We start from the raw sequence: 50,072 nt of genomic DNA on the forward strand, positions 1-50,072 counted from the left end.
AGCCTGACGCTTCCCGCGAGCGGCGCCCGAGGCTGCCGCCCAGCGCCTACAGCGCGCCGTAGCCGCCGCCTCCCGGCGTTTCCACCACGAACACATCGCCCGGGCGCAGCTGGGCGCTGTCCTGCGGACCCAGCGGCTGCACCGTGCCGTCGGCCCGCTCGACATAGTTGCGGCCCATGGCGCCCGGCTGGCCGCCCGACAGGCCGAACGGCGCGTGCAGGCGGTTGTTCGACAGGATCGCGGCCGTCATGTCTTCCAGGAAGCGCATGCGGCGCACGCCGCCGTCGCCGCCCGGATAGCGCCCGCCGCCGCCCGAGCCGTGACGGATCTCGTACGACTCCAGGCGTACCGGGAAACGGAACTCCAGCACTTCCGGATCGGTCAGGCGCGAGTTGGTCATGTGCGCCTGCACCACCGAGGTGCCGGCGAAACCCTCGTCCCGAGGACCGGCCGCGTCGATGCGGACCGGACCAGCTCCGGTGCCGCCCGAGATGGTCTCGTAGTACTGGTGGCGCGCGTTGCCGAAGGTGAAGTTGTTCATCGTGCCCTGGCTGGAGGCCAGCACGCCCAGCGCGCCGTACAGCGCGTTGACGATGCACATGGACGTTTCCACGTTGCCCGCCACCACCGAGGCCGGCGAGTTGGGCCGCAGCATGGAGCCTTCCGGCAGCACGATGGACAGCGGCACCAGGCAGCCGTCGTTCAACGGGATGTCGTCGTTGACCAGGGTGCGGAACACATACAGCACCGCGGCCACGGCGATGGCGCCCGGCGCGTTGAAGTTGTTGTCCAGCTGCGGCGAGGTGCCGGTGAAGTCCACCACGGCGCTGCGCGCCGCATTGTCCACCCGCACTTCCACCTTGATCACCGCGCCGTTGTCCAGCGGGTACTCATAGCGGCCGTTCTTCAGCACCGAGATCACGCGGCGCACCGCTTCCTCGGCGTTGTCCTGCACGTGCCCCATGTAGGCGCGCACCACGTCCAGGCCGAAGTGATCGCACATGCGCAGCAATTCCTGCACGCCCTTTTCGTTGGCGGCGATCTGCGCGCGCATGTCGGCGATGTTCTGGTCCGGATTGCGCGCCGGCCAGCGGCCCGAGCCGAGGATGTCGCGGGCAGCCTGCTCGCGCAGCTCGCCGTTCTTGACCAATTGGAAATTGGTGAAGAGCACGCCCTCGTCCTCGACCGTGCGCGAATCCGGCGGCATCGAGCCCGGCGTGGTCCCGCCGATGTCGGCGTGGTGGCCCCGAGAGCCGACGTAGAACAGGATTTCCTTGCCGCCCCGGTCGAACACCGGGGTGATGACCGTCACGTCGGGCAGGTGCGTGCCGCCGTGGTAGGGATCGTTCACTACATACGCGTCGCCCGGCATCATGCGGCCACGGTTGGCGTTCATCACGGTGCGCACCGACTCGCCCATCGAACCCAGGTGCACGGGCATGTGGGGCGCGTTGGCGATCAGGCGGGCCTGGGCGTCGAAGATCGCGCAGGAGAAGTCCAGGCGTTCCTTGATGTTCACCGAGTACGCGGTGTTCTGCAGGCGGTAGCCCATCTGCTCGGCGATGGACATGAAGAGATTGTTGAAGACCTCAAGCATGACCGGATCGGCCTGGGTGCCGATGGCGCGGCGCTCGGGACGCGCCTCGACGCGGCGCAGCACGATGTTGTCCTGCCCGGTCAGCTCGGCCTGCCAGCCGGCTTCGACGACCGTGGTCTGGTTCGGCTCGGAGATGATGGCCGGGCCGGCGACCTTGTCGCCGCCCGCCAGCGCCTCGCGCACATAGAGCGGCACGTCGCGCCAGGCGCCGCCGCTGTACATGCGGACCTGGCGGCTGGGTGCCAGCGCGGCGTCGCGGGTCTGCGCGACCGAGGCGCCGTCCACGCGCTCGCCGCCGCCGGTGGCCTCGACCGAGATGGTCTCGACCACCAGCGCCCGGTCGGGCATCAGGAAGGAGTAGCGCAGGCGATAGGCCGCCTCGAAATCCTGGCGCGCCTGCTCCAGCGTGGCGAACGGCACTTCGAGCGAGGTGTCGGTGCCCTGGTACTTCAGGTGCAGGCGGCGCTGCACGGAAATGTCGGACTCGGCCACGTGCTGGCGCCGCAGTTCGCCTACCGCCTGGCCCGCCAACTCGTCCAGCTCGCCGGCGAGCGCCTGCATCAGCGCCGCGTCCAGCACCTGCTCGACGGTTTTCTGGCGCATGTCGGTCTGGTCGGCCAGGCCCATGCCATAGGCCGACAGCACGCCGCCCAGCGGGTGCGCGAAGACCGTGGTCATGCCCAGGGCGTCGGCCACCAGGCAGGCATGTTGCCCGCCGGCGCCGCCGAACGTGGTCAGCGCGTACTCGGTCACGTCGTGGCCGCGCTGCACCGAAATGCGCTTGATGGCCTCGGCCATGTTGCCGACGGCGATTTCCAGGAAACCTTCGGCCAACTGCTCGGGCGTCATCTCGCGCCCGGTGGCCGCGCGCACCTCGTCGGCCATGGCCGTGAAGCGCGCCACCACGGCATCGCGGTCCAACGGCTCATTGGCCTCGGGGCCGAACACCTTGGGGAAGAAGTCGGGCTGGATCTTGCCCAGCAGCACGTTGCAGTCGGTCACCGCCAGTGGACCGCCACGGCGATAGCAGGCGGGGCCGGGATTGGCGCCGGCCGAATCGGGGCCGACGCGCAGGCGCGCGCCATCGAAATGCAGGATGGAGCCGCCGCCGGCCGCCACCGTGTGGATGCTCATCATGGGCGCGCGCATGCGCACGCCGGCCACCTGGGTCTCGAACTCGCGCTCGAATTCGCCGGCGTAGTGCGACACGTCGGTGGACGTGCCGCCCATGTCGAAGCCGATCACCTTGGGGAAGCCGGCCTGTTCGCTGGTGCGCACCATGCCGACGATGCCGCCGGCCGGGCCGGACAGGATGGCGTCCTTGCCACGGAAGCGGTGCGCGTCGGTCAGGCCGCCGCTGGACTGCATGAACATCAGGCGGATGCCGGGCAGCTCGCCGGCCACCTGGTCGACGTAGCGCTTGAGGATGGGCGACAGATAGGCGTCCACCACGGTGGTGTCGCCGCGCGACACGTACTTGATCAGCGGGCTGACCTCGTGCGAGGCCGATACCTGCGTGAAGCCCAGCTCGCGGGCGATGCGGGCGGCGCGCTGCTCGTGCTCGGGCGCCTTCCAGGCGTGCATGAACACGATGGCGACCGCGCGGATGCCGCTGTCATGGGCGGCGCGCATCGCAGCGCGCAGTCCGTCCTCGTCCAGCCCGCGCACCAGCTTGCCCTCGGCGTCCATGCGCTCGTCGGCCTCGACCACGGACTCATAGAGCATTTCCGGCAGCACGACGTTGCGGTCGAACAGGCGCGGACGGTTCTGGTAGGCGATGCGCAGCCCGTCGCGGAAACCCTTGGTGGTCACCAGCAGCGTGCGCTCGCCCTTGCGCTCCAGCAGCGCGTTGGTGGCCACCGTGGTGCCCATCTTCACGCACTCGACCTGCTCGGTCGGCACGGGCTGGCCCGGCGCGATGCCCAGCAGCTTACGGATGCCCGCCACGGCGGCGTCGCGGTACTGCTCGGGGTTTTCCGACAGCATCTTCGCGGTCGTGGTGCTGCCGTCGGGACGACGCGCCACGATGTCGGTGAACGTGCCCCCACGGTCAATCCAGAATTGCCACTTCATGATCAGGTAGTCCTTGAAAACAGAAAAATTGCCGTGGCGCGGTGCCGACGGATGCTGCTGGCGGCGGAGCGGGCTCCGCGCCGTATTCGGGTGGGTCGGGATCAGAGGGAAGTCGCGGCGCGCGCGGCCTGGTCGTACAGGCCGGACAGCGCGCGCAGCGTGTGCGCGAGCTGGCGACTGAACTCCAGCCCGCCGCCGCCCGGGCCGTTCAGGCCGGAGGTCAGGCACTGCTCGCGGATTTCCGCATAGCGCTTGAGCACCGTCGAACCTTCCTTGGTGACGCTGTAGAACACTTCCTTGCTGGCGCGCTCGCCCTGCACCATGCCCAGGCGCTCGAGCTTCTTCAGCGCGTAGCTGACGATGTGCGTGTCCTCGACGTTGAGCGTGAAGCAGATATCGGCCAGCTTCTTCGGCCGCTGCCGGTGATACACGTGGTGAAAGACCATCACGTCGGTGCGCGTCAGGTCCGGCAGCCCGGCCGCCGCCATGCAGCGCACGATCCATCGGTCGAACGCGTGGCCGGCGATCATCAGGCCGAATTCGACTTCGGACAGATCGGGCGAACTGCCCCCAGCCAGATGGGCGGAGGCGGCGATCAAGGTTGAGGTCATGGCTGGCTGGCGGAGTTCATGTCCTCAAAATACTAATAATTTATCTACATTTCATCAATAAAAAATAACTAGGGTGCGAGCGGAAACGCCCCTTTCAAGGGAATACCCCTAGAAAAAATGCCGTCTTGCGACTAGCCGGCCCAGCCCTGCGGCATGTGGGCGCGGATCAGCGCGCCCGCGATGGACACGCGCCCCGCGATCTCGGGCATGGGATCGCCGGGACCGAACCAGCGCGCCTCGAGGATCTCGTCCTCCTGCACGCGGATCTCGCCGGACACGTAGTCGGCCGTATAGGCGATCATCAGCGAATTCGGGAAAGGCCAGGACTGGCTGCCGAAGTAGCGCAGGTTGCCGACCTTCAGGCCCACTTCCTCGTAGACCTCGCGGTGCACGGTCTGCTCGATGCTCTCGCCCGGCTCGACGAAGCCGGCCAGCGCGGTATAGATCGCCGAGATGCGCCCGGCATGCCGCGCCAGCAGGATGCCGTCGCCATGCCGCACCAACACCATCATGGCCGGCGAGATGCGCGGATAGGCGCTATGGCCACAGGCCGGGCAGCGCAGGCAGAACTCGCCCGCCACGCGCTCCGCCGGCGTGCCGCAGGCGCCGCAATAGCGGTGCGTGCGCGCCCATTCGGCGATCTGGTAGGCGCGTCCGGCCTGGGCCATGCCGTGGTCGTCCAGCACGCCGAACAGGCCGCGCAGCTTGCGGAACGCGTAGCCTTGCGGCGCTTCGATACCGGGCTCCACGTGCGCGGCGCGCTGCGGCGCGCCGGGATCCAGCCATACAGGTTGCAGCGCCTGCGGCGGCAGGCCCAGACCCGCGCACACCTGCGCGTCGGGCAATACGCCGGTCTCTTCCACGACCAGCAATTCATCACGGCGAAAAACGAAGTTCACTCCAGGCCCCTGTATGGCATAGCGGATGCTGGAATTTTATTCACTTGGCAAGCAAGCTTCGATGCCAATCGCATGCATGCCACGCGCGCCGGACACTTTGCCGGGACCGCAAGCACGCGCGATGTCGGCCGCGCATGGCGGACCATGTGTTGGATTCATGCGCGGGCGCGCGCCGCAACGCCTAGGAATAACCCGTAAATTCAACATTTGCCTGCTCGCCGTGACCGGCCGGCAACATAGAATGATTGCGCTTTTCAGCGGCGCGTCATCTGCGCCCGGCTCTTTTCCGCCATGTCTACCGGGCTCCGCCCCGTCTATATCACCGCACAGAAGGACCACCCCATGCACAAGAAAATCTCGCTGCTGGCCGGCAGCATCGTCCTGGCATTCAGCGCGGGCGCGCAGGCCCAGACCAAGTGGGACCTGCCCAGCGCCTACCCGGCGAGCAACTTCCACGTCGAGAACCTGACCAACTTCGTCAAGGACGTGGATAGCCTGTCGGGCGGCAAGCTGAAGATCACGCTGCACAACAACGCCTCGCTGTACAAGGCGCCCGAGATCAAGCGCGCGGTGCAAGGCAACCAGGCCCAGATCGGCGAGATCCTCTTGACCAACTTCGCCAACGAAGACCCGCTGTACGAGCTGGACGGCCTGCCCTTCCTGGCCACCGGCTACGACGCCTCGTTCAAGCTCTACCAGGCGCAGAAGCCGTTCCTGGAAAAGAAGCTCAACTCGCAAGGCATGACGCTGCTGTACGCGGTGGCCTGGCCGCCCCAGGGCATCTTCGCCAACAAGGACATCAAGCAGATCTCCGACATGAAGGGCCTGAAGTGGCGCGCCTACAGCCCGGTGACGGCCAAGATCGCCGAACTGGTCGGCGCCCAGCCGGTCACGGTGCAGCAGGCCGAACTGGCCCAGGCCATGGCCACCGGCGTGATCGATTCGTACATGTCCTCGGCGTCCACCGGCTACGACACCAAGACCTACGAGTACATCAAGAAGTTCTACGACACCCAGGCCTGGCTGCCAAAGAACGCGGTCATCGTCAACAAGAAGGCGTTCGACGCGCTCGATCCCGCCACGCAGGACGCGCTGAAGAAGGCCGGCGCGCAGGCCGAGGAACGCGGCTGGAAGCTGTCGCAGGAAAAGAACAAGTGGTACCAGGAAGAGCTGGCCAAGAACGGCATGGAAACCGTCAAGCCCACGGTCGAGCTGAAGGAAGGCCTGTCCGTGATCGGCAAGCGCATGCTGGACGACTGGCTCAAGAAGGCCGGCGCCGACGGCCAGGCCATGATCGACGGCTACCGGAAGCAGTGATATCGCCATGCGCCGCTTTCTGGATACTCTCTACGGCGCGGCCGGCCTGCTGGCCGGCCTGTGCACCGTCGGCGTGCTGGTCTCGGTGCTGGCCGCCATCATCGCGCGCCAGCTCAGCCTGAACATCCCCGGCACGGACGCCTATGCCGGCTACTTCATGGCCGCGGCCGGCTTCCTGGCGCTGGCCAGCACCTTCAAGCACGGCGAGCACATCCGCGTCACGCTGCTTTTGAACTCGCTGTCGCCCGCCGGCAGTCGCCGCCTGGACATCTTCGCGCTGGCCGTGGGCGGCCTGCTGGCCGCCGCGTTCGCGTTCTTCAGCATCAAGCTGACCTACGACTCCTGGCAATTCAACGACGTCTCCACGTCCAACGACGCCACGCCGCTCTGGATTCCCCAGATCAGCATGGCCGTGGGCACGGTCCTGTTCCTGGTCGCCCTGCTCGACGAGCTGGTCCGGCGCTCGCGCGGCATCGCCGCCGCTACTTCGCAGCAAACCCATGAATGAACTCCTCGTCATCACCCTGCTGGTCGTCTCGATCTTCGCGCTGCTGGGCTGCGGCGTCTGGGTCGGCCTGACCCTGGCCGGCACCGCCTGGATCGGCATGGAGATCTTCTCCAGCCGCCCAGCCGGCGACGCCATGGCCGTCACGATCTGGGGCGCCGCGTCCAGCTGGACCCTCACCGCCCTGCCCCTGTTCCTGTGGATGGGCGAGATCCTGTTCCGCACCCGCCTGTCGGAAGACCTGTTCAAGGGCCTCGCGCCCTGGCTGAACCGGCTGCCCGGCCGGCTGCTGCACACCAACGTGATCGGCTGCGCGATCTTCGCGGCGGTCTCGGGCTCGTCGGCGGCCACCTGCGCCACCGTCGGCAAGATGACCATTCCCGAACTCACGCGCCGCGGCTACCCGGAATCCAAGATCCTGGGCACGCTGTCGGGCGCCGGCACGCTGGGCCTCCTGATCCCGCCCTCGATCATCATGATCGTCTACGGCGTGGCGGCGGACGTGTCCATCGCCAAGCTGTTCATCGCCGGCATCGTGCCGGGCATCCTGCTGGCGCTGTTGTTCATGGGCTACATCGCCTGGTGGGCGATCCGCAATCCCGGCGAGGTGCCGGCGGCCGATCCGGGGCTGACGTTCCGCGAGAAGCTGTCGCGTTCGCGCCACCTGATTCCGGTCATGCTGCTGATCGGCGCGGTGCTGGGCTCCATCTACAGCGGCATCGCCACCGCCACCGAGGCGGCGGCCGTGGGCGTGGTCGGCGCGCTGATCCTGTCGGCGTTGCAGGGCTCGCTGAATCGGTCCTCGTTCATGCAATCGCTGCTGGGCGCCACCCGGCTGTACTGCATGATCGCGCTGATCCTGGCGGGCGCGCAGTTCCTCACGCTGGCCATGGGCTACATCGGCCTGCCGCGCGCGCTGGCCGAATGGATCGGCGGACTGGGCCTGTCGCAGTTCGGGCTGATCATGGCGCTGATGGTGTTCTTCATCATCCTGGGCTGCTTCCTGGACGGCATCTCCATCGTGGTGCTGACCATGGGCGTGCTGCTGCCCACGGTGCAGGCGGCCGGCATCGACCTGATCTGGTTCGGCATCTTCATCGTTTTCGTGGTGGAAATGGCACAGATCACGCCGCCGGTGGGTTTCAACCTGTTCGTGCTGTCGGGCATGAGCGGACGCGAGCTGCCCTATATCGCGCGCGCCTCGCTGCCGATGTTCTTCCTGATGATCCTGGCCGTGCTGCTGCTGTACGTGCTGCCCGGCATAGCGACGTGGCTGCCCCAGCACATGTCGCTCTGATACGCGATCGCTTAAAAACCCTGCACTAGCTGCAGGGTTTTTTTTGAACAATTACGTGATTGTCCGCGTAATGTCACTTTTTCAAATCCTGTAAACCCAGCGAAAACGCGAAAAGATTAATCCGCCCATACCGTTCGTAACCTTTTTAGAATTCCAGGGCGCTAGAGGTTGCATCACGATGGCGCGTTCAAGCCCCTTGGACCCCTGCTCCGGACCCGCGCTCATCCCAGCGTCGGTGCATGGGCCCAGCGCCTGACGATCAGCCAGACGCAACATGCCGAGCCACAAGCACGGCGCTCTAATAACAGAAATGACAAAGGAGAAGTCTTCGTGAAACGCATCACCCTCACTCTCGCCGCCGCAGGCCTGGGCCTGGCTGCCGGCACCGCCGCCGCCGAAACCAGCGTGACCCTGTACGGTATCGCCGACGTCAGCATCCGCTACGTCAATACCAGCGACGGCGTAACCGGCGCCGACGGCAGCCGCCTCTCGATGTCCAACGGCGCCATTTCCAACAGCCGCTGGGGCCTGCGTGGCTCGGAAGACCTGGGCGACGGCAACCGCGCCTTCTTCCGCCTGGAGCAAGGCTTCGATGTGCAGAACGGCAAGTCCACCAATTCCAGCAAGACCTTCAACCGCCTGGCCTACGTCGGCCTGGACGGTGGCAAGATCGGCGCGCTCACGATGGGCCTGCAGAACACCGTGATCCAGGACCTGATGGCGGACTACTTCGATCCGCTGACGGTCGGTAACTACGCGGAGAACTCGTGGCTGCCCGCTGCAATGGGTCGCGTCCGCGCGGATAATGCTTTCCGCTATGCGAACACTCTCGGAGACCTGGCTGTGATTGGCCAATGGTCCAATGGCGACAAGTGGTCGGACCGCAAGGCTGGCCAGCAAATGGGCATCAGCCTGCGCTACACGATCGGCCAGCTCGGTCTGGGTGGAGCCTTCCAGAAGACTTTCGAGGCCAACGACTCGGACAAGCGTCAGCAGGTGTGGAACCTCAGCGCCTCGTATCAGTTCGAAGTCGTCAAGGTCTTCGCCGGCTATTTCAACGGCAAGGACCAGACGAACTGGACCAACGGCGTCATGGGCCGCGCTGTGGACCCAGCCAGCACCCTGGATCGCAAGGACAATGGCTACTTCCTGGGCGCCAGCTGGCAGGCCACTCCGCGCTGGACCATCACCGGCGCCGCCTACTATGACCAGGCCAAGAACGTCGTAGTCGACGGCGACAAGGGCAAGCGCTACGCCTTGATCGCCGTTGCCGAGTACGCGCTGTCCAAGCGCACCCAGGTGTACGGCACCGTGGACTACAACAAGGTCCGCGACGCCTCCACCGGTGATATCTCCGGCCGCACCAGCCAGGTCGGCGGCGGCCTCGGCATCCGCCACATCTTCTGATCGTCAACCACGATTCAAGGCCCGCCCCCGGCCGCATGAAGAAGAAAACCCCACCGCTCGCGCGGTGGGGTTTTTCTTTGCCCTGACGCCGTCCCGCCACGCGCCCGATGAGCGGGAAGCAGGACCGTAAGGCGGCTCGCGCCGCCCCGTCCTCACATGCCCAGATACGCCTTGCGCACCTCGTCCGACGCCGCCAGCTCCGCCGCCGAACCGGACAGCGCCACCCGCCCGCTCTGCATCACGTAGGCGCGCGCCGCCACCTCCAGCGCCTGCGTCATGTTCTGCTCGACCAGCAGCACCGACAGGCCATGGTCGCGGTTGAGCGCGGCCAGCGCATCGAACACCTGCTCGACCAGCAGCGGCGACAGGCCCAGGCTGGGCTCGTCGATCAGCAGCAGCCTGGGGCCGCTCATCAGCGCGCGGCCGATGGCCAGCATCTGGCGCTCGCCGCCCGACATGGTGCCGGCCAGCTGCTCGCGCCGTTCCTTCAGACGCGGAAACAGGCCATAGACCTGCTCCAGCCGCTCGCGATAGACCCGTTCGTCGCGCACCGTGTACGCGCCCAGCCGCAGGTTCTGCTCCACCGGCTGGCGCGCGAACACGCGCGCGCCCTCGGGAATCATGGCGATCCCCTGCGTCACCAGCCGGTCGGGCGGCGTGCCCGTGATGTCCCGACCTTCGAAGATGACGCGGCCGGCCTTGGGCTTGACCGAGCCCACGGTGGCCAGCAGCGTGCTGGACTTGCCGGCGCCGTTGGCGCCAAGCAGCGCCGCGATCTCGCCGGGGCGCACCTCCAGGGAAATATCCCGCACCGCCTGCACGCCGCCATAGGACACGCTCAGGTTCTCGATCTTCAGCATCGCCTCATGCACGGTGCTTCCTCCCCAGATAGGCTTCGATGACGGCCGGGTCGCGCACGATATCCTGCGGCGCGCCCTGGGCGATCATCTGTCCGAAATTCAGCACCAGCACGCGCTGCGCCAGCCGCATCACGACCTCCAGCACGTGCTCGACGATGATCAGCGTGACTCCCGCCGCGTGGATGCCGCGCAGGATCTCGGCCAGCGCGATGGCCTCGGCCGGATTCAGGCCGCCGGCGACCTCGTCCAGCAGCAGCATGCGCGGCTCGGTGGCCAGCGCCCGCGCCAGCTCCACGCGCTTCTGGCCGGCCACGTTCAGCTCGGCGGCCCTGACGCCGGCGCGGTCCGCCAGCCCCACCTGCTCCAGCACCTTCATGGATTCGCGGCGCGCGTCCGGCAACCTGGGATGGCGCAGCAAGGCGCCCACCATGGCATTCTCCAGCACCGTCATCTGGCCGAAGCTGCGCGGGATCTGGTACGTGCGCACCAGGCCCATCGCCGCCACCTGCTCGGGGCGCTTGCCGACCATGGACTGGCCATCGAACACCACCTTGCCCGAGGTGGGCTCGTGGTGGCCGACCAGGCCGTTGAACAAGGTGCTCTTGCCCGCGCCGTTCGGCCCGATGATGGCGACGATCTCGCCGGCCTGCACCGACAGCGAGATGTCCTTGTTGGCCACCAGCCCGCCGAAGCGCTTGGTCAGATTCTCAACGTCCAGCAGAGCCATGGCGCTTCCTCAACGTAATCAGGCCACCGGGCAGGAACATGGTGACCAGCAGAATGGCCAGCCCGAAAATCAGCAGATCCAGGCCCAAGCCCGAGCTGCCCCACAGCACCCGCGTGCCTTCCGACAGCGGCAGCAGCACCGCCGCGCCCAGCCAGGGCCCCAGCAGCGTGCCCACGCCGCCCAGGATCGTCACCAGCACCACCTGCACCGACATGGTCAGGCTGAACATGGACTCCGGATCGATGAAGCCCACGTACATGGCGAAGAAGCCGCCCCAGACGCCCGTCATGCCGGCCGACAGCACGAAGGCCAGCATCTTGTAGCGGTCGGCGGCCACGCCCAGGCTGCGCGCGGCGGCCTCGTCGCCGTTGATGGCGCGCCAGTAGAAGCCGGTCTTCGAATGCACCAGGAAGTACGTGGCGCAGAACGTCAGGAAAGCCAGGCCCACGGCGATCCAGTAGTACGGCACCTTGCTGCGGAACAGCAGCATCCAGGCCGCGTCGCCGATCGGAGCCTCCAGCCCCACGGCGCCGCCCGCCCAGTCCCAGTTGATCATCAGCAACAGGCCGATCTGGAGCAGCGCGATGGTGGCCATGGCGAAGTAGTGGCCCGACAGCCGCAGCGTCGGCCCGCCCACCAGCCAGGCCAGGCCCGCGCTGATCAGCCCGCCCAGCGGGATGCCCAGCAGCGGCGTGAGCTTCAGGTGATGCAGCAGCAGCAAGGTGGTATAGCCGCCCACGCCCACGAACACGGCATGGCCGAAGGAGATCCGCCCCAGGAAGCCGCCGACCAGGTTCCAGCACGCGCCCAGCGCGCCGAACATGATCGCCAGCAGCAGCACCTGCAGCGTGAAGGAATCGGTGACCACGGCGGGCACCAGGGCCAGGCCAACCGCCAGCAGCGCGGCTACCGCCAAGGGCCATTTCGGCGATTTGGAAATATCAGCAGGTTTGTTCATCGCCATCTCACCACCGTCCGAACAGGCCCTTGGGCCGATACCAGAGAACCAGGATGAACAGGATGAACACGCTCACCGTCTTCAAGGCCGGCGCGACGAAGTAGCCCGTCATGGCCTCGATGATCCCGATCAGGATGCCGGCGATGAACGCGCCCGGCAGGGAGCCGAACCCGCCCATGCACACCGCCACGAAGGCCAGCAGGCCGAACACCGTGCCCACCGAGGGAAACACATAGAAGAACGTGGTCAGCAGCGCGCCCGCCACGCCGACCGCGGCGCTGCCTAGCATCCAGACCTGGGCATTGACGCGGTCGGGCGAGATGCCGACCAGCGCCGCCACCTGGCGGTCTTCCGCCACCGCCTGCAGGGCGTGGCCCCAGCGCGTGCGATAGACGAGGATGAACAGCACGGCGACCAGCAGCAGCGCCACCAGCCCGGTGATGACCTGCGGACGGCCCAGCGAGACGCCGGCCAGCGACACGCTGCCGGACACCAGCGTGTCGGGCAGGCTGCGGTAGTCGGGGCTGAAGGCGATGAAGGCCAGCTGGCGCAGCACCAGGCCCAGGCCGAAGGTGGCCAGGATGATGGCCATGGCCGGCCCCTTCTGCAGCCGCCGGATGATGAGCGCGTAGGTCATGAAGCCGACGAAGGCCAGCGCGATGGCGACCAACGGCGCGGACATCGTGGGATCGATATGGCCAAGGGTGAACAGCCAATAGGCGGCATACATGCCAAGCATCAGGAATTCGCCGTGGGCGAAATTGATGACGTCGGTGATGCCCCAGATCAGCGCCAACCCCACCGCCACCGCGGCATAGATCAGGCCGTTGAACAGGCCTGCCGAGAGAGCTTCGAACATGAGGGACTCCTGCGGCGGGCGCCACGGCCCGCCACTGCTTTCAAGTGATGCGGCTTATTTCCAGCTGAACGGCAGCGTGGGCAGGCTCTTGTCCGTGCGGTACTTGTCCGGCCACACGGTCTGGTAGCCGGCACCCTTCAGCTCCAGGATCAGGCCGGCGCCCTTGGTGTTCTGCCCCTTGGCGTCGAACTTCACGCCGTCCCAGGGCATGGCCACCTGCGATTCGCCCAGGTCGGTCGCGGCCAGCGCCTTGCGGATCGCCTCGGGATCGGTGGAGCCGGCCCGGTTGATGGCATCGGCCAGCACCAGCACGCCCTGCATGGAGCGCGCGTTGTTGCCGTTCAGGTCCTTGCCGGTCTTGGCCTTGTACATGTCGTTGATCTTCTTGAGCCCCGCCTTGGCCGCGGCCACGTCGTTGCCCCAGACATCGCGCGACAGCACGCCCTGCACCTGCGGCCCGACTTCCTGCACGAAGCGCGAATCGATGAAGCCGGCGTCGTTGGCCAGCAGCACCGGCGGCGCGTACTTGCTCTCGCGCATGGTGCGCACGAACAGCATGGCGTCGGACGTATAGCTGGCGAAGATCGCCACATCGGGCTTGGCCGCCGACAGCTTCTGCACCTCGGCCGTGACCGAGGCCGAACCGGCGCTGTAGGCGATATTGGCCACGACCTCGCGCTTGTACTGCTTGGCGAACTTCTCGACCGCCTTATAGGTGTTCACGCCGAAATCGGTGTTCTCGTACACCACGGCGATCTTGGTGGTCGGGACGGCCTTCACGCCGTCCAGGAACTGCATCATGTTCTCGATGAAAGTGTCATCGTTGGGCGAGGTGCGGAAGAACCACTTGTAGCCGCGCTCGGTCAGGTCCGGACTGCTGGACTCGCCGTTCAGGTAGGGAATGCCGCGCTGCTCGGCGATGCGGCTGGCGGTCTTGGTCACGGCGGACTGATAGGCGCCGGTCAGGGCCACCACCTTTTCCTGGTCGATCAGGCGCTGGGCGTCGGCCAGCCCGACTTCCGGCTTGCCCTGGGAATCGCCGAACACCACTTCGATCTTGGCCCCGCCCAATGCCGGCAGGCCGCTGCCGGCAGCCAGCGGAATGCCTTCCAGTTCGGGATGCGGATTATTGACGATCTCCACGGCCAGCTCGACCGCAGCCTTGATCTCGGCGCCGGTGGACGCCAGCGCGCCGGACAGCGGATAGATCGCGCCGATGCGCACGGTCTTCTGCTGCGCCGAGGCCGGCACGGCGGACAACAGGGCCAGACTTGCGACCACACCCGCAATGAGCTTCATCTTCATTACTGAACTCCCGGAATAAGCCTGATGGCTGAACTTGCGCGGGGCCGGACGCCCCGCCTGGTTACGTTTCGTCCGGCGGCAAGACGCCCTCCTCCGCGATCGCGGAAGATGCCGGCACTCGTTCGTTGTCGCCTTTTCCCCTTGTCCTGTGATGGATCGTTATGGAGGCAAAACAAAAATAGCGCTTAAGGCCGCCGCTGGCTAGCGGGGCTTATGCTCAGATATCAAAGTATCGCCATCTGGCTGTTGACCAGATCCGTGACCAGCATGTGGCCCGGCGCGTGGGTGATGCAGAATTCCGGCTTGACGGCAGCCACCACCGACTGCGGCGTGACGCCGCAGGCCCAGAACACGGGAATCTCGTCTGGCAGGATCTCGACCGCGTCGCCGTAGTCGGGTTTGGCTATGTCTGCGATACCGATCAGGGACGGATCACCCAGGTGCACCGGCGCCCCGTGCACCGACGGAAAGCGCGACGTGACCTGGATGGCGCGGATCGCGTCCGCCGCTTTCAGCGGGCGCATGGACACGACCAGCGGGCCGCCGAACACGCCCGCCCGATGCGTGGGCACATTGGTCCGGTACATGGGCACGTTGCAGCCCTGCTGGATGTGGCGCACGGGCAGGCCGTTGTCCAGCATGGCTTCCTCGAACGAGAAGGAGCAGCCGATCAGGAAGGACACCAGGTCGTCGCGCCACCAGTCGCGCACATCGGTGGGCTCGGCCACCAGCTCGCCATGCTTCCAGACGCGATAGCGCGGGATGTCGCTGCGGATGTCGATGTCCTGCCCCAGTTCCGGCAGCGAGGGATCGCCCGGCTCGGACATGGCCAGCAAGGGACAAGGCTTGGGATTGCGCTGGCAGAAATGCAGGAAGTCGGCGGCCAGCGCGCGCGGCAGGATCGCCAGATTGGCCTGTACATGGCCGGGCGCCAGGTTGGCGGTGGGGCCGGTGAGCCGGCCGCTGCGGGCGTCGAGCCGCGCCTGGCGGGCCAGCGCGACGCTGTCGCGCGCTACGGTGATTGCGTTCATGTTGATCCCCTTGAATCTTGTCTGGTATGGGGAGCATTGCACCGGAACTTGCCACGGCCGTCTAATCACATGTTGCGATAGACCCCGATCAGAAATCCTTATCAGGGTTATGCCGGATGGCGCTGCGCTTCATCGCGCGCAATCTGCTGCGCGGCCTCGGCCACGGTGCGTGGCACCTGGCTGTCCGGCCCTTGCATCCAGCAGGCGGTGTAGTGCAGCGGCGGCACCTCGCCATCCTTCACGTCCAGGATCCGCAGCTCGCCCTGCGCCAGCTCGCGGCGCAGGATCACCGGCGCGATCAGCGCCGTGCCGATGCCGTCCAGCGCCATGCGCACGATCACGCTCAGCGCCGAGCTGCCATACATGCGCGGCGACTCCACGCCGGCCTGCAGCAGCATCTGCCGCGCCGCGCGGTGCGGATCGGTGGTGGAGGGATACGTGATCACCGGCCACTCGGCCAGGCGCTTGAGCGAGATCGGCTGGCGGCCGACCTTGAGCTTGGGGCTGGCCACCCAGCTGAGCGGGTAGTTGCACAGGTACAGGTTCTCGACCCTGGGCTCTTCCATCGGTCCGAGCAGGAAGGCCAGGTCGATCTGGCGCGAGGCCAGCTGCGCCTTGAGCACCGTGGTCGTGTCGACCTGGATCTCCACCATCAGCCCGGGATAGGCGTCATGCAGGTGCTCCATGAGCCTGGGCAGCCAGGTATGGACGATGGTTTCGGACACGCCCAGCCTGAGCATGCCGCTCATCACGCTCTTGGCGCGCGCGGCCTCCTGCATGTCGCGCCGCATCTGCAGCATGCGCTCGGCGTGGGACAGCAGTTCGCGTCCCTTGGCGGTGAGCTTGATGCCGCGCACGTCGCGGTCGAACAGGCGCACGCCCAGGTCCGATTCGAGCGAGGCGATGCGCTGGGAAATCGCGGGCTGGGTGGCGCTGAGCTTCTCCGCGGCGGCGCGAAAGCCGCCCAGCGTGGCCACCCAGAAAAACGTCTCGATGTTGCGCAGGTCGATCATCGGGTCCGGACCCCGGCTGGTACAGCCGCCATCTTAGCGCCGGCGCGGCGCGCGCCCAAGGCCCGCGCCGTGATTCGCGGTCAGCGAACGGCCAGCAGATCCTCGACCGACAGGCCGATGCCCAGGATGCGGCGGTCGGCGCCGTTGCCGCCGGCGATCATCAGGCCCACCGGCGCGGTGCCGGGCGCCTGGCACGGCAGCGACAGGGCGCAGCCATCCAGGAAATTGATCAGCGTGGGATTGCGCAGGATCAGGCCGTTGGCCGCGTAATAGGCCTCGTCCGATGCCGCCAGGTCCGCCACCGCGGGCGCGACGATGGGCGAGGTCGGCAGGATCAGCGCGTCATAGCCGGCGATGCGCTGGTCCACGCCCGCCACCCAGGCTTCGCGGGCGTCGAGCAGGTCCAGGTAGTCGGCGGCGCTCATGTCCTTGCCGCGCATGATGCGGGACACCACGCGCGGGTCATAGCGCTTGCCGGCGCGGGCGATCAGATCGCGGTGCCAGGCCCAGGCCTCCGCAGCGGTGAAACCGCCCTTCGAATTGATGGCGGCCAGCTCCGCGAATTCCGGCACCTCGATCTCGTCGATCAGCGCGCCGGCCTCGGCCAGCCGCGCCACCGCGCGCGCGAAGGCGTCGGCCACGTGCTTGTCCATGGCGTCCAGCGCCAGCGTGACCGGCACTGCCAGCCGCAGGCCGCGCAGCGGCAGCGGCGCGGGTGCCGGCTCGTTGTCGCCCGACAGGATGGCATCCAGCTCGGCGCAACAGCGCACACTGGCGGCGATGGGGCCGATGGAATCCAGGTTGGCCGACAGCGGCAGCACGCCGGCCATGGACACGCGCCAGGCGCTGGGCTTGAAGCCTGTCAGCCCGCACAGCGCCGCCGGGATCCGCACCGAGCCGCCGGTGTCCGAGCCGATGGCGGCGGCGGCCATGCCGTCGGCCACCGATACCGCCGCGCCCGACGAGGAGCCGCCGGGAATGCGGCCGGTGGCACGGTCCCAGGGATTTAGCGGCGTGCCGTAATGCGGATTGATGCCCAGGCCCGAATATGCGAACTCGGTCATGTTGGTACGGCCGACGATGACCGCGCCGGCGGCGATCAGCCGGTCCACCACCACGGCATTGTGTTCGGCGGCAGGCTCGCCTTCGCGCGCCACCGAGCCGGCCATGGTGGTTTCTCCCTTGACGTCGAACAGGTCCTTGATGCTGACGGGCAGGCCCTCCACCGCCGAGCGGACTACCCCGGCCGCGCGCAGCGTGTCCGAGGCGCGCGCCTGTGCCAGCGCCGATTCGGCGTACAGCCGGGTATAGGCGCGGGCGCCCTCGCCCGCCGGATCCGTGGCGCGCGCCAGCGCCTGTTCGGTCAGCTGGACGGAGGTGGTGCTGCCCTCTTCGAGGGCCGTCGTCAGTTCATTCAAGGTCAATGGCATAGCGATCCAAAGCGCCGCCTCGCGGCATGAGAGAAATACAGACGTGTCAGGGACTGCCCGGGCCGGCCTCAGGCCACCACCGGCAGTTCCTCGACATGATACCGGTGCCGCAGGCTGCGCTGGCGACGCGGGTCATACAGTTCCATGCTGAAATCGGCCGCCGGACGGATGCCGCCGATGGCGCCTACGGTGCCGCAGGTCATGCCGGCGCCTTCCGGCAGCACCGCCGCGCCGCCGGTGTAACCCGCGATCAGGTCCTGGGGCGTGCGCAGGCTGGCCAGCGGGCCTTCCTGGTACAGCACGCGCTCGCCGTTCTCGACGATGTACGAGCGGATGACCAGCTCGTCCCAGTGGCCGGCCACCTCGGCCAGCGGCCAGGCCGCGCGCGCCACCGGCTTGACGCAGACCTGCTTGGACAGCGCCACGCTGTACGTCTCCAGCTTGCGGTCGGTGTGGTCCGACGCGATGCTGACGTACATCTCGCCGTCCACGGCGAAGACGAAGGTCTCGACCTCGCCCGACGAATCGCCGCCCACGGCCTGCACCGTCTCGGCCTGGGTCAGCTGGTTGTCGGCGATGCGGTAGTACAGCGGCACGCTGGTGGGACGCGGCACGCCGATGGCGGCCAGTTCCTCGATGTGATGCTCGATGGCGGCCATGTCGCGCCCGGCCCAGCCGGCGACGATCAGGGTGTTGAAGTCGACTTCGACCTGGCGAGGGGTCGAACCTTCGATCTGGAATACGGCTTTCATGTCTGTCCTGCCAATGAGTGATGAGTGGGATGGCCCGCCGCGCGGGCGCCTGCCCCGCATCGGGGCGATGGGAACCCCGGGGCGGCACGGGCGCCGCCCGGGAAGAGTCAAGAGAAAATGCGCCTGCCTAGCCGAAGGCGCGCGGCAGCCACAGCGCCAGGTCCGGCCACCATGCCAGCAGCGCCAGCATCACGGCCATGGCCAGCACGAACGGCAGGCTGCCGACGATGACCGCGCCCATGGAACCGCTCTTGCGCAGGCTCTGCACCACGAACAGGTTCAGACCCACGGGCGGCGTGATCAGCGCGGCCTCGACCAGGATGATGATGACGATGCCCAGCCAGATCGGGTCGTAGCCCAGGCCGATCATGATCGGCGCGACGATGGGAATCGTCGTGATCATCATGGACAGCGTCTCCATGAAGCAGCCCAGCACCAGGTAGAACACGACCACGATCAGCAGCATCCAGCCCGGCGACAGGCCCAGTCCGGTGATGGACTGGGTCAGCGCGTCGGTCAGGCCGGTGGCCGACATGACGAAGTTCAGGAAGCTGGCGGCGATCACGATCAGCATGATCATGGCCGTGGACCGCATGGTGCCTTCAACCGCCTCGCGCAACATGTTCCAGGTCAGGCGCCGGTACCAGGCAGCCAGCACCAGCGCGCCCAGCACGCCTAGCGCGGCGGCCTCGGTCGGCGTGGCCAGGCCGGCGTAGATCGAACCCACCACCAGCAGGAAGATGCCCAGCGGCGGCGCCAGGTGGACCAGGCTGGCCATGCGCTGGCCCCAGCTCGCCTGGATCTTCTTGCCGCCCCACGACGGCTTGGCCACGCAGGCGATCACGACCGTCAGCATGAACAGCGCCGCCATGGCGAAGCCCGGAATGATGCCGGCCAGGTACAGCTTGGGCACCGACGAATTGGTCAGCACGCCGTAGATGACCAGGTTGATCGACGGCGGGATCAGGATGCCGAGCGTGCCGCCGGCGGCCAGGCTGCCCAGGAACAGCGGCTCGTTATAGCCGTACTTGCGGATCTGCGGAATGGCTACCGTGCCCACCGTGGCGGCGGTCGCCACGCTGGAGCCGGACGTGGCCGAGAACAGCGTGGATGCGCCGATGTTGGCGTGCATCAGCCCGCCCGGCAGCCACGACAGCCACAGGCTCATCGCGCCGTACATGCGCTCGGCGAACCCGGCGCGCAGCAGCACCTCGCCCAGCATGATGAACAGCGGAATCGCCACCAGCAGGAATTCGTTGTTCGAGCTCCACGACAGTTCACCGATGGCGCGCGACAGCGGCAGCATGGAAAACAGCGGATCCAGCGTCAGGCCCAGCACGCCCAGGGCGGCGCCCACGGGAATGGACAGGCCGATCAGCACCAGCAGAAGGATCAGGGCGGTGGCGATCATGCGGCTTCTCCCTTGACCATGCGCTCGCCGGCGGCAGCTTCCTCGTCGGCTTCTTCCTGCGCCGAGCGCACGCCGCAGATCTGCTTGACCAGCTCGATGTCGCCCGTGACCAGCGCGGCCGAGGCGCGCGCCAGCATCAGCGCCACTGTCAGGCACATCCAGGCCAGGCCCAGCAGCCACAGGCCCTGCGGAATCCACAGCGGCGTGGCCAGGGGCGTGTTGGCGGCGGACTTCTGCGCCCAGGAGGTCTGCACCATGTCGTAGGCGTAGTAGGTCAGGAACACCATGAAGACCGCCAGCGCCACCAGCGACAGCCAGTCCAGCACGGCCGACAGCCGCACCGGCAGGAATTGATAGAGCACGTCCACGCGCACGTTGGCGCGTTGCAGCGTGGCGAAGGCCAGCGCCCAGGAGGTGCTGATGGCGAAGGCGTAGCTCGACAGTTCGTCGGCGCCGCCCGTGGTGAAGCCCAGGAACTTGCGGGCCAGCACGTCGAAGGAAATGAGCAGGACGCTGGCGATGGTCAGCGCCCCGCCCGCCCAGACGGCCACGCGCGAGCAGCTTTCGGCGCGGCGCAGCAGCCCGCCGAGCAGGCGGAAGTGTTCGGTAGAGGTCATCGGTCTTGACTCCGCGAGGGGGTCGCCCGGCGCAGGGCGCCGGGGCTGGAAACGCCGGGAGCCGGCGCCGCCCCGCCCGCGAGGGGCGGCGGCGCGCGGTCCCGGTTACTTGCTGGATGTCGCTCGCGCGACATCACTTGCGAGACATCACTTGCTGGCGGTCACGCCCAGCGTCTTGCCGACGGTGGCGTTGAAGTCCTTGACGCACTGGGCCGAGCAGCGCGCGGCCCACTTGGGCAGCACGGCTTCCTGCGTGACCTTCTTGAGCAGGGCGCGGTCGGCCTCGGACGGCTGCACCAGCACCATCTTGCCCTTGACCGGATACGGGCAGGCGGCGGCGCCGGTGTTGCAGTCGTAGCCTTCCTGGGTCTGGCGCGCGGCGGCGTCCCAGATGTTGTCGACCAGCGTCTTCACGTTGGCTTGCAGGAAGCTGCGCACGGCCGGATCCAGCTTGTCCCAGGCCTTCTGGTTGACGGCGTGGATCTGCTGGTTCCAGTTGATCGGCAGCGCGTACAGGTGCGTGGACACCTCGTACCACTTGGCCGAATAGCCGGACAGCGAGCCGGTGATGGCGCAATCCACCACCTTGTTCTGCAGCGCCGGCACGACTTCGCCGAAGGCCATGGTGACGCTGGAGCCGCCCAGCGCCTCGACGAACTCGGCGGTGGTACGGCTGCTGGTGCGGACCTTCTTGCCCTTCAGGTCGGCCAGGCCCTTGATTTCGGCGTTGCAGAACAGCACCTGGGCCGGATAGGTGGAAATGCCCAGCAGCTTGACGTTGTTGCCCTCGCCGTACAGGCGCGCATAGACCGGCTCGAAGGCATTGGTGACGGCGCGCGCGGTCTGCACGTCCGGCGCCAGGCCGGCCAGGTCGATGGCTTCGTTGATGGGGTTGTCGCTGGCGAAGTACGACAGCGTGGCGGTGCCGAACTCGATCACGCCCTGCGACATCAGGCGCAGCAGCTCCGGACCCTTCAGGCCCATTTCATTGAAGCCCTTGATGTCGGCCGTGACCTGGCCCTTGGACAGCTCGGGAATGGTCTTGGTCCAGAAAGGCTTTTCGTAATCGTTATAGGCCGTCAGGTTCGACAGGCCGCCGACGACCTTCAACTGCGTCTTGGGCAGGTCCTGGGCGTGGGCGGCGCCGGCCAGCAGGCCGGCCGCAATGGCGGCGCATACGAGGGATTTCTTCATGGATCAAGCTCCTGGCTGCGGGAATGTCTGCCGCGCGCGGGTCCCCGTTGGCCCTGGCTGCGCGCGGCCGCGAATGCGGAACGCGAATCGCGAGCGCCGGCCCCGTGGCTGTATGCGGGGCCGCCGGAACCGCCTCGGCCCGGTCCCGGCGCCGGGCGAAGCCTGGCTTCGCCGCCGTCCGGAACCCGTCCGCTGCCCTTCCCCGCTTTCCCCGCGCCGCCTTTACTGGCGCTCGTTATCGATGTGGCCGCATTGCACCGTCCGGGACGCGCAGCGTCCAATCGTATGTTGCGATGCCGAGGTATAAATATTTCTTTGGTCTGGCGCGCGACGGTTGGCTTATTACCCGCAAACCCAGTGCTGGCGCGGCTTTGCCGCCCGCCGGCAATATCGCGCGACGGCCGCGCGGCACGCTTGGGCCAGGCCTGTCCACGGGAAAACACCTAGGGCCGCCGGCCCGGCCTGACTAGCTGGCCGGCGTTCCGTCGGTGGCCTGCGCGGCCACCTTCTGCGCCATCTGCGCGATCAGGCGCACCGCATGACTGTCCGGGCCTTGCACCCAGCTCGCGGTAAAACTCAGCTCGGGCAGCGGATCGGCCTCGACCCGCAGGATGCGCAGCTCGCCGCGCGCCAGTTCCTTGCCCAGGAACACCGGCGCGATGACGCTGGTGCCGATGCAGTCCTCGGTCATGCGCACCATCATGGACATGGATGCGCTGCCGTACATGCGTGGCGCGGCCACGCCGGCGCGCGTGAGCATGTCGCGCACCACGCGGTACGGCGCGCTGTTGGACGGATAGGTGATGATGGGCAGGCGCGCGATGCGCTCCAGCGTCACCGGCTCCGGCCCCAGGTCCAGGTGCGGATTGGCGACCCAGGCCAGCGGATAGGTGCACAGCGGCAGGTTCTCGACCCGCGCCTCCAGCACCGGCCCCATCAGGAAGGCCAGGTCGATCTGGCGTGACAGCAGATGCGGGCGCAGCACGTGCGTGGTGTCGACCTCGATCTCCAGCACCAGCGCCGGATAGGCGGTGTGCACCAGTTCGATGAGCGTGGGCAGCCAGGTCTGCACGATGGTCTCGGCCACGCCGATGCGCACGGTGCCGGACATGACGTTCTGCTCGCGCGCGGCCTCGAACATGTCGCGGCGCACCTGCAGCATGCGCTCGGCGTGCGACAACAGTTCGTGGCCCTTGCCGGTGAGCTTGACGCCGCGCGCCTCGCGCTCGAACAGCCGCACGCCCAGGTCGGCCTCGAGCGAGGCGATGCGCTGCGATACCGCGGGCTGCGTGGTATTGAGCTTGTCCGCGGCGGCCCGGAAGCTGCCCAGGGTGGCGACCCAGAAAAAAGTCTCGACGTTGCGTAATTCGATCATGGCCCTATCCATCCGGCGCGATGAGCGTATCATGTCAGCCGCCCAACCGTCCCCCACAGGAGTTGTCCATGACCCCGGCCGCCACCGGTCGCCCGCGCCCCGCCGCGCCCGCCACCCGCGGACCGTTGATCGGCGTGCTGTTGCTGGTCCTGTCCATGTGGACGCTGTCCTGTCTGGACGCCAGCGGCAAGTGGGTCATGAACGCGGGCGTGCCGCTGCTGCTGCTGTCCTGGTTCCGCTATGCCGTGCACCTGGTGCTGGTGCTGGCCCTGGTGCTGCCGGCGCGCGGCCTGGGCGTGCTGCGCAGCGTGCGCCCGCGCGAGCAGCTGGTGCGCGGCGCGTCGATGTTCCTGGCCACGCTCATGTTCTTCACCACGCTGAGCTACATCCCCCAGGCCGAGGCCACTGCCATCAATTTCCTGGCGCCGCTGCTGGTGCTGTCGCTGGCGCCCTGGATCCTGAAGGAGCCGGCGCGGCTGTCGCGCTTCGTGGCGGCCGGCATCGCCTTCGTCGGCGTCATCATCGTGATCCGGCCCGGCGGCGGCCTGGACCCCACCGGCACCGTGTTCGGCCTGCTCACTGCCTGTTGCTTCGCCGCCCAGTTCATCGCCACCCGCCGCGTGGCCGGCGATGATCCGTTCACCTCGCTGATCTGGAGCGGCGCCGTCGGCACCGCCTGCCTGACCCTGGCCCTGCCCTTCATCCTGCCGCCCGCGCTGCCGGTGCTGCGCGAGTTGTCCCTGCTGGACTGGAGCCTGCTGATCTCCACCGGCATCACCGGCGGCCTGGGCCACCTGTTCCAGATCGCCGCGTACCGGCGCGCGCCGGCCTCGACGCTGGCGCCGTTCATCTACCTGCAGATCATCAGCGCCACGACCGTCGGCTGGCTGGTCTGGGGCCATTTCCCGGACCCGCTGACCTGGCTGGGCATCGCCGTGATCTGCGCCAGCGGCATGGGCATCGGCCTGGTGGAATGGCGGCGCGGCCGGGCCGCCGCCCGCTAGCCTCCTGCTAGCAAGACGCCAGCATCCCGTCAACTGGCCGCCCCGGGCCCGGCTCCCGTACAATGCCCGTCGCATTTTCGCTTCCGACCCGCCGGCCCCGCGCCGGATTCCAGACTTGAGGCCCCGCATGGTCCAATCCCCGCCCGATAACGCGCCCGCCCAGGACGGCGTGCGCCTGGTCATCAAGCCCCGCGTGCGCGGTTTCATCTGCGTGACCACCCATCCCGCCGGCTGCGAGGCCAATGTGCGCCAGCAGATCGACTACGTGCGCAAGCAGGGTCCCATCGCCGGCGCGCCCAAGCGCGTGCTGGTGATCGGCGCGTCCACCGGCTACGGCCTGGCCGCGCGCATCAGCGCGGCCTTCGCGGGCGGCGCGCAGACGCTGGGCGTGTTCTTCGAGCGCCCATCCGAGCCGTCCAAGCCTGGCACGCCCGGCTGGCACAACAGCGCCGCCTTCCACAAGTTCGCCCAGGCCGAGGGCCTGTACGCCCGCAGCATCAACGGCGACGCCTTCTCCGACGAGATCAAGCGCCAGGTCATCGAGGCCATCCGCGCCGACCTGGGCCAGGTCGACCAGGTGGTCTACAGCCTGGCCGCGCCGCGCCGCAGCCATCCGCGCGACGGCAAGGTCTACACCTCGGTGCTCAAGCCCGTGGGCCGCGCCGTCACGCTGCGCGGCCTGGATACCGACCGCGAGGTCGTGCGCGAATCCACGCTGGAACCGGCGACGCAGGAAGAGATCGACGCCACCGTCGCCGTGATGGGCGGCGAGGACTGGCAGATGTGGATCGACGCGCTGCTCGAAGCCGGCGTGCTGGCCGAGGGCGCCACCACCACGGCCTTCACCTACCTGGGCGAGCGCATCACCCACGACATCTACTGGAACGGCTCCATCGGCGCGGCCAAGAAGGACCTGGACCGCAAGGTGCTGGACATCCGCGCCAAGCTGGCGGCGCGCGGCGGCGACGCCCGCGTGTCGGTGCTCAAGGCCGTGGTCACGCAGGCCAGCTCGGCCATTCCCATGATGCCGCTGTACCTGTCGCTGCTGTTCAAGGTCATGAAGGCCGATGGCACGCACGAGGGTTGCATCGAACAGGTCTACCGCCTGTACCGCGACGGTATCTGCGGCCCCGCGCCGCTGCGGGACGAGGAAGGCCGGCTGCGCGTGGACGACTGGGAACTGGCGCCCGCCGTGCAGGCGCGCGTGCAGGAACTGTGGAACCAGGTCGAGACCGCCAACATCGATGCACTGACGGACTTCGCTGGCTACAAGTCCGACTTCCTGCGCCTGTTCGGCTTCGAGGTCGAGGGCGTGGACTACGAAGCGCCGGTCGATCCGCACGTGCGCATCGACGGACTGGCCTGAACGGCGCCGGCCCGGCGCTTGCCCGGGCCGTACACTAGCCCGGCGTGAACAATTGCAGCAGGCGGTCCAGTCCGCCTGCCTCGATGGTCACGTCGGCCTCCCGCCGCACCGCCGGCTTGGGATGGAAACCCACCGACAGCCCCGCCGCCCGCATCATGGGCAGGTCGTTGGCGCCGTCGCCCACCGCGATGGCCTGCCCGGGCGCCGCGCCCAGCCGCGCGCAGACCTCCAGCAGCTTGTTCTTCTTTTCCTCGCCGTCGCAGATGTCGCCCCAGGGCTGCGGCAGCAGCCGGCCGGTGAGTCTGCCGTCGCGCGTCTCCAGCACGTTGGCGCGCACATCGTCCAGCCCCAGGCGCTGGCGCAGCCGGTCGGTATAGCAGGTGAAGCCGCCGGTTGCCAGCAGGCAGTACAGGCCGGCGCGCTTGCAGGCGCCGATCAGTTCCTCGGCGCCGGGGTTGAGGGTCAAGCGCTCGTCATAGACCTGGTCCGCCAGCGCCTGCGGCATGCCGGCCAGCAGCGCCACCCGTTCGCGCAGGCTTTGCTTGTAGTCGCTGATCTCCCCGCGCATCGCGGCCTCGGTGATCGCCGCCACCTCGGCGCCGCGCCCCATCAGCGCGGCCATCTCGTCCAGCGTTTCAATGGCGACCAGCGTCGAGTCCATGTCGAAGGCGATGACGCGGTAGGCCGACAGCGACGTCGGCGTCCAGGGGCGGCGCAGGCTCAGGCCGGGATAGGCGGAGTTCGCGGTCGGGTCGAAGGGTTCTGACATGAGGAGTTCCTAGCTTGCGCTATGCGCCACGGGACGGCTCGGTCCCCTGCCCGCACAGCCAGTCGATGAATCGTTGCGCCGCGGCCGCCGCCGGCCCGTCGGGACGGTACAGCGCGTGGATGCCCGCGTTGGGCAGTTGCGGCTGCGCGAACAGCGGACGCAGGCGGTCGGCGGCCATGTCGTCCTGCAACAGGCACCACGGCGCCAGCGCGATGCCCAGGTCGTTCATGGCGGCCTGCATGCACAAAAAGTGATGATCGAATACCGGCCCGGGCAGTTGCGCGGGCACGTCGACCTTGGCCAGCGCGAACCAGCGCGGCCAGTAGTCCATGCCGCCGGCGACCTTCAGCAGCGGATGGCCCAGGCAGTCGGCTGGCGCGGCCAGCCGGTTGCGCTCGATGAAGCGCGGCGAGGCCACCGGCACATGGAAATCGTCCAGGCAGTGCACGCAGCTCAGCTCGGCATGCGCCATGTAGCCGTGGCGCAGCAGCACGTCGCTGCCGGCGTCGCCGCCCCGGTCCAGGAAGGAGCGGCCCTGCGTGGTCAGCTGCACATCGATGCCTGGATGCAGCGCCTGGAAGCCGGACAAGCGCGGAATCAGCCACTTCATGGTCAGCGACGGCGTGGCGCAGACCCGCAGCGTGCCGGCGAATCCCGGCGCGCGCAGCTTGGCGGTGGCGGCGGCGATGCGTTCCAGGCTGGCCTGCACTTCCGGGAAATAGGCCTGGGCGCAAGGCAGCAGCGCCACGCCGCGCGCCTCGCGCGCGAACAGGGGCTGCCCCACGTAGTCCTCGAGGATGCGGATCTGCTGGCTGACCGCGCTGTGCGTGATGCTCAGTTCATCGGCGGCGGCCGTGAAGCTGCGCAGCCGGGCGGCCGCCTCGAATACCCGCAGCGCCTTGAGCGGCGGCAGGCTGTGGCCGGCCATGTCAGGCCGCGCCCGCCCGCTGGCCTGCGCGGCGCGAGTCTGTGCTGCGATTTCCCACGGTTTCCCTTGTCGTGTCGTTATTTTTCCGGTCCGCGGCCCGCTCGGGGCGGGCGCGCGTCCATGCAGCGGCATTCTAGGGGATAGCGGCGGCGCCGACCTCTTAGAAAAACTAACGCCACGCCTTAAGAAACGTCGCTGGTCGCGCCTGTTGACGCTTCCTATCATGCCGGCTATCCCTCGCAGGAATCCAACATGGCATCGATCACGGTAGACGGCATCGTCAAGACCTTCGGCGGGCAGCAAGTGCTGCGCGACCTTTCCCTGCACATCCCGGACGGCGCGTTCTACACGCTGCTGGGGCCCAGCGGCTGCGGCAAGACCACGCTGCTGCGCTGCATCGCGGGCTTTCACGCGCCCGACGGCGGCCGCCTGCTGTTCGACCAGGACGACGTGACCCGCGTGTCCGCCCACCGCCGCGACATCGGCATGGTGTTCCAGGACTACGCGCTGTTCCCGGACAAGAGCGCCTTCGACAACGTGGCCTACGGCCTGCGGGCGCGCGGCGTGGCGCGCGCCGAGATCACCCGGCGCGCCAACGAGGCGCTGGACAAGGTCGGGCTGCTGGCGCTGGCCCAGCGCTACCCGGCGCAGATGAGCGGCGGCCAGCGCCAGCGCGTGGCGCTGGCGCGCGCCCTGGTGATCCGGCCGCGCGTGCTGCTGATGGACGAGCCCCTGTCCAACCTGGACGCCAAGATGCGGCTGCAGATGCGCGACGTGATCCTGGACCTGGTGCGCGAGGCCGGCATCACCACCGTGTTCGTCACGCACGACCAGGAAGAGGCGCTGGCCATGTCCGACCGCATCGCCATCATGGACCACGGCCGCATCGCCCAGCTGGGCACGCCCGAGGAGCTGTACGGCACGCCGGTCAATGCCTATGTGGCGGACTTCATCGGCTCGGCCAACGTGATCCCGGTGCCGGCCCAGGCCGTGTCGGACCAGGCTCCGCAAGGCCTGGTGCGCTACCAGCTGTGCGGCCGCGACTTCGACGGCGTGCAAGGCGCGGGCAGCCTGGACACGCGCGGCGTGCTGATCGCGCGGCCCGAGGAGCTGGCGTTGATGGCGCCCGCGCCCTACGTCCCCAACACGCTGCCCGGCAAGGTGCTGCGGCGCCAGTACCTGGGCTTCAAGACCGCCTACCGCATCGCGCTGGAGGACGGCTCGGAGCTCCGCGTCGAGCTGCACGCGGGCAACATGGTCGCCCAGTTCCAGCCCGGCGAGGCGGTGCAGGTGCTGATCCCGGCCGACAGCCGGGTCGTGAACGCCTGAGGACGCGCCAGCCATGAAAATCAAATGGTGGCCCTGGGGCCTGCTGACCGCGATCAGCCTGATCCTGCTGCTGTTCTTCGTGCTGTATCCGCTGGGCGTGCTGTTCGCCAACAGCGTCACCGGCCCGGACGGCGGCTATACGCTGGAGGGCTTTCGCGCGCTGCTGGCCGACTCGCAGTATCTGGAGGCCTTCGGCAACACGCTGATCCTGGGCCTGGCCGTCACCGCCAGCACCGTGCTGGTGGGCGTGCCCTTCGCCTACATGGTGGCGCGCTACGACTTCCCGCTGAAGAACCTGGTGGCCATCCTGCCCGTGCTCACCATCGTGATTCCCGAGATCATCGTCGGCCAGTCCTGGCTGCTGCTACTGGGCAACAACGGCCTGTTGACCAACCTGCTGGGCGACGCCGGCATCTCGCTGCCTTCGTTCTACGGCTGGACCGGCATGGTCTTCTCGATGACGCTGGTGTACTACACCTACATCTACCTGGGCATGCTGGCCGCGCTGCGCGGCTTCGACGGACAGCTGGAGGAAGCCGGCCTGAGCCTGGGCACGCCGCCGCTGGCGACCAAGCTGCGCGTACTGGTGCCGGTGCTGCTGCCCGCCGTGCTGGTCAACGCGCTGGTGGTGTTCACGCTGGTGGTGGGCAATTTCGCGCTGGCCATGCTGCTGGGCAGCCGCGTGCCGCTGCTGTCGGTCATGACCTACAACACCTTCGTCAGCGAGATGGGCGGCAGCCCCACGCTGCAAAGCGCCATGTCGGTGGTGTCCATCGCCATCGTGGCCATCGTGCTGTTCTTCCAGAAGCGCGTGGTCGAGCGCAAGGTCTACACCATGACGCAGGGCCGCGCGCCGGCCGCCGTGCGGGTGCGTTCGTGGGCCTCGATCTTCTACACCGGCGGCGTGGGCCTGGTGATCCTGGTGTCGCTGCTGCCGCTGATCATCGTGTTCGTGGCCGCTTTCACCAAGACCAGCGGGCCGGTCATGCACTGGGGCAGCTGGTCGCTGGCCAGCATGCAGCGCGCGCTGCACGGCGCGCCCGAGCCCATCCTGAACTCGCTCAAGTTCGCCTCGCTGGCGACGGTGCTGGGCGTGGCCTTCGCGGTGCTGGTCAGCTACCTGACCATCAAGAAGCGCAGCGCCTTCACCCAGGCGCTGGACTACATCGTGGTGCTGCCGCTGACCATCTCGGGCACGGTGCTGGGCATCGCGCTGGTGCAGACCTTCAACACCGGCTGGCTGGTGCTGGCCGGCACCTCGGCCATCATGGTGCTGTGCTACACGGTGCGGCGCCTGCCCTTCGCCGTGCGCAACGCCTCGTCGGTGCTGTTCAACATCCCGGACTCGATCGAGGAGGCGTCGATCAGCCTGGGCGTGTCGCCGCTGATGACCTTCTTCAAAGTCGTGCTGCCCGCCATGAAGGCCTCGATCATCTCGGCCGCCCTGCTGATGTGGCTGACGACGATTTCCGAGCTGTCGGCGTCCATCGTGGCCTATAGCGGCGGCCTGGAAACCATGCCCATCGCCATCTTCCGGCAGGTCGACGGCGGCCGCCTGGGCATGGCCTCGGCCTACGGCGCCGCGCTGGTCACCGTGATCGTGCTGCCCATCATCGTGTCGGTGAAGGCGTTCCGCATCAAGCTCTTTTCCGGCAAATAACCCGTCCCAGGAAGACTCGCCATGCAAATCAAACACCTGCTGCAATCCGGCCTGCTGGCCGCCTCGGTCGCCTGCGCCGCCGCCCAGGCCCAGAACGTGGTGCTGTACTCGTCCAACAACACCGAGACCATCGAGACGGCGCTGGAAGCCGTCAAGAAGAAGTCGCCGTCGCTGAACGTGCAGCCGGTCACGGGCGGCACCGGCACCATGATGAAGCGCATCGAGGCCGAGGCGCAGAACCCGCGCGGCGACCTGTTCTGGAGCGGCGGCTTCGGCACGCTGGGCGCCTACCGCCAGCACCTGCAGCCGTACCGCCCGGCCGACCTGGACAAGATCCCGGCTGAGTTCCGCGGTCCGGACGATCTGTGGGTCGGCACCAACGTGCACGTGATGGTGCTGATGGTCAACGAGCGCCAGCTCAAGGGCCTGGCCGCGCCGGCGTCCTGGTCGGACCTGATGCAGCCGCAATGGAAAGGCAAGTTCGCCATCACCGATCCGTCCAAGAGCGGCACGGCCTACATGCTGGTCTACGGCCTGTACAAGCAGTTCGGCCAGGCCGGCCTGGACAGGATCGCGGCCAACGCCGTGGTCACGGCCTCGTCGGGCACCACCTACAAAGGCGTGGCGGCGGGCGAATACGCCGCCGGCATGACGCTGGAATACGCCGCCCAGGAATACGTGGCCGGCGGCCAGAAGGAGATCAAGCTGGTCTACCCGGCCGAGGGCAGCTACCTGGCGCCGGAAGGCATGTTCATCATCAAGGGCGCCAAGAACGCGCAGGCCGCCCAGGCGCTGTATGAAGGGCTGCTCAGCAAGGAGGCCCAGGAAGCGCAGCTGGTGAAGAACTTCCGCCGCCCCACCCGCAGCGACGTGGCCGTGGCCAGCCTGAGCACCCTGCCCGACCTGGCCTCGATCAAGATCTTCCCGATCAGCCAGGAGGCCGCCGCCAAGGAATACGAAGCGGTGGTGGCCGCCTGGGGCCAGGCGGTCGCCAAGACGAAGTAAGGACAAACGCGGCGGATCCGCTCCCGGCGCCCATTGAAACCTGAAGCCGGAGTCCGGACCGCCGCCGGGCCGTCAGGCCGTCAGGTCATCCGCCCCGCCGCCAGCACCAGCTGGCGGCCGCAACGCGCCGCCAGTTGCGGATCGTGCGTCACCAGCACCAGCGTGGCGCCGTGCTCGCGGTGCAGGTCGAACATCAGGTCGATCACCTTCTCGCCCGTGGCCGCGTCCAGGCTGCCGGTGGGTTCATCGGCGAACAACAGATCCGGATTCACCACGAAGGCGCGCGCCAGCGACACGCGCTGCTGCTCGCCACCCGACAGCGTGCGCGGGTAGTGGTGCAGGCGCTCGCCCAGCCCTACCCGCTCGAGCATGGCCTGGGCGGCCTCGCGCGCCGGCTGGCCGGCCAATTCCAGCGGCAGCATGACGTTTTCCAGCGCGGTCAGGTTCGGCAGCAGCTGGAACGACTGGAACACGAAGCCCACATGGTTGGCGCGCAGCCGCGCGCGGCCGTCCTCGTCCAGCGCGAACAGGTCCTGGCCGGCCAGCTTCACGCTGCCCGCGCTGGGAACATCCAGCCCGGCCAGCAGTCCCAGCAAGGTGGACTTGCCCGAGCCCGAGCTGCCCGTGATGGCCACGGCGCTGCCCGCCTCGACCGTAAAATCGATTCCTTCCAGGATAGACAGCGTGCCGCCGGCGTCGGCGACCCGCTTGCCCAGCCCTTTCACCTCGATCGAGTTATTGCTATCCATGCGCCTATTTTTCCGTCTGCTGTACACGTCCGTCCTGACCGCCGCCGCCATCGCGCCCGGCCACGCTCAGACTGTCCCCACGACCCAAGGTTCCGCGCCGCGCGCGGTGCTGGTGCTGGGCGACAGCCTGTCCGCCGAATATGGCATCAAGCGCGGCACCGGCTGGGTGCCGCTGCTGTCCGAGCGGATTTCGCAACAATACCCCAAGTACAAGGTCGTCAACGCCAGCATCAGCGGCGACACCACCAGCGGCGGCGTCGCCCGCCTGCCGGCGCTGCTGCGCCAGCACGCGCCGGCCGTGGTGGTGCTGGAGCTGGGCTCGAACGACGCGCTGCGCGGCCTGTCCCTGACCATGACCGAGCAGAACCTGCGCAACATGGCCCAGGCCGCGCGCCAGGCCGACGCCGACGTGGTCATCGTGGGCATGCAGATCCCGCCCAACTACGGGCGCGACTACACGCAGCGCTTCGCGCAGTTGTTCCCCACGGTGGCCAAGGACGAAAAAGCCCGGCTCGTCCCCTTCCTGATGGAAGGCATTGCGACGAACCGGGCCATGTTCCAGGCTGACGGCATCCATCCCAACGAGGATGCCCAGCCCCAATTGCTCGATAACGTGTGGCCGGCGCTGCGGCCACTACTCAACTAGCGGGCTCAGCCCGCCGAGGCGGGCTGCTCGCCCTTGATGGCGTCGGCCGAGGCCGGCAACAACTGCACCTTGTACTGCTCGCGCAGCATGCGCAGCACGGCTTCGCTCTCGGCCTGGCCATAAGCGCCGGCCAACTGGCCCGCCAGGCTCTCGCGCTCGGCCTGCTCGACCTTGCCCGCTTCGACCTTCTCCAGGCGCGCCACCGTATAGTCGGCGCCGGCCTGCACGCCGACATAGGCGGGCAGCGCGCCAGCCGGCTGGCGCATGATGGCGTCCAGCACCGCGCGCGGCAGGCCGCCCGGATCCTGGCGCGACACGATCACCACACCGGCGAAGCCTTCGGGCGAGGCCGCCGGATTGGCCTTGTCGGCGGCCAGCGCGGCTTCGCCAGCCTGCTTGGCGGCTTCGGCCGAGCGCTCGTCCAGCAGCTTGGCGCGAATGGTTTCGCTGACCTTGTCCAGCGGCGGCACGTGGGCCGGCTCCACGGCGGCGACGCGCACGGCCAGCATGGTGTCCGGAGCCAGCTCGATCACGCCGGAATTCTGCTTTTCGCGCAGCACGTCGGCCGAGAACAGCGCCTGGCGCACGCGCGGGTTGTCCAGCAGCGCGGCGTCCGGACCGGCGGCGGCGGAGCCCGGACCGGCCTTGTCGGCGGGGAGCAGGCCTTCGCGGGTCACGCCGGCGGCGGTGCGCAGCTTCAGGCCGACCGCGTCGGCGGCGGGCTGCAGGCTGTCGCGCTGGTCATAGACCTGCTTGCTCAGCTGGCTGGCCATTTCCGAGAAACGCACGGCGGCGAGCTGCTTGCGCACTTCGCCGGCGAGCTGGTCCTTGACCTCGGCCAGCGGCTTGATCGCGGCGGGCTGGATCTCGGTCAGCTTGAGAATGTGCAGGCCGCTGGGGCTTTCGACGACGCCGGAGACCTGGTCCTTGTTCAGGCCGAAGGCGGCCTTGTCCAGCGAACCGGGCAACGCGCCCTTCTGCTGCCAGCCCAGGTCGCCGCCATTGGCGGCCGAGCCGGCGTCCTGCGATTCCTTGCGAGCCAGTTCGGCGAACTTGGACGGGTCGGCCACGGCCAGCTTGTCCAGCTCGTCGGCCTTGGCGCGAGCGGCCTTGCGCGCATCTTCCGAGGCGCCGGCCGGCAGGTTGATCATGATGTGGCTGACGCGGCGGCGCTCGGGCTGGCCGAAGCGGGTCTTGTTCTGCTCGTAGTACGAGGCCAGGTCTTCGTCCTTGACCTGCACGCCCTGGGTGGCGGCGGCTTCGTCCAGCACCAGGTACTGCACCTGGACCTGTTCGGGAATCTGCAGCTGCTGCTTGTTGGCGTCGTACCAGGACTGGATGTCGGCCGGGCTCACATCGACCTTCGAACGGTAGTCGGCGGCGGCGAAGCGGCGCAGCTGGACCGAACGGGTCTGGGTCAGCGCGGTTTCCAGCGAGGCCACCACTTCGGCGGGTGCGCGGGCGGTCATGCCCACGGGCTCGAGCACGCGGCCGATCGACAGGTCGCGGCGCACGCTGGCCTCGAACGTATTTGTCGTCAAGCCCTGCGCGGCCAGCACCTGATCGTAGCGTTCCCGCGAGAAGACGCCATTGGCCTGGACCTCGGGAACATTCTTGAGGATGTAGTTGCGCAGCGTAGCGTCCGACACCGACAGACGGTTGTCGATGACGACGTTCGCCATCAGGCGCTGGTTGATCAGCTCGTTCAGCAGGCTCTGGCGCACGAACGGCGTATCGACCAGGGCGGGGTCGAACTGCGCGCCCTGGCGCTGGCGCAACTGCTCCAGCTGATTGCGGTGGGCCTGGTCGAACTCGGCGCGGGTGACGGGCTGGCCCGCGACCGTGGCCAGCTCGGGCTCCTTGCGCATGAAGCTTTCATAGCCCTGTATGCCGACCAGGAAAAAGGACGGCACGATCAGAAGCAGCAGAATGAACTGCATCCAGCGACGATGGCTGCGAATAAATTCGAACATGGAATCCCTGTTGCCGCGCTCCGGACGTAAACCGGGAGCCGCAAGAAAACGCATAAAAAAAGGCGAACGAGCTTCGCCTTGTTCCCACACCGGTTATACACCGGATCAGCCGCGGGATTTTAGCATTTCCCGCCCGCGCGCGACGTTCAGATTCCCTTGATCATCGCCCGGCGCCAGCGCGTCAAGCAGGGAAACCCCGGTTCCGGCGCGCCGGCCCGGCCCGTATCGTGGTCCGTTCCCGGGCGCCCGGCGCCCAGCGACAAACGAGGTTTGCGTTCATGATGACTCCGCGCCTTTCCCCATTCCTCACCCGCGCCGCGGGCGCCACCGCCCTGTTCCTGGCTTGCTCGGCGGCCTGGGGCGCGCCCGTGGCGGCCGTGCACGAGGCCGCCCAGGCCGAGCGGCAGGCCATGCTGGACACTATGCGCGACCTGGTCGGCATCGAATCCGGCAGCAAGGACGTCGAGGGCGTGGAACGCATCGCCGCGCTGGTGCGCGACCGGCTGGCGGCGCTGGGCGGCAAGGCCGAGATCATCCAACCCGCCCAGGTCTTCCGCCTGGACGACACGCCGGAGAAGGTCGGCCCCATGGTGCGGGCCGAGTTCCTGGGCAGCGGCGACAAGAAGATCATGCTGATCGCCCATATGGACACCGTCTACCGCAACGGCATGCTCAAGGACCAGCCCTTCCGCATCGACGGCGACAAGGCCTATGGCCTGGGCATCGCCGACGACAAGCACGGCGTGGCGGCCATCATTCACACCTTGGCCCTGCTGCGCAAGCTGGACTTCCGCGGCTACGGCAAGATCACCGTGCTGATCAACGGCGACGAGGAAATCAGCTCGCCGGGCGCGCGCGACACCATCACCGCCCTCGCGGCCGACCAGGACGCCGTGTTCTCGTATGAAGGCGGCGGCGCCGAAGCCCGGCTGACGCTGGCCACCAGCGGCATCGGCGCGGCCTACCTGACCGTGCAGGGCAAGACCTCGCACGCGGGCGCGCGGCCCGAGGGCGGCATCAACGCGCTGTACGAGCTGGCCCACCAGGTGCTGCAGATGGACAAGCTGTCGCAACCCGACAAGGGACTGAAGCTGAACTGGACCGTGGCCCAGGCCGGCACCAACCGCAATGTCATCCCGGGCCAGGCCACGGCCCAGGCCGATGCCCGCGCGCTGCGCGTGGCCGATTTCGACGCGCTGGCGCGCACGCTGGAGGAAAAGTCGCGCAACAAGCTCTTGCCCGAGTCCAAGGTCAGCGTGAAGTTCGAGGTGCGCCGCCCGCCCCTGGAGGCCACCGCCGCCTCGCGGGCGCTGGCCTCGCACGGCGTGATCATCTACCAGGAGCTGGGCCTGCCCATGAAGGTGGTGGACCGCGCCAGCGGCGGCGGCACCGACGCCGCCTTCGCCGCGCTGAAGGCGCGCGGCCCGGTCATCGAGGGCATGAGCCTGTCCGGCTTCGGCGCCCACTCCAATGACGCGGAGTACATACAGATAGGCAGCATCGTGCCCCGGCTGTACCTGTCCACGCGCATGATCATGGATGTGTCGCAGGGCAAGGCGCCGCTGAAATAGGCCATTAGGAGTATCCTTGCAACCCTGCTCCGTAGAACACTCAAGCAACACCCAAATGACCGCAAACCTCCCCTCCTGGCCCTACTCCCGTTACATCGCCCACCGCGGCGGCGGCCGCCTGGCGCCGGAGAACACGCTGGCCGCCATGCGCGTCGGCGCCGAACACGGTTTCACCATGTTCGAGTACGACGTCAAGCTCAGCCGCGACAACGTGCTGGTGCTGATGCACGACGATGACGTGGACCGCAGCTCGAACGGCCACGGCCCTGCCGCCGCCAAGGACTACATCGAACTGGCGCAGCTGGATTTCGGCAGCTGGCACTCGGCCGCCTACGCCGGCGAACCGCTGCCCACCTTCGCCGCCGTGGCCCGCTACACCGTCGCCAACGGCATCGCCAGCAACGTCGAGATCAAGCCCTGCCCGGGTCGCGAGGCCGAGACCGGCCGCGCCGTGGCGCTGGCCGCCCGCGAGCTGTGGCGCCAATCGACCACCGCCCCCCTGCTTTCTTCCTTCGCCGAAGAGGCGCTGGCGGCGGCGCTGGAAGCCGCGCCCGAGCTGCCGCGCGCGCTGCTGGTGGAAAAAGTCCCGGCCGACTGGCTGGCGCGCCTGCAGAAATACCAGTGCGTGGCGCTGAACATCAACCAGAAGGACGCCACCCGCGAGCTGATCGACGCCGTGCACGCCGCCGGCTACCGCATCGCCGCCTGGACCGTCAACGATCCGGAGCGCGCGCGCCTGCTGCTCGACTGGGGCATCGACGGCATCTTCACCGACGAGCTGGCCGCGATCCGGCCCGTCCAGGCTTAAAGGACCGGGCGCCCGTGTTCAGCTACCGCCACGCCTTCCACGCCGGCAACCACGCCGACGTGCTCAAGCACGCCATCCTCGTCCACACGCTGGATTACTTCAACCGCAAGGACGCGCCGTACTGGGTCATCGACACCCATGCCGGCGCCGGCCTGTACAGCCTGGACGGCGACTGGGCCACCAAGACCGCCGAGTCCGCCGACGGCATCGGCCGGCTCTGGGAGCGCGACGATCTGCCGCCCATCCTGGCCGAGTACCTGCAGCGCGTCCGCGCCTACAACACCAACGGCCGGCTGCGCCGCTATCCCGGCTCGCCCTGGCTGACGCTCGATGCGCTGCGTCCGTCGGACCGGCTGCGCATGTTCGAGATGCACCCGACCGAGATCGACACGCTGGTCGGCAACCTGGAACACCTGGACCGCAACGCCCAGCGCCAGACCACCATCTACGGCGACGACGGCTTCGAAGGCGTGAAGGCGCTGCTGCCGCCGCCCACGCGGCGCGGCATGGTGCTGATCGATCCGTCCTATGAAGACAAGAACGACTACCGCCGCACGCTGAACACGGTCAAGGAGTGCATCAAGCGTTTCGCCACCGGCACCATCGCCGTCTGGTATCCGCTGGTGCAGCGGCGCGAGGCCAACGAGATGGCCCGCCACCTGGAAAACCTGAAGGTCAAGAGCTGGCTGCACGCCACGCTGACCGTCAAGAAAGCGGCCATCGACGGCTACGGCCTGCACGGCAGCGGCATGTTCCTGGTCAATCCGCCCTGGACGCTGCACGAGGCGCTCAAGCCCGCCATGCCCTATCTGGCGCGCGAGCTGGCGCAGGACGACCGGGCCGGCTTCACGCTGCAATACCGCGAGAACACCTGAGCGGGCGTGCGCCTCAGGGTTGCCGCGCCGCCGCCGCGAGCCAGGCGCGAAACGCCTGCAGCGGCGGATAGCTGGCCTGGCTCGGACGCCAGGCCAGATAGTATTTCTCGGCGCTTTCCACCTGCGCGTCGATGGCCAGCACCAGATCGCCGCGCGCCAGTTCGGCCTCGATCAGGAAGCGCGGCAACAGCGCCACTCCCAGGCCCGACATGGCCGCCTGCGAGGCCAGCGCGAACTGGTCCACCAGCATGCCGTTCACGCCCTGGGCCTGCACGCCCATGGCGTGGAACCAGCGCTCCCAGGCGTCCGGCCGGCTTTCCAGGTGCAGCAGCGGCGCCTTTAGCAGATCCGCCGGCGCCTGGAAATCGAACTGTTCGCGCAGCGCCCGGCTGCATGCCGGCACCACCTGCTCGCTCATCAGGAAATCCAGCTCGGCCCCCGGCCATACCGGCAGGCCGAAGTGGATCGCCGCGTCCACCGGCTCGGTGGCGAAATCGAATTGTTCCGGGCGCGTGGCCAGGTTGATGGTGATGCCGGGATTGGCCGCCATGAACGCCGGCAGCCTCGGCGCCAGCCAGCGCGTGCCGAAGGTGGGCAGGATCGCGATATTCAGCGTGCCGCCCTGCGGATTGGCGCGAAAGCCCAGCGTGGCCGCCGACACGCGCTTGAGCGCCTCGCGGATTTCCCGGGCATAGGCCTCGCCGGCCTTGTTCAGCCGCACGGTCTGGCGCTCGCGCACGAACAGATCCGTGCCCAGCAGCTCTTCCAGCGCGCGGATCTGCCGGCTGACGGCGCTTTGCGTCAGGCTCAGCTCCAGCGCCGCGCCCGTGAAGCTCTGGTGGCGGGCGGCCGCCTCGAAGGCACAGAGCACGGACATGGAGGGCAGGTATTTGCGCGGGAATTTCATGGGAGTTCATTCTATTTATGAATGACCTTGGACACAAATGTCGGTTGACCCTCTTGTGTACACACCTGGAGAATCACGCAATCGGGAGCTTTTCATGTATTTAATGAATGACATGAAGGTTCTCTGCCGACTCTCTTCCACCTTGACCCCGTTTCCTGCCATGACCCGCTCCTCCCTCGTTTCCCCGGATGACATCCGCACCCGTTTCTCGCGCGCCATGTCCGGCATGTACCGCCAGGAAGTGCCGCAATACGGCACCCTGCTGGACCTGGTCGCCGACATCAACGCCAACGTGCTGGCCGGATCGCCGGAACTGCGCGACAGTCTGGCGCGCTCGGCCAGCCTGGAGCGGCTGAACCTGGAGCGCCACGGCGCCATCCGCCTGGGCACGGCCGCCGAACTGGCGACCATGCGCCGCGTGTTCGCGGTGATGGGCATGGAGCCCGTCGGCTACTACGATCTGTCGGTCGCCGGCATTCCGGTCCACTCCACCGCCTTCCGCCCGGTCGGCGACGCTGCGCTGGCGGCCAATCCCTTCCGCGTGTTCACCTCGCTGCTGCGCCTGGAACTGCTCGAAGACCAGGCCCTGGCCGCGCAGGCGCGCGAGATCCTGGAACGGCGCAACATCTTCACGGCGCGCGCGCTGGCGCTGACCGAGCAGTTCGAACGGGACGGCGGCCTGGAGAGCGCCCAGGCGGACGAATTCGTCGAACAGGTGCGCGAGACCTTCCGCTGGCACAGCGAGGCCACCGTCACGGCCGAGACCTACAAGGCGCTGCACGACGCCCATCGCCTGATCGCCGACGTGGTCTGTTTCGCCGGCCCGCATATCAATCACCTGACCCCGCGCACGCTGGACATCGACGCGCTGCAGGCCGCCATGCCGGGCCGCGGCATTCCCGCCAAGGAAGTGGTCGAAGGCCCGCCGCGTCGCAAGCACCCCATCCTGCTGCGCCAGACCAGCTTCAAGGCGCTGGAGGAACCGGTCCGCTTCCTGGGCGCGGACACCGCCGGCACCCATACCGCGCGCTTCGGCGAAGTCGAGCAGCGCGGCATCGCGCTGACCCGCAAGGGCCGCCAGCGCTACGACGCGCTGCTGGCCCGCGCCCGCGAGCAGGCGCCCGGTCAACGCTACGAAGACCGGCTGGCCGAGGTCTTCACGGAATTCCCCGACGACCTGGACGCGCTGCGCGCCGAAGGCCTGGCCTTCTTCCGCTACGCGCTGACCGACGAGGGCCTGCGCCACGCCGACCCGTCGGCCGCCGACCTGGACGTCGATGCGCTGCTGGCCCGCGGCCTGGCGCAAGCCAATCCGATCACCTACGAGGACTTCCTGCCCGTGAGCGCGGCCGGCATCTTCCGCTCGAACCTGGGCAGCGCAGAGCAGCGCAACTACTCGGCCAACGAAGCGCGCGCGGCCTTTGAACGCGACCTGGGCTGCGCCGTGCACGACGAGATCGCCCTGTACGAAGCGGCCCAGGCCGAATCGCTGGCGCGCGTCCGCGCCCTGCTCGGCCAGGCCGAAGACGCCGCCCTGCCCGCCTGAACGCCCGCGCCCCGCACAACGAGCCGACCATGAGCCACTCTCCCTACGCCGCCGCCTTCGCCGAACCGGCCGGTTCGCCCATCCGCGAACTGTTTCCCTACCTGAGCCGTCCCGGCATGATTTCCTTCGCCGGCGGCTATCCCTCGCCGGCGCTGCTGGATGACGCCGGCATCGAACAGGCCGCGCAACGGGTCTTCGCCCAGGGCGCCGGCATCCTGCAGTACGGCGCGACCGAAGGCGCCCCGGCGCTGCGCGAGGCGCTGGCGCGGCTCTGCGGCGCGCGCGGTATCGAGGCGAAGCCCGAGGACATCCTGGTGACCACGGGCTCGCAGCAGGCTTTCGACCTGCTGGTGCGCGTGTTCGTGGAGCCCGGCGACGTGGTCTATGTGGAATCGCCCTCCTATCCGGCGACGCTGCAGGCGCTGCGCCTGGCTGGCGCGCGCATCGAGCAGGTGCCGGTGGACGATCAGGGCATGCGGATCGACGCGCTGGAATCGCTGCTGGCGAACGCGCCGGCCGATGCCATGCCCAAGCTCATCTACACCGTCCCGACCTACTCCAACCCTTGCGGCACGCTGTTGTCCCAGGAGCGGCGCGCGCAGCTGGCGAGCCTGGCGGCGCGGCACGGCGTGGTCGTGGTCGAGGACGATCCCTACGGCGAGCTGCGCTTCTCGCCCACGGCGGTCGAGCCGATCCACGCGCTGGGCGCCAGGCTGCCGTCGGCCAATCCGGTGATCTACCTGTCCAGCCTGTCCAAGACGCTGGCGCCGGCGCTGCGCGTCGGCTGGATGGTGGCGCCGGCCGAAGTCATCCGCCGCTGCGCCATCGCCAAGCAGACCACCGACCTGTGCACGTCGCCGATCGCGCAGCTGATCGCCGCGGAATACCTGAATGCCGGCCGCTATCCGGACACGGTGGAACGCGCCCGGCGCGAGTACGGCGCCCGCATGCAGGCCATGGTCGACATGCTGCAGGCCGAACTCGGCGGCCGCATCCGGGCCAATCCGCCGGAAGGCGGCATGTTCATCTGGGCCGAGGCGCAGGACGACCTGGCGCCCGGCGCGCTGTTCCAGGCCTGCGTGGACCAGGGCGTGCTGTTCGTGCCCGGCGCGGCCTTCTATGCGGCCACGCCCAAGGCCGGCACCATGCGGCTGTCGTATGCCGCGCCCAACGTGGACCAGATCCGCGAAGGCGTGCGCCGGCTGGCCGCCGCGTGCAACAGCGCGCTGGCCGCCGGCAAGTAGTCGCGCTGGCAAGAAGCGGGGCCGCAATTGCGGCCCCGGCTTTGACCACTCAAGCCGTTTCCTCCACCTGCAGCGCCTCGCGCGCCTGCGCCAGCTTGGCGGCGGCATCGCGCAGCGCCGTGCGCAGGCCTTCCTCGATCACGGGGTGGTAGAACGGCATCTCCAGCATCCGCGCCACGGTCAGCTCCTGCTGCACGGCCCAGGCCAGCAGGTGGCCGATGTGCTCGGCGCTGGGACCGACCATCTCGGCGCCCAGGAAACGGCCAGTCGCGATGTCGGCGTACACGTGCAACATGCCCCGGTTCTTCAGCATCACGCGCGACCGTCCCTGATCGCCGAAATCGACCTGGCCGGTGACGAAGGTGCCCGGCACCAGCCGCGCGTGGCCCTGTCCGGCCAACGCGATCTGCGGATCCGAGAACACCACCGCCAGCGGCGCGCGCCGCAGTCCGGGACGCACATCGGGATAGCTCGCGGCGTTCTCGCCGGCGATGCGGCCCTCGTCGGCGGCCTCGTGCAACAGCGGCGCGTCGGCGTTGGCGTCGCCGGCGATGAAGATAGGCGCATTGCCGGCCTGCATGGTCTCGCGGTCGAACAGCGGCACGCCCTGCTTGTTCAATGCCAGCGAGGTGTGCTCCAGGCCCAGCCCGTCCACGTTGGGGCGGCGGCCGGTGGCGACCAGCGCATAGTCGAAGCGCTCGGTGCGCTCGCTATTGTCCAGCGCCACGTAGCGCACCTCGACCTCATCGCCGACGCGCCTGGTTTCCAGCACGCGGGCGTCCGGATCCAGGTAGAACTCGCGCTGGAAGATCTTGCGGGCGCTCTGGCGCACCAGCGGGTCGCTGATGCCGCCCAGGCTGCCGCTGACGCCGAACACGCGCACCTCGACGCCCAGGCGCGCCAGCGCCTGGCCCAGCTCCAGTCCGATCACGCCGGGACCGAACACGGCCACGCGGCGCGGCAGATCGTCCCAGGCGAACACATCGTCGTTGACGACCAGCCGATCGCCCAACTCGCGCAGCGGCGGCGGCACCGACGGCCGCGAGCCGGTGGCGATCACCACCCGCGAAGCCTGGATCTCGGTATGTTCATCCACGCGCAGCACGGTGTCCGACACGAAGCGCGCCTGGCCGCGGATCTTGTCCTCGGCGGGAATGTTCTCCACGCCGTCCAGCACGAAGCCGACGAAACGGTCGCGCTCGCGCTTGACGCGATCCATGACCGCCCTGCCATCCACGCTGACCTCGCCTTCCACGCGCACGCCGAACGCATCGGTGTGCGTCGCGGCATGCGCGGCCTCGGCGGCGGCGATCAACAGCTTGGACGGCATGCAGCCCACGCGGGCGCAGGTCGTGCCGTAGGGGCCGCCCTCAATCAGCAAGGCGCGCTTGCCAGCGGCGCGGGCGGCGCGATAGGCGGCCAGGCCGGCGGTGCCGGCGCCGATGATGGCAACGTCAGTGTGCAGGGTCTTCATATCCATGTGCTCCCGATATGGCGTGGTTGTGCGGTGTAATTCCAAGGGCGAATTCGCCTTGCTGCGCGGGCTCGGGACGCGACCGCCCCCGCGGCGCCCGGATGGGGCCGCGCAGGAACGCGCACAGCGGGGGGAATTCGGCGCGGGCTCCGCCATGCAAGGCGCGGAGCCGCGCGGCATGCCGGGCCGCCCGGGCCCGGCATGCCTGATGCCTGTCAGGCGAAGTGCGCCTTCAGGTCGTCCAGGCCGCCGATCAGCGAGCCGTTGATGAACACCTGCGGCGCGGTGCCCTTGCCCGAGACGGCGCCGATGACGCGGCCGCGGACCTTGTTCTCCAGCGGGATCTCGATCGGATCGAAACCCTTGTCCTGCAGCAGCGCCTTGGCTTCCACGCAGAACGGGCAGCCAGGCTTGGAGAACACGACCACCTGGTCGGGCTTCTTGGCCTTGGGGGCGAAGTACGCCAGCATGGTGTCGGCGTCCGACACTTCAAACGGATCGCCTTCCTTTTCCGGCTCGATGAACATCTTCTGCACCACGCCGTCCTTGACCAGCATGGAGTAGCGCCAGCTGCGCTTGCCGAAGCCCAGGTCGCTCTTGTCGACCAGCATGCCCATGCCTTCGGTGAAGGCGCCGTTGCCGTCGGGCAGCAGCGTGATGTTGGCCGATTCCTGGTCCTTGGCCCATTCGTTCATCACGAAGGTGTCGTTCACCGACACACACACGATGCTGTCCACGCCTTCCTTGAAGAACGCGGGCGCCAGTTCGTTGTAGCGCGGCAGGTGGGTCGACGAGCAGGTCGGCGTGAAAGCGCCGGGAAGCGAAAAGACCACGACCGTCTTGTTCTTGAAGATGTCGTCGGACGTGAGCTTTTTCCAGGTGTTGCCCTCGCGGACAGGGAACGTGACGTTGGGAACACGTTGGCCTTCACGGTTTTGCAGCATTCAATCTCTCCTTGGGGTAGCGGGGTTCTGTTCAACCACCATGGAAAGAATGATAAATCGGCACTATCAATATATCAAATTTAATTGCTTTAATTGATCAATAGTTTTAAGCAATAGGCAAATGAAAAACGCCTGATGGATTCTATGGGATCCATCCGGCGCGCGCCAGGGCCAAGCCGACCCGGCGGGACGCTCAAACGCGGGCCGGCTCGTAGCCCGCGTCGCGGATGGCGGCCTCGACCTTGTCCGCCTGGTCGGTGCCGGTCACTGTCACGCGGTGCGTCGCCAGGTCCGTCGCGACCGCCGAGCCGGGCACAGCGGCCGTAACCGCGCCGGTGATGGTCTTGACGCAGTGGCCGCAGGTCATGTCGGGGACTTGGAACTCGATGCTCATGGATGCTCTCCGAAAGATTCAGGGACGGCCTGGAATGATCCCAGGCATGGCAGCACTGTAAACCTTCCCATAATGGAAAGGTCAAGCGTAAAATCAGGCTTGACCTTCCAATAATGGGAAGGATGAAACTGTGGGCTTCCCGGATAGAAAGAGACCCGCCATGAACATCGCCATCCCCGCCTCTTCCAGCGAGCTGGAGCTCGCCATCGAGGGCATGACCTGCGCGTCCTGCGTCAAGCGCGTCGAGAAGGCCCTGACCCGCGTGCCGGGCGTGGCCCAGGCCCAGGTGAACCTGGCCACCGAGCGCGCGCTGGTCGCCTTCGACCCGACCGCCGCCGACGCCCAGGCGCTGGTGGACGCCGTCGGCAAGATCGGCTACGAGGCCCGCCCCATCGCCGCCGAGGACGATCACGCCGAACGCCAGGCCGAGGCCCGCGACGCCGAGGCGCGCCGCCTGAAGCAGGCCTTTGGCATCTCGCTGGCCCTGACGCTGCCCGTCTTCGTGCTCGAGATGGGCTCGCACCTGATTCCCGCCATGCATCACTGGGTGCTGGCCAATATCGGCCGGCAGAACAGCTGGCTGCTGCAATTCGCGCTGACCACGCTGGTGCTGGCCTGGCCGGGCCGGCACTTCTTCAGCAAGGGCTTCCTGGCCCTGTGGCGCCGCGCGCCCGAGATGAACTCGCTGGTGGCGCTGGGCGCCGGCGCCGCCTGGAGCTATTCCGTGGTGGCCACCTTCGCGCCGCAATGGCTGCCCGAGGCCTCCCGCAACGTCTATTTCGAGGCGGCCGCCGTCATCGTCACGCTGATCCTGCTGGGCCGCATGCTGGAGGCGCGCGCCAAGGGCCGCACCGGCGCGGCCATCCAGCGCCTGATCGGCCTGCAGCCGCGCACCGCCCGCGTCATGCGCGACGGCCAGCCCGTGGACCTGCCCATCGAGCAGGTGCGCAAGGGCGAGATCGTGCTGGTGCGTCCCGGCGAGAAGATCCCGCTGGACGGCGAAATCATCGAAGGCAATTCCTACGTGGACGAATCCATGCTCACGGGCGAGCCCGTGCCGGTCGAAAAGACGGCCGGCATGCAGGCCACCGGCGGCACGCTGAACACGTCCGGCAGTTTCACGCTGCGCGTGACCCATACCGGCGCCGACACCATGCTGGCGCGCATCATCCGCATGGTCGAGGCCGCGCAAGGCGCGCGCCTGCCCATCCAGGCGCTGGTGGACCGCGTCACCGGCTGGTTCGTGCCTGCCGTGATGGGCGTGGCCCTGGTCACCTTCCTGCTCTGGCTGTTCCTCGGTCCCACGCCGGCCCTGTCGCACGCGCTGGTCAACGCCGTGGCCGTGCTGATCATCGCCTGCCCTTGCGCAATGGGCCTGGCCACGCCGACCTCCATCATGGTCGGCACCGGCCGCGCCGCGGAAATGGGCGTGCTGTTCCGCCAGGGCGACGCGCTGCAGACGCTGCGCGACGTGCAGGTCGTGGCGTTCGACAAGACCGGCACGCTGACGCTGGGCAAGCCCACGCTGACCGGCCTGGAAGCCGCGCCCGGCCATGACGCCGAGCAAGTCCTGCTGTGGGTCGCGTCGGTGCAGGCCCGTTCCGAGCACCCCATCGCCGTCGCCATCGTCGCGGCCGCCGCCGAGCGCAAGCTGGCGCTGCTGCCCGCCGAGGGTTTCGCCGCCATCACCGGCGCGGGCGTGGAAGCCGTGGTCGAGGGCCGCAAGGTGCTGGCCGGCGCCGCCCGCCTGATGGCCGAGCGCGGCGTGGACGTCGGCGTCTTCGGCGAACGCGCCACCGAATGGGGCAGCCAGGGCAAGACGCCGATCTTCGTTGCCGTGGACGGCCGCGCCGCCGCCATGATGGCCGTGACCGACCCGGTCAAGCCCTCGGCCGTGGCCGCCATCGCCTCGCTGCACGCGCAGGGCCTGAAGACCGCCATGATCACCGGCGACAACCGCCACACCGCGCAGGCCGTGGCGCGCGAGCTGGGCATCGACGAGGTGCGCGCCGAAGTCCTGCCCGACGGCAAGGTGGCCGCCATCACCGCGCTGCGCGAGGGCGGCCGCAAGGTGGCCTTCGTCGGCGACGGCATCAACGACGCGCCGGCGCTGGCCGCCGCCGACACCGGCATCGCCATCGGCACGGGCACCGACGTGGCGATCGAGGCCGCGTCCGTGGTGCTGATGGCCGAGGATCTGAACGGCGTGCCCAACGCCATCGCGCTCAGCCGCGCCACGCTGGCCAACATCCGCCAGAACCTGTTCTGGGCCTTCGCCTACAACGCCGCGCTGATCCCGCTGGCCGCCGGCGCGCTGTATCCGGCCTTCGGCCTGTCGCTGTCGCCGATCTTCGCCGCCGGCGCCATGGCGCTGTCCAGCGTCTTCGTGCTGGGCAATGCGCTGCGCCTGAAGACCTTCCGCCCGCAGGCCGCGCGGGCCTGAGCCCCGCGCCGGACCACACTGGAGCCCACGAGATGAACATCGGACAAGCCGCCCAGGCCTCTGGCATATCCGCCAAGATGATCCGCTACTACGAGAGCATCGGGCTGATCGGCCCGGCGCTGCGCACCGAGTCGGGCTACCGCGTCTACGGCGACCACGAACTGCACACGCTGCGTTTCGTGCGCCGCGCGCGCGACCTGGGATTCTCGGTCGAGCAGATGAACGAGCTGCTGGCGCTGTGGCGCGACCGCAGCCGCGCCAGCGCCGACGTCAAGCGCATCGCGCTGGAGCATGTGCAGGAACTGGAGCGCAAGGCCGAAGCCCTGCGCGACATGGCCGCCACGCTCAAGCACCTGGCGCAGAACTGCCATGGCGACGGCCGGCCGGACTGCCCGATCCTCGAAGGATTGCAGGGGTAATAGTCTCCCCCGAAGCGCCTGCGGCGCCTCTCCCCAGGAGGCGCCACCCGTGGCCCGGCAAAGCCGGCTCCATGGCGGCCCCGTTACAGGAAGGGACGTTTGGTGCGGATCTTCAGGCGGCGGCGGGGGTTTCCTCGGCGGCCAGGCGGGCCGCTTCGGCTTTTTCGCGGGCGCGCTGCTGCGCCTCGCGCACGGCATCGGCGTCCAGCGATTCGAACACGGCGATGGATTCGACATGGCCGGTGTGCGGGAACATGTTGATCACGCCCGCGCTCTTCAGGACATAGCCGCCCTCGTGCACCATGATGGAGGCATCGCGCGCCAGCGTGGCCGGATTACAGGACACGTAGACGATGCGACGCGGACGCTCTTCGGCCGCCAGCAGCGACAGCGCCTGCGCCACGGCCTGCGCGCCTTCGCGCGGCGGGTCGATCAGCATGCGGTCAAAGTAGCCCAGGCCGCGCAGCCATTCCACATCCACCTCGAACAGGTTCAGCGTGGCGAAGCTGGTGCTTGCCGCCAGCCCGTGGCGCGCGGCGGCCTCGAAGGCGCGGTCGGTCAGCATCTTGCTGCCTTCCACGCCCACCGCCTCGCGGCCCTGGGTCGCCAGCGGCAGCGTGAAATTGCCCAGGCCGCAGAACAGGTCGGCGACGCGGTCGGTGGGCTGCACTTCCAGCAGGGTCAGCGCGCGCGACACCATCGAACGGTTGATCGCGTGGTTGACCTGCGTGAAATCGGTGGGACGGTACGGCATGCGCAGGCCGAATTCCGGCATGGTGTAGGCCAGCGCGTCGGCATCGGCCGGCTCCAGCGCGTGCACGGTGTCCGGCCCCTTGGGCTGGAGCCACCATTGCACCTGATGCTTGGCCGCGAACGCGCGCAGGATGGCGATATCGCCGTCGGTCAGCGGCAGCAGGTGGCGCAGCACCAGCGCGGTCACACCCTCGCCCAGCGCGACCTCGATCTGCGGCATGCGGTCGGGCGCGGACATCGAGGCGATCATGGCGCGCAAGGGCAGCAACAGGTCGCTGACGTGGCGCGGCAGCACATGGCATTCGCGCATGTCGGCCACATAACTGCTCTTGCGCTCATGGAAGCCCACCAGCACGCCGCCCTTCTTCGGCACCACCCGCACCGACAGGCGGGCGCGGTAGCGGTAGCCCCAGGTCGGGCCCTGCAGGGGTGGCAGCACGCGCGCGGGACGGAGCTTGCCGACGTGCCAGAAGGTGTCCTCCAGCGAACGCTGCTTGATCGCGACCTGGGTGCTGGGTTCCAGGTGCTGCATGGCACAGCCGCCACAGACGCCGAAATGCGGGCAGCGCGGCACCACGCGTTGCGACGACGGACGCAGGATCTCCTCGACGCGAGCGATTTCGTAGGACGGCTTGCGGCGCACGGTGGCGGCCACCACGCGTTCGCCCGGCAGGGCGCCCTCAACGAACACGACCTTGCCCTCGCGGCGGGCGATGCCGCGGGCTTCCAGGTCGAGGGATTCGATATTCAAAACGTCAGACATCTTGCGCGGTCCAGGATTACATGCAACCGCGCATTGTAAAGCGAGCGGCGGGAGCGCCGCAGTCGCCCCCGCGCAGGACCGCCGTCGCCCCGCGCCCAGGCGGGGCGCCTCGCCAGCCAACTGCCCCGCCGGCCGCCTTCGGTCCCTCAGAAGCTGCGCGCCACCGAGAACACCGCTCCCAAACGTCCCGACGGATGGCCGTACTTGGTCGGCAGCCAGTTGTCCTTGGTCGCGCCCACGGCCGCCAGGCCCAGCACCCAGCCCTTCAGGTCCTTGGTCACGCCCAGCTTGTAATCCACGTAATGGCTGATGGAATCGCCCTTCATGTTGGTCTGGTTCTTGAGCTTCTGGTAGCCCAGATGCCCGACCAGGCCCCAGCCGTCGCCCAGGTCGAAATTGGCGGTGCCGTCCAGGTACCAGGTGCCCTTGCTGTCGGGCGTGCTGAAGAAATCGCCGGGCGTGTAGGAATACTTCAGCGTGTAGTTGGCGTAGGTCGCGGCCAGGTAGAGATCGGTGTTGTTGTAGTTGCCGCCCTTGGGCGAGCTGGAACCCGGGTAGTAGTAGTGCAGCACCCCCGCGTCCAGTATCAGCCCGCCGCCCACGTCCCCCTTCCAGCCGCCGTAGAAGTCCATTTCCAGGTTGCCGTCGGTGTAGACGAAGCTGGACACGTTGGAGTTCCAGTTCCCCAGATAGAAGCCCGAGCTGTGGTTCAGGTCGAAGCCCAGCTGCGCGGCCGGACGGAAGTCGGTCTGCGAATAGCCGCGAAAGCGGTAGTCGCTGACGATGGCGGCGTTGCCGCTGAGCGAGAAGCCGCCGCCCAGATCGGTGGGCTCGGCTTGCGCGACCGCCGCGAAACATGCAGCGAACACGAGGGGCAAGGCTGGCAGCGTCTTCTTCATGGTGCGGAGTCCTGGTCGGATGAAGGGAGTCGGCGGAACGCCTATCGGGCATTTCCGGCCGGCCGGCGCGTCGGATCGATGGCGCCGGCCTGCTGCTCTTTAAGCAAGGCCCGTGCCAGGTTTCAATCCGGTGACGCCGCGCTGGCGCCGGGCTGAACACGAGGCAACACGCACCAGAAGCGTGCCGCGCGGGCACGTCCCCGCCCTTCCCTCGCATCAAAATGGGGAATACGCGCCATGCTGGACCATGCCCCCGCTCCATGCCGAGAGCCGGGCCGCCACCCCATGGCAGCGGCACCATGGCAACGGTCCCGGGATCGCGGCGGTCGCAGGGGCGGAAACAAAGAAGCCCCCGGACGCGGGAG

General features: G+C 68.2%; 43 protein-coding genes. 17 read left to right on the plus strand and 26 right to left on the minus strand.

Features of this window, described 5'->3' with window-relative positions:
- Positions 1 to 46 precede the first annotated feature (46 nt).
- The 3 genes from AC6LJ9_RS17235 to nudC form a co-directional block, all read right to left on the minus strand.
- The gene (locus tag AC6LJ9_RS17235; protein WP_498148517.1) at positions 47 to 3,670 is read right to left on the minus strand and encodes a hydantoinase B/oxoprolinase family protein; all 3,624 of its coding nucleotides are present in this window, start codon (positions 3,668 to 3,670) and stop codon (positions 47 to 49) included.
- Positions 3,671 to 3,771: 101 nt separating this feature from the next.
- Positions 3,772 to 4,281 carry a winged helix DNA-binding protein gene (locus AC6LJ9_RS17240; protein ID WP_498148518.1) on the minus strand — a complete coding sequence of 170 codons (510 nt, stop codon included), beginning with the start codon at positions 4,279 to 4,281 and terminating at the stop codon, positions 3,772 to 3,774.
- A 131-nt stretch (positions 4,282 to 4,412) separates the two neighbouring features.
- Complete coding sequence (gene nudC / locus AC6LJ9_RS17245) at positions 4,413 to 5,180, minus strand: NAD(+) diphosphatase (RefSeq protein ID WP_498148519.1); 768 nt, start codon at positions 5,178 to 5,180, stop codon at positions 4,413 to 4,415.
- A gap of 342 nt (positions 5,181 to 5,522) precedes the next feature.
- On the opposite strand from nudC, the gene AC6LJ9_RS17250 reads away from it, so the two are divergent.
- From AC6LJ9_RS17250 to AC6LJ9_RS17265, 4 genes are all read left to right on the plus strand, one after another.
- On the plus strand, positions 5,523 to 6,497 hold the full coding sequence (locus AC6LJ9_RS17250; protein WP_498148520.1) for a TRAP transporter substrate-binding protein: 975 nt from the start codon (positions 5,523 to 5,525) through the stop codon (positions 6,495 to 6,497).
- Between the two features lie 7 nt (positions 6,498 to 6,504).
- On the plus strand, positions 6,505 to 7,005 hold the full coding sequence (locus AC6LJ9_RS17255) for a TRAP transporter small permease (protein WP_498148521.1): 501 nt from the start codon (positions 6,505 to 6,507) through the stop codon (positions 7,003 to 7,005).
- Positions 6,998 to 8,299, plus strand: a complete 1,302-nt coding sequence (locus AC6LJ9_RS17260) for a TRAP transporter large permease (RefSeq protein WP_498148522.1) — start codon at positions 6,998 to 7,000, stop codon at positions 8,297 to 8,299. The genes AC6LJ9_RS17255 and AC6LJ9_RS17260 overlap by 8 nt, the downstream gene beginning before the upstream one ends.
- A 330-nt stretch (positions 8,300 to 8,629) precedes the next feature.
- Positions 8,630 to 9,706, plus strand: a complete 1,077-nt coding sequence (locus tag AC6LJ9_RS17265) for a porin (RefSeq protein ID WP_498148523.1) — start codon at positions 8,630 to 8,632, stop codon at positions 9,704 to 9,706.
- Between the two features lie 152 nt (positions 9,707 to 9,858).
- Here AC6LJ9_RS17265 and AC6LJ9_RS17270 read toward each other — a convergent pair whose 3' ends face one another.
- The 13 genes from AC6LJ9_RS17270 to AC6LJ9_RS17330 all read right to left on the minus strand — a co-directional run bounded on the left by AC6LJ9_RS17270 (position 9,859) and on the right by AC6LJ9_RS17330 (position 23,238).
- Positions 9,859 to 10,566 (minus strand): ABC transporter ATP-binding protein, encoded by a 708-nt coding sequence (locus AC6LJ9_RS17270; protein ID WP_498148547.1) that lies wholly within the window; start codon positions 10,564 to 10,566, stop codon positions 9,859 to 9,861.
- A gap of 4 nt (positions 10,567 to 10,570) precedes the next feature.
- Positions 10,571 to 11,293, minus strand: a complete 723-nt coding sequence (locus tag AC6LJ9_RS17275) for an ABC transporter ATP-binding protein (RefSeq protein ID WP_212314826.1) — start codon at positions 11,291 to 11,293, stop codon at positions 10,571 to 10,573.
- The gene (locus AC6LJ9_RS17280; protein ID WP_498148524.1) at positions 11,274 to 12,257 is read right to left on the minus strand and encodes a branched-chain amino acid ABC transporter permease; all 984 of its coding nucleotides are present in this window, start codon (positions 12,255 to 12,257) and stop codon (positions 11,274 to 11,276) included. The genes AC6LJ9_RS17275 and AC6LJ9_RS17280 overlap by 20 nt, the downstream gene beginning before the upstream one ends.
- Position 12,258: 1 nt before the next feature.
- Positions 12,259 to 13,110, minus strand: a complete 852-nt coding sequence (locus tag AC6LJ9_RS17285; RefSeq protein ID WP_212314831.1) for a branched-chain amino acid ABC transporter permease — start codon at positions 13,108 to 13,110, stop codon at positions 12,259 to 12,261.
- A 54-nt stretch (positions 13,111 to 13,164) separates the two neighbouring features.
- Positions 13,165 to 14,415: an ABC transporter substrate-binding protein gene (locus tag AC6LJ9_RS17290; protein ID WP_498148525.1), complete on the minus strand. Its 1,251-nt coding sequence runs from the start codon at positions 14,413 to 14,415 to the stop codon at positions 13,165 to 13,167.
- Between the two features lie 224 nt (positions 14,416 to 14,639).
- A complete protein-coding gene (locus AC6LJ9_RS17295; protein WP_498148526.1) occupies positions 14,640 to 15,446 on the minus strand; it encodes a putative hydro-lyase in 807 nt (268 codons plus the stop codon).
- Positions 15,447 to 15,553: 107 nt separating this feature from the next.
- Complete coding sequence (locus AC6LJ9_RS17300; protein ID WP_498148527.1) at positions 15,554 to 16,459, minus strand: LysR family transcriptional regulator; 906 nt, start codon at positions 16,457 to 16,459, stop codon at positions 15,554 to 15,556.
- 80 nt (positions 16,460 to 16,539) lie between these two features.
- Positions 16,540 to 17,889, minus strand: a complete 1,350-nt coding sequence (locus AC6LJ9_RS17305) for an amidase (RefSeq protein ID WP_498148528.1) — start codon at positions 17,887 to 17,889, stop codon at positions 16,540 to 16,542.
- A 68-nt stretch (positions 17,890 to 17,957) separates the two neighbouring features.
- Positions 17,958 to 18,641 (minus strand): DUF2848 domain-containing protein, encoded by a 684-nt coding sequence (locus AC6LJ9_RS17310; RefSeq protein ID WP_498148529.1) that lies wholly within the window; start codon positions 18,639 to 18,641, stop codon positions 17,958 to 17,960.
- A 127-nt stretch (positions 18,642 to 18,768) separates the two neighbouring features.
- The gene (locus AC6LJ9_RS17315; RefSeq protein ID WP_498148530.1) at positions 18,769 to 20,052 is read right to left on the minus strand and encodes a TRAP transporter large permease; all 1,284 of its coding nucleotides are present in this window, start codon (positions 20,050 to 20,052) and stop codon (positions 18,769 to 18,771) included.
- Positions 20,049 to 20,669: a TRAP transporter small permease subunit gene (locus AC6LJ9_RS17320; protein WP_103274567.1), complete on the minus strand. Its 621-nt coding sequence runs from the start codon at positions 20,667 to 20,669 to the stop codon at positions 20,049 to 20,051. Before AC6LJ9_RS17320 ends, AC6LJ9_RS17315 begins: the two co-directional genes overlap by 4 nt.
- A 147-nt stretch (positions 20,670 to 20,816) precedes the next feature.
- Complete coding sequence (locus AC6LJ9_RS17325; RefSeq protein ID WP_498148531.1) at positions 20,817 to 21,863, minus strand: TRAP transporter substrate-binding protein; 1,047 nt, start codon at positions 21,861 to 21,863, stop codon at positions 20,817 to 20,819.
- 466 nt (positions 21,864 to 22,329) lie between these two features.
- A complete protein-coding gene (locus AC6LJ9_RS17330) occupies positions 22,330 to 23,238 on the minus strand; it encodes a LysR family transcriptional regulator (protein WP_212322429.1) in 909 nt (302 codons plus the stop codon).
- 68 nt (positions 23,239 to 23,306) lie between these two features.
- On the opposite strand from AC6LJ9_RS17330, the gene AC6LJ9_RS17335 reads away from it, so the two are divergent.
- Entirely contained in the window at positions 23,307 to 24,242 is a 936-nt protein-coding gene (locus AC6LJ9_RS17335; protein ID WP_103274570.1) for a DMT family transporter, read from the plus strand.
- A 175-nt stretch (positions 24,243 to 24,417) separates the two neighbouring features.
- Positions 24,418 to 25,608 carry an enoyl-ACP reductase FabV gene (fabV, locus tag AC6LJ9_RS17340; protein WP_498148548.1) on the plus strand — a complete coding sequence of 397 codons (1,191 nt, stop codon included), beginning with the start codon at positions 24,418 to 24,420 and terminating at the stop codon, positions 25,606 to 25,608.
- A 34-nt stretch (positions 25,609 to 25,642) separates the two neighbouring features.
- Here the strand turns inward: fabV and serB are convergent, their stop codons facing one another.
- Positions 25,643 to 26,377 carry a phosphoserine phosphatase SerB gene (serB, locus tag AC6LJ9_RS17345; RefSeq protein WP_498148532.1) on the minus strand — a complete coding sequence of 245 codons (735 nt, stop codon included), beginning with the start codon at positions 26,375 to 26,377 and terminating at the stop codon, positions 25,643 to 25,645.
- A gap of 19 nt (positions 26,378 to 26,396) precedes the next feature.
- Entirely contained in the window at positions 26,397 to 27,305 is a 909-nt protein-coding gene (locus AC6LJ9_RS17350) for a LysR substrate-binding domain-containing protein (RefSeq protein WP_212321926.1), read from the minus strand.
- 252 nt (positions 27,306 to 27,557) lie between these two features.
- Here AC6LJ9_RS17350 and AC6LJ9_RS17355 point away from each other — a divergent pair, with 252 nt between their 5' ends.
- From AC6LJ9_RS17355 to AC6LJ9_RS17365, 3 genes are read left to right on the plus strand one after another with little or no spacing between them, the layout of a single operon-like run.
- Entirely contained in the window at positions 27,558 to 28,634 is a 1,077-nt protein-coding gene (locus AC6LJ9_RS17355; RefSeq protein ID WP_498148533.1) for an ABC transporter ATP-binding protein, read from the plus strand.
- Between the two features lie 13 nt (positions 28,635 to 28,647).
- Entirely contained in the window at positions 28,648 to 30,294 is a 1,647-nt protein-coding gene (locus AC6LJ9_RS17360; protein WP_498148534.1) for an ABC transporter permease, read from the plus strand.
- A gap of 21 nt (positions 30,295 to 30,315) precedes the next feature.
- Positions 30,316 to 31,299 (plus strand): ABC transporter substrate-binding protein, encoded by a 984-nt coding sequence (locus AC6LJ9_RS17365; RefSeq protein ID WP_498148535.1) that lies wholly within the window; start codon positions 30,316 to 30,318, stop codon positions 31,297 to 31,299.
- Positions 31,300 to 31,379: 80 nt separating this feature from the next.
- On the opposite strand, the gene AC6LJ9_RS17370 is transcribed toward AC6LJ9_RS17365, so the two are convergent.
- The gene (locus tag AC6LJ9_RS17370; RefSeq protein ID WP_498148536.1) at positions 31,380 to 32,048 is read right to left on the minus strand and encodes an ABC transporter ATP-binding protein; all 669 of its coding nucleotides are present in this window, start codon (positions 32,046 to 32,048) and stop codon (positions 31,380 to 31,382) included.
- On the opposite strand from AC6LJ9_RS17370, the gene AC6LJ9_RS17375 reads away from it, so the two are divergent.
- Entirely contained in the window at positions 32,047 to 32,694 is a 648-nt protein-coding gene (locus tag AC6LJ9_RS17375) for an arylesterase (RefSeq protein WP_498148537.1), read from the plus strand. The genes AC6LJ9_RS17370 and AC6LJ9_RS17375 overlap by 2 nt on opposite strands.
- 5 nt (positions 32,695 to 32,699) lie before the next feature.
- Here AC6LJ9_RS17375 and AC6LJ9_RS17380 read toward each other — a convergent pair whose 3' ends face one another.
- Positions 32,700 to 34,667: a SurA N-terminal domain-containing protein gene (locus tag AC6LJ9_RS17380; RefSeq protein ID WP_498148538.1), complete on the minus strand. Its 1,968-nt coding sequence runs from the start codon at positions 34,665 to 34,667 to the stop codon at positions 32,700 to 32,702.
- Positions 34,668 to 34,945: 278 nt separating this feature from the next.
- Between AC6LJ9_RS17380 and AC6LJ9_RS17385 the strand changes: the two genes are divergently transcribed.
- The 3 genes from AC6LJ9_RS17385 to AC6LJ9_RS17395 are packed head-to-tail and all read left to right on the plus strand — an operon-like array spanning position 34,946 to position 37,921.
- Complete coding sequence (locus AC6LJ9_RS17385) at positions 34,946 to 36,238, plus strand: M20/M25/M40 family metallo-hydrolase (RefSeq protein ID WP_498148539.1); 1,293 nt, start codon at positions 34,946 to 34,948, stop codon at positions 36,236 to 36,238.
- A gap of 55 nt (positions 36,239 to 36,293) precedes the next feature.
- A complete protein-coding gene (gene ugpQ, locus AC6LJ9_RS17390; protein ID WP_498148540.1) occupies positions 36,294 to 37,046 on the plus strand; it encodes a glycerophosphodiester phosphodiesterase in 753 nt (250 codons plus the stop codon).
- Between the two features lie 14 nt (positions 37,047 to 37,060).
- Positions 37,061 to 37,921 (plus strand): 23S rRNA (adenine(2030)-N(6))-methyltransferase RlmJ, encoded by an 861-nt coding sequence (locus AC6LJ9_RS17395; RefSeq protein WP_498139791.1) that lies wholly within the window; start codon positions 37,061 to 37,063, stop codon positions 37,919 to 37,921.
- Between the two features lie 13 nt (positions 37,922 to 37,934).
- On the opposite strand, the gene AC6LJ9_RS17400 is transcribed toward AC6LJ9_RS17395, so the two are convergent.
- Positions 37,935 to 38,828: a LysR family transcriptional regulator gene (locus tag AC6LJ9_RS17400; protein WP_212318619.1), complete on the minus strand. Its 894-nt coding sequence runs from the start codon at positions 38,826 to 38,828 to the stop codon at positions 37,935 to 37,937.
- Positions 38,829 to 38,988: 160 nt separating this feature from the next.
- Between AC6LJ9_RS17400 and hglS the strand changes: the two genes are divergently transcribed.
- Complete coding sequence (hglS, locus tag AC6LJ9_RS17405) at positions 38,989 to 40,374, plus strand: 2-oxoadipate dioxygenase/decarboxylase HglS (RefSeq protein WP_498148541.1); 1,386 nt, start codon at positions 38,989 to 38,991, stop codon at positions 40,372 to 40,374.
- A 29-nt stretch (positions 40,375 to 40,403) separates the two neighbouring features.
- On the plus strand, positions 40,404 to 41,618 hold the full coding sequence (locus AC6LJ9_RS17410; protein WP_498148542.1) for an aminotransferase-like domain-containing protein: 1,215 nt from the start codon (positions 40,404 to 40,406) through the stop codon (positions 41,616 to 41,618).
- A 49-nt stretch (positions 41,619 to 41,667) separates the two neighbouring features.
- On the opposite strand, the gene AC6LJ9_RS17415 is transcribed toward AC6LJ9_RS17410, so the two are convergent.
- The 3 genes from AC6LJ9_RS17415 to AC6LJ9_RS17425 form a co-directional block, all read right to left on the minus strand.
- Positions 41,668 to 43,092 (minus strand): dihydrolipoyl dehydrogenase, encoded by a 1,425-nt coding sequence (locus AC6LJ9_RS17415; RefSeq protein WP_498148543.1) that lies wholly within the window; start codon positions 43,090 to 43,092, stop codon positions 41,668 to 41,670.
- A gap of 215 nt (positions 43,093 to 43,307) precedes the next feature.
- Positions 43,308 to 44,036, minus strand: coding sequence for a glutathione peroxidase (locus AC6LJ9_RS17420; protein ID WP_103274583.1), 729 nt, complete (start codon positions 44,034 to 44,036; stop codon positions 43,308 to 43,310).
- Positions 44,037 to 44,229: 193 nt separating this feature from the next.
- Positions 44,230 to 44,430: a heavy-metal-associated domain-containing protein gene (locus AC6LJ9_RS17425; protein WP_212318631.1), complete on the minus strand. Its 201-nt coding sequence runs from the start codon at positions 44,428 to 44,430 to the stop codon at positions 44,230 to 44,232.
- A gap of 160 nt (positions 44,431 to 44,590) precedes the next feature.
- Between AC6LJ9_RS17425 and AC6LJ9_RS17430 the strand changes: the two genes are divergently transcribed.
- Both AC6LJ9_RS17430 and cueR read left to right on the plus strand, forming a co-directional pair.
- Positions 44,591 to 46,873 carry a heavy metal translocating P-type ATPase gene (locus AC6LJ9_RS17430; protein ID WP_498148544.1) on the plus strand — a complete coding sequence of 761 codons (2,283 nt, stop codon included), beginning with the start codon at positions 44,591 to 44,593 and terminating at the stop codon, positions 46,871 to 46,873.
- A gap of 32 nt (positions 46,874 to 46,905) precedes the next feature.
- Positions 46,906 to 47,292: a Cu(I)-responsive transcriptional regulator gene (cueR, locus tag AC6LJ9_RS17435; RefSeq protein WP_212318635.1), complete on the plus strand. Its 387-nt coding sequence runs from the start codon at positions 46,906 to 46,908 to the stop codon at positions 47,290 to 47,292.
- Between the two features lie 112 nt (positions 47,293 to 47,404).
- Here the strand turns inward: cueR and rlmD are convergent, their stop codons facing one another.
- Entirely contained in the window at positions 47,405 to 48,808 is a 1,404-nt protein-coding gene (gene rlmD, locus AC6LJ9_RS17440) for a 23S rRNA (uracil(1939)-C(5))-methyltransferase RlmD (RefSeq protein WP_498148545.1), read from the minus strand.
- Positions 48,809 to 48,954: 146 nt separating this feature from the next.
- The gene (locus AC6LJ9_RS17445; protein WP_498148546.1) at positions 48,955 to 49,707 is read right to left on the minus strand and encodes a TorF family putative porin; all 753 of its coding nucleotides are present in this window, start codon (positions 49,705 to 49,707) and stop codon (positions 48,955 to 48,957) included.
- Positions 49,708 to 50,072: the final 365 nt, after the last annotated feature.

The sequence above is a fragment of the Achromobacter sp. 1011811831 genome (genome assembly GCF_059760905.1).

Coding starts and splice junctions, on each gene's coding strand:
- AC6LJ9_RS17380 (WP_498148538.1), bottom strand. CDS start 34,667: ATGTTCGAATTTATTCGCAGCCATCGTCGCTGGATGCAGTTCATTCTG.
- AC6LJ9_RS17310 (WP_498148529.1), bottom strand. CDS start 18,641: ATGAAAGCCGTATTCCAGATCGAAGGTTCGACCCCTCGCCAGGTCGAA.
- AC6LJ9_RS17365 (WP_498148535.1), top strand. CDS start 30,316: ATGCAAATCAAACACCTGCTGCAATCCGGCCTGCTGGCCGCCTCGGTC.
- AC6LJ9_RS17235 (WP_498148517.1), bottom strand. CDS start 3,670: ATGAAGTGGCAATTCTGGATTGACCGTGGGGGCACGTTCACCGACATC.
- ugpQ (WP_498148540.1), top strand. CDS start 36,294: ATGACCGCAAACCTCCCCTCCTGGCCCTACTCCCGTTACATCGCCCAC.
- AC6LJ9_RS17415 (WP_498148543.1), bottom strand. CDS start 43,092: ATGAAGACCCTGCACACTGACGTTGCCATCATCGGCGCCGGCACCGCC.
- cueR (WP_212318635.1), top strand. CDS start 46,906: ATGAACATCGGACAAGCCGCCCAGGCCTCTGGCATATCCGCCAAGATG.
- AC6LJ9_RS17300 (WP_498148527.1), bottom strand. CDS start 16,459: ATGATCGACCTGCGCAACATCGAGACGTTTTTCTGGGTGGCCACGCTG.
- AC6LJ9_RS17240 (WP_498148518.1), bottom strand. CDS start 4,281: ATGACCTCAACCTTGATCGCCGCCTCCGCCCATCTGGCTGGGGGCAGT.
- AC6LJ9_RS17375 (WP_498148537.1), top strand. CDS start 32,047: ATGCGCCTATTTTTCCGTCTGCTGTACACGTCCGTCCTGACCGCCGCC.
- AC6LJ9_RS17275 (WP_212314826.1), bottom strand. CDS start 11,293: ATGGCTCTGCTGGACGTTGAGAATCTGACCAAGCGCTTCGGCGGGCTG.
- AC6LJ9_RS17295 (WP_498148526.1), bottom strand. CDS start 15,446: ATGAACGCAATCACCGTAGCGCGCGACAGCGTCGCGCTGGCCCGCCAG.
- hglS (WP_498148541.1), top strand. CDS start 38,989: ATGACCCGCTCCTCCCTCGTTTCCCCGGATGACATCCGCACCCGTTTC.
- AC6LJ9_RS17270 (WP_498148547.1), bottom strand. CDS start 10,566: ATGCTGAAGATCGAGAACCTGAGCGTGTCCTATGGCGGCGTGCAGGCG.
- AC6LJ9_RS17355 (WP_498148533.1), top strand. CDS start 27,558: ATGGCATCGATCACGGTAGACGGCATCGTCAAGACCTTCGGCGGGCAG.
- serB (WP_498148532.1), bottom strand. CDS start 26,377: ATGTCAGAACCCTTCGACCCGACCGCGAACTCCGCCTATCCCGGCCTG.
- AC6LJ9_RS17410 (WP_498148542.1), top strand. CDS start 40,404: ATGAGCCACTCTCCCTACGCCGCCGCCTTCGCCGAACCGGCCGGTTCG.
- AC6LJ9_RS17285 (WP_212314831.1), bottom strand. CDS start 13,110: ATGTTCGAAGCTCTCTCGGCAGGCCTGTTCAACGGCCTGATCTATGCC.
- AC6LJ9_RS17315 (WP_498148530.1), bottom strand. CDS start 20,052: ATGATCGCCACCGCCCTGATCCTTCTGCTGGTGCTGATCGGCCTGTCC.
- AC6LJ9_RS17335 (WP_103274570.1), top strand. CDS start 23,307: ATGACCCCGGCCGCCACCGGTCGCCCGCGCCCCGCCGCGCCCGCCACC.
- AC6LJ9_RS17305 (WP_498148528.1), bottom strand. CDS start 17,889: ATGCCATTGACCTTGAATGAACTGACGACGGCCCTCGAAGAGGGCAGC.
- AC6LJ9_RS17420 (WP_103274583.1), bottom strand. CDS start 44,036: ATGCTGCAAAACCGTGAAGGCCAACGTGTTCCCAACGTCACGTTCCCT.
- AC6LJ9_RS17260 (WP_498148522.1), top strand. CDS start 6,998: ATGAATGAACTCCTCGTCATCACCCTGCTGGTCGTCTCGATCTTCGCG.
- AC6LJ9_RS17425 (WP_212318631.1), bottom strand. CDS start 44,430: ATGAGCATCGAGTTCCAAGTCCCCGACATGACCTGCGGCCACTGCGTC.
- AC6LJ9_RS17255 (WP_498148521.1), top strand. CDS start 6,505: ATGCGCCGCTTTCTGGATACTCTCTACGGCGCGGCCGGCCTGCTGGCC.
- AC6LJ9_RS17400 (WP_212318619.1), bottom strand. CDS start 38,828: ATGAAATTCCCGCGCAAATACCTGCCCTCCATGTCCGTGCTCTGTGCC.
- rlmD (WP_498148545.1), bottom strand. CDS start 48,808: ATGTCTGACGTTTTGAATATCGAATCCCTCGACCTGGAAGCCCGCGGC.
- AC6LJ9_RS17430 (WP_498148544.1), top strand. CDS start 44,591: ATGAACATCGCCATCCCCGCCTCTTCCAGCGAGCTGGAGCTCGCCATC.
- AC6LJ9_RS17350 (WP_212321926.1), bottom strand. CDS start 27,305: ATGGCCGGCCACAGCCTGCCGCCGCTCAAGGCGCTGCGGGTATTCGAG.
- AC6LJ9_RS17360 (WP_498148534.1), top strand. CDS start 28,648: ATGAAAATCAAATGGTGGCCCTGGGGCCTGCTGACCGCGATCAGCCTG.
- AC6LJ9_RS17280 (WP_498148524.1), bottom strand. CDS start 12,257: ATGGCGATGAACAAACCTGCTGATATTTCCAAATCGCCGAAATGGCCC.
- AC6LJ9_RS17370 (WP_498148536.1), bottom strand. CDS start 32,048: ATGGATAGCAATAACTCGATCGAGGTGAAAGGGCTGGGCAAGCGGGTC.
- AC6LJ9_RS17330 (WP_212322429.1), bottom strand. CDS start 23,238: ATGATCGAATTACGCAACGTCGAGACTTTTTTCTGGGTCGCCACCCTG.
- AC6LJ9_RS17320 (WP_103274567.1), bottom strand. CDS start 20,669: ATGACCTCTACCGAACACTTCCGCCTGCTCGGCGGGCTGCTGCGCCGC.
- AC6LJ9_RS17290 (WP_498148525.1), bottom strand. CDS start 14,415: ATGAAGATGAAGCTCATTGCGGGTGTGGTCGCAAGTCTGGCCCTGTTG.
- AC6LJ9_RS17250 (WP_498148520.1), top strand. CDS start 5,523: ATGCACAAGAAAATCTCGCTGCTGGCCGGCAGCATCGTCCTGGCATTC.
- AC6LJ9_RS17385 (WP_498148539.1), top strand. CDS start 34,946: ATGATGACTCCGCGCCTTTCCCCATTCCTCACCCGCGCCGCGGGCGCC.
- AC6LJ9_RS17445 (WP_498148546.1), bottom strand. CDS start 49,707: ATGAAGAAGACGCTGCCAGCCTTGCCCCTCGTGTTCGCTGCATGTTTC.
- AC6LJ9_RS17325 (WP_498148531.1), bottom strand. CDS start 21,863: ATGAAGAAATCCCTCGTATGCGCCGCCATTGCGGCCGGCCTGCTGGCC.